Annotated in this window: 39 protein-coding genes and 3 pseudogenes; 20 read left to right on the top strand and 22 right to left on the bottom strand. The window is 71.2% G+C overall.

The window, feature by feature from the left end; translation table 11 throughout:
- Positions 1 to 122: 122 nt before the first annotated feature.
- Positions 123 to 2,843 (bottom strand): beta-L-arabinofuranosidase domain-containing protein, encoded by a 2,721-nt coding sequence (locus ACFV1W_RS13820; protein ID WP_380416099.1) that lies wholly within the window; start codon positions 2,841 to 2,843, stop codon positions 123 to 125.
- 484 nt (positions 2,844 to 3,327) lie between these two features.
- On the opposite strand from ACFV1W_RS13820, the gene ACFV1W_RS13815 reads away from it, so the two are divergent.
- The 8 genes from ACFV1W_RS13815 (at position 3,328) to yjfF (ending at position 13,347) form a co-directional block, all read left to right on the top strand.
- Positions 3,328 to 4,890: an alpha-L-arabinofuranosidase B gene (locus ACFV1W_RS13815; protein ID WP_380416090.1), complete on the top strand. Its 1,563-nt coding sequence runs from the start codon at positions 3,328 to 3,330 to the stop codon at positions 4,888 to 4,890.
- Between the two features lie 147 nt (positions 4,891 to 5,037).
- Positions 5,038 to 6,591: an alpha-L-arabinofuranosidase B gene (locus ACFV1W_RS13810; RefSeq protein ID WP_380416088.1), complete on the top strand. Its 1,554-nt coding sequence runs from the start codon at positions 5,038 to 5,040 to the stop codon at positions 6,589 to 6,591.
- Between the two features lie 115 nt (positions 6,592 to 6,706).
- A complete protein-coding gene (locus tag ACFV1W_RS13805) occupies positions 6,707 to 6,856 on the top strand; it encodes a hypothetical protein (RefSeq protein WP_380416086.1) in 150 nt (49 codons plus the stop codon).
- 144 nt (positions 6,857 to 7,000) lie between these two features.
- Entirely contained in the window at positions 7,001 to 8,032 is a 1,032-nt protein-coding gene (locus ACFV1W_RS13800) for a LacI family DNA-binding transcriptional regulator (RefSeq protein WP_380416084.1), read from the top strand.
- 682 nt (positions 8,033 to 8,714) lie between these two features.
- On the top strand, positions 8,715 to 9,698 hold the full coding sequence (locus ACFV1W_RS13795) for an ABC transporter substrate-binding protein (protein WP_380416082.1): 984 nt from the start codon (positions 8,715 to 8,717) through the stop codon (positions 9,696 to 9,698).
- A gap of 78 nt (positions 9,699 to 9,776) precedes the next feature.
- Positions 9,777 to 11,300, top strand: a complete 1,524-nt coding sequence (locus ACFV1W_RS13790) for a sugar ABC transporter ATP-binding protein (RefSeq protein ID WP_380416080.1) — start codon at positions 9,777 to 9,779, stop codon at positions 11,298 to 11,300.
- A complete protein-coding gene (locus tag ACFV1W_RS13785; protein ID WP_380416078.1) occupies positions 11,297 to 12,379 on the top strand; it encodes an ABC transporter permease in 1,083 nt (360 codons plus the stop codon). Before ACFV1W_RS13790 ends, ACFV1W_RS13785 begins: the two co-directional genes overlap by 4 nt.
- Positions 12,376 to 13,347 (top strand): galactofuranose ABC transporter, permease protein YjfF, encoded by a 972-nt coding sequence (gene yjfF, locus ACFV1W_RS13780; protein WP_380416076.1) that lies wholly within the window; start codon positions 12,376 to 12,378, stop codon positions 13,345 to 13,347. Before ACFV1W_RS13785 ends, yjfF begins: the two co-directional genes overlap by 4 nt.
- 716 nt (positions 13,348 to 14,063) lie before the next feature.
- Here yjfF and ACFV1W_RS13775 read toward each other — a convergent pair.
- Positions 14,064 to 14,738: a TetR/AcrR family transcriptional regulator gene (locus ACFV1W_RS13775; RefSeq protein ID WP_063737763.1), complete on the bottom strand. Its 675-nt coding sequence runs from the start codon at positions 14,736 to 14,738 to the stop codon at positions 14,064 to 14,066.
- A gap of 143 nt (positions 14,739 to 14,881) precedes the next feature.
- On the opposite strand from ACFV1W_RS13775, the gene ACFV1W_RS13770 reads away from it, so the two are divergent.
- Positions 14,882 to 17,137: an MMPL family transporter gene (locus ACFV1W_RS13770; RefSeq protein ID WP_380416074.1), complete on the top strand. Its 2,256-nt coding sequence runs from the start codon at positions 14,882 to 14,884 to the stop codon at positions 17,135 to 17,137.
- Between the two features lie 226 nt (positions 17,138 to 17,363).
- Here the strand turns inward: ACFV1W_RS13770 and ACFV1W_RS13765 are convergent, their stop codons facing one another.
- Positions 17,364 to 19,004, bottom strand: coding sequence for a glycoside hydrolase family 27 protein (locus ACFV1W_RS13765; RefSeq protein WP_380416072.1), 1,641 nt, complete (start codon positions 19,002 to 19,004; stop codon positions 17,364 to 17,366).
- A gap of 380 nt (positions 19,005 to 19,384) precedes the next feature.
- Here ACFV1W_RS13765 and ACFV1W_RS13760 point away from each other — a divergent pair, with 380 nt between their 5' ends.
- From ACFV1W_RS13760 to ACFV1W_RS13750, 3 genes and pseudogenes are all read left to right on the top strand, one after another.
- A complete protein-coding gene (locus ACFV1W_RS13760; RefSeq protein ID WP_380416070.1) occupies positions 19,385 to 19,747 on the top strand; it encodes a CGNR zinc finger domain-containing protein in 363 nt (120 codons plus the stop codon).
- Positions 19,748 to 20,096: 349 nt separating this feature from the next.
- Positions 20,097 to 20,864 carry a hypothetical protein gene (locus tag ACFV1W_RS13755; protein ID WP_380416068.1) on the top strand — a complete coding sequence of 256 codons (768 nt, stop codon included), beginning with the start codon at positions 20,097 to 20,099 and terminating at the stop codon, positions 20,862 to 20,864.
- Positions 20,865 to 20,911: 47 nt separating this feature from the next.
- Positions 20,912 to 21,442, top strand: a pseudogene (locus tag ACFV1W_RS13750) (family 1 glycosylhydrolase); the annotation flags it as partial.
- Between the two features lie 361 nt (positions 21,443 to 21,803).
- Here ACFV1W_RS13750 and ACFV1W_RS13745 read toward each other — a convergent pair.
- The 3 genes from ACFV1W_RS13745 to ACFV1W_RS13735 are packed head-to-tail and all read right to left on the bottom strand — an operon-like array spanning position 21,804 to position 25,448.
- Entirely contained in the window at positions 21,804 to 24,170 is a 2,367-nt protein-coding gene (locus ACFV1W_RS13745; protein WP_380416066.1) for an FtsX-like permease family protein, read from the bottom strand.
- A 4-nt stretch (positions 24,171 to 24,174) separates the two neighbouring features.
- Positions 24,175 to 24,918, bottom strand: a complete 744-nt coding sequence (locus ACFV1W_RS13740; protein WP_033349770.1) for an ABC transporter ATP-binding protein — start codon at positions 24,916 to 24,918, stop codon at positions 24,175 to 24,177.
- 26 nt (positions 24,919 to 24,944) lie between these two features.
- Positions 24,945 to 25,448, bottom strand: a complete 504-nt coding sequence (locus ACFV1W_RS13735) for a PadR family transcriptional regulator (RefSeq protein ID WP_033349682.1) — start codon at positions 25,446 to 25,448, stop codon at positions 24,945 to 24,947.
- 144 nt (positions 25,449 to 25,592) lie between these two features.
- Between ACFV1W_RS13735 and ACFV1W_RS13730 the strand changes: the two genes are divergently transcribed.
- The 5 genes from ACFV1W_RS13730 (at position 25,593) to ACFV1W_RS13710 (ending at position 32,416) form a co-directional block, all read left to right on the top strand.
- Positions 25,593 to 26,900 (top strand): ABC transporter substrate-binding protein, encoded by a 1,308-nt coding sequence (locus ACFV1W_RS13730; protein WP_380416064.1) that lies wholly within the window; start codon positions 25,593 to 25,595, stop codon positions 26,898 to 26,900.
- 198 nt (positions 26,901 to 27,098) lie between these two features.
- Positions 27,099 to 28,799, top strand: a complete 1,701-nt coding sequence (locus tag ACFV1W_RS13725) for a glycoside hydrolase family 13 protein (RefSeq protein ID WP_380416062.1) — start codon at positions 27,099 to 27,101, stop codon at positions 28,797 to 28,799.
- Between the two features lie 51 nt (positions 28,800 to 28,850).
- The gene (locus ACFV1W_RS13720; RefSeq protein ID WP_380416060.1) at positions 28,851 to 30,179 is read left to right on the top strand and encodes an ABC transporter substrate-binding protein; all 1,329 of its coding nucleotides are present in this window, start codon (positions 28,851 to 28,853) and stop codon (positions 30,177 to 30,179) included.
- Positions 30,180 to 30,185: 6 nt separating this feature from the next.
- Positions 30,186 to 31,499: a carbohydrate ABC transporter permease gene (locus ACFV1W_RS13715; protein ID WP_380416058.1), complete on the top strand. Its 1,314-nt coding sequence runs from the start codon at positions 30,186 to 30,188 to the stop codon at positions 31,497 to 31,499.
- Positions 31,496 to 32,416: a carbohydrate ABC transporter permease gene (locus ACFV1W_RS13710; protein ID WP_380416056.1), complete on the top strand. Its 921-nt coding sequence runs from the start codon at positions 31,496 to 31,498 to the stop codon at positions 32,414 to 32,416. The genes ACFV1W_RS13715 and ACFV1W_RS13710 overlap by 4 nt, the downstream gene beginning before the upstream one ends.
- A 255-nt stretch (positions 32,417 to 32,671) precedes the next feature.
- Here ACFV1W_RS13710 and ACFV1W_RS13705 read toward each other — a convergent pair whose 3' ends face one another.
- Both ACFV1W_RS13705 and ACFV1W_RS13700 read right to left on the bottom strand, forming a co-directional pair.
- On the bottom strand, positions 32,672 to 33,982 hold the full coding sequence (locus ACFV1W_RS13705; RefSeq protein WP_380416055.1) for an alpha/beta hydrolase family protein: 1,311 nt from the start codon (positions 33,980 to 33,982) through the stop codon (positions 32,672 to 32,674).
- A gap of 335 nt (positions 33,983 to 34,317) precedes the next feature.
- A complete protein-coding gene (locus ACFV1W_RS13700) occupies positions 34,318 to 34,956 on the bottom strand; it encodes an MFS transporter (protein ID WP_380416098.1) in 639 nt (212 codons plus the stop codon).
- Between the two features lie 84 nt (positions 34,957 to 35,040).
- Between ACFV1W_RS13700 and ACFV1W_RS13695 the strand changes: the two are divergent.
- Positions 35,041 to 35,891 (top strand): annotated as a pseudogene (locus ACFV1W_RS13695) (IS5 family transposase).
- A gap of 480 nt (positions 35,892 to 36,371) precedes the next feature.
- Here the strand turns inward: ACFV1W_RS13695 and ACFV1W_RS13690 are convergent.
- Positions 36,372 to 36,536 (bottom strand): annotated as a pseudogene (locus tag ACFV1W_RS13690) (pirin family protein); the annotation flags it as partial.
- 95 nt (positions 36,537 to 36,631) lie between these two features.
- Here ACFV1W_RS13690 and ACFV1W_RS13685 point away from each other — a divergent pair.
- A complete protein-coding gene (locus tag ACFV1W_RS13685) occupies positions 36,632 to 37,786 on the top strand; it encodes a tyrosine-type recombinase/integrase (protein ID WP_380416053.1) in 1,155 nt (384 codons plus the stop codon).
- A gap of 51 nt (positions 37,787 to 37,837) precedes the next feature.
- Here the strand turns inward: ACFV1W_RS13685 and ACFV1W_RS13680 are convergent, their stop codons facing one another.
- Complete coding sequence (locus ACFV1W_RS13680) at positions 37,838 to 38,029, bottom strand: helix-turn-helix domain-containing protein (RefSeq protein ID WP_380416051.1); 192 nt, start codon at positions 38,027 to 38,029, stop codon at positions 37,838 to 37,840.
- Between the two features lie 279 nt (positions 38,030 to 38,308).
- Between ACFV1W_RS13680 and ACFV1W_RS13675 the strand changes: the two genes are divergently transcribed.
- Entirely contained in the window at positions 38,309 to 38,734 is a 426-nt protein-coding gene (locus ACFV1W_RS13675) for a hypothetical protein (RefSeq protein ID WP_380416049.1), read from the top strand.
- Between the two features lie 372 nt (positions 38,735 to 39,106).
- On the opposite strand, the gene ACFV1W_RS13670 is transcribed toward ACFV1W_RS13675, so the two are convergent.
- The 12 genes from ACFV1W_RS13670 to ACFV1W_RS13615 form a co-directional block, all read right to left on the bottom strand.
- Positions 39,107 to 42,451, bottom strand: coding sequence for a tetratricopeptide repeat protein (locus tag ACFV1W_RS13670; RefSeq protein WP_380416047.1), 3,345 nt, complete (start codon positions 42,449 to 42,451; stop codon positions 39,107 to 39,109).
- The gene (locus tag ACFV1W_RS13665; RefSeq protein WP_380416045.1) at positions 42,448 to 42,906 is read right to left on the bottom strand and encodes a hypothetical protein; all 459 of its coding nucleotides are present in this window, start codon (positions 42,904 to 42,906) and stop codon (positions 42,448 to 42,450) included. The genes ACFV1W_RS13670 and ACFV1W_RS13665 overlap by 4 nt, the downstream gene beginning before the upstream one ends.
- Positions 42,907 to 43,224: 318 nt before the next feature.
- Positions 43,225 to 43,842 (bottom strand): PIG-L deacetylase family protein, encoded by a 618-nt coding sequence (locus ACFV1W_RS13660; protein ID WP_380416043.1) that lies wholly within the window; start codon positions 43,840 to 43,842, stop codon positions 43,225 to 43,227.
- Positions 43,839 to 44,702: a 5'-3' exonuclease H3TH domain-containing protein gene (locus tag ACFV1W_RS13655; protein ID WP_380416041.1), complete on the bottom strand. Its 864-nt coding sequence runs from the start codon at positions 44,700 to 44,702 to the stop codon at positions 43,839 to 43,841. Before ACFV1W_RS13655 ends, ACFV1W_RS13660 begins: the two co-directional genes overlap by 4 nt.
- Entirely contained in the window at positions 44,702 to 45,013 is a 312-nt protein-coding gene (locus tag ACFV1W_RS13650; protein ID WP_380416039.1) for a glycosyltransferase, read from the bottom strand. The genes ACFV1W_RS13655 and ACFV1W_RS13650 overlap by 1 nt, the downstream gene beginning before the upstream one ends.
- A 178-nt stretch (positions 45,014 to 45,191) precedes the next feature.
- The gene (locus tag ACFV1W_RS13645; RefSeq protein WP_380416038.1) at positions 45,192 to 45,332 is read right to left on the bottom strand and encodes a hypothetical protein; all 141 of its coding nucleotides are present in this window, start codon (positions 45,330 to 45,332) and stop codon (positions 45,192 to 45,194) included.
- 74 nt (positions 45,333 to 45,406) lie between these two features.
- A complete protein-coding gene (locus ACFV1W_RS13640; protein ID WP_380416036.1) occupies positions 45,407 to 45,868 on the bottom strand; it encodes an NUDIX domain-containing protein in 462 nt (153 codons plus the stop codon).
- Positions 45,865 to 47,238: an NUDIX domain-containing protein gene (locus ACFV1W_RS13635; protein WP_380416035.1), complete on the bottom strand. Its 1,374-nt coding sequence runs from the start codon at positions 47,236 to 47,238 to the stop codon at positions 45,865 to 45,867. The genes ACFV1W_RS13640 and ACFV1W_RS13635 overlap by 4 nt, the downstream gene beginning before the upstream one ends.
- A gap of 151 nt (positions 47,239 to 47,389) precedes the next feature.
- The gene (locus ACFV1W_RS13630) at positions 47,390 to 48,556 is read right to left on the bottom strand and encodes a hypothetical protein (protein WP_380416034.1); all 1,167 of its coding nucleotides are present in this window, start codon (positions 48,554 to 48,556) and stop codon (positions 47,390 to 47,392) included.
- A 4-nt stretch (positions 48,557 to 48,560) separates the two neighbouring features.
- Positions 48,561 to 50,639: a methyltransferase, FxLD system gene (gene fxlM / locus ACFV1W_RS13625; RefSeq protein WP_380416032.1), complete on the bottom strand. Its 2,079-nt coding sequence runs from the start codon at positions 50,637 to 50,639 to the stop codon at positions 48,561 to 48,563.
- Positions 50,640 to 50,654: 15 nt separating this feature from the next.
- Positions 50,655 to 51,914 (bottom strand): lanthionine synthetase C family protein, encoded by a 1,260-nt coding sequence (locus tag ACFV1W_RS13620; RefSeq protein WP_380416031.1) that lies wholly within the window; start codon positions 51,912 to 51,914, stop codon positions 50,655 to 50,657.
- The gene (locus ACFV1W_RS13615; RefSeq protein WP_380416029.1) at positions 51,911 to 54,868 is read right to left on the bottom strand and encodes a lantibiotic dehydratase; all 2,958 of its coding nucleotides are present in this window, start codon (positions 54,866 to 54,868) and stop codon (positions 51,911 to 51,913) included. The genes ACFV1W_RS13620 and ACFV1W_RS13615 overlap by 4 nt, the downstream gene beginning before the upstream one ends.
- Between the last annotated feature and the right edge of the window lie 190 nt (positions 54,869 to 55,058).

Below are 55,058 nucleotides of genomic sequence, written 5' to 3'. Positions count from 1 at the left end.
CTACTGGCACTTCCTGGGCGAGCTGGCGGCGGTCCGGGAGACGGCGCCGGCACCGGCGGATGACGGCGGACGGCCGGGACACCGGCGCGGACGCGTGTGCGCGGCGGGGCGTGATCGCCCGGTCAGACGAAGCGCCAGAGATGGTCGGCCGTGCCGTTGTCGTCCCAGAGGACGACCTGGGCTCCCGCGGTGGTGGAGGCTCCGGAGACCCCGAGGACGCGGCCGCTGACGGCGGACTGGATGCGGAAGGTGTCGCCGCCGCCGTGCCGTAGGCGCCACCGGTGGTCGGCGGCTCCGTCGTCGCTCCACTGGACGATCCGGGCGCCGTTCGTCGTGCTGCCGCCCTCCACCGCAAGAACCTTGCCGCTGTTGGAGTTCCGCAGCCGCAGGTAGCCTCCACTGTCGATCACCGCGGTCCACAGGTGGTCCGCGGTGCCGTTGTCCGACCACTGGAGCACGGGGGCGTCGTCGGCGGTCGACATGTTCAGCACGCCGAGCACGAGCCCGCTGGCCACGTTCCGGATGAGCCGGGTGCCGCTCGGAACGAACCTCCACCGGCTTGTCGGCGAACCGGTGTCGGCGGCCTGCACGGCGAGGGCGCCCCGGGCGGTGGAGGCGCCGGCGATGCCGAGTGGCTTGCCGCTGTTGGCGTTCCGCAGTTCGTACGCGCCGTCGGCCGCCTCGACGACGGACCACCGGTGGTCGGCCGTGCCGTTGTCCGACCACTGGAGCACGGGGGCGTCGTCGGCGGTGGACATGTTCTGCACGCCGAGGACCTTGCCGCTGTTGGCGTTGCGCAGGCGCAGCGCGGTGCCGTCGACGACGGGCACCCAGTCATGGTCGACGGTGCCGGAGTCGGCCCACTGGAGGGCGGGCGCACCGTCCGCGGTGGACATGTCCCGGATGCCCAGCACGAGCCCGCTGGCCGCGTTGAACAGCCGGAATCCGGCGCTCCTGGTGCTCCAGTAGACGGTGTAGTTGAAGCCCTGCGCCTCGTGGAACGGGACGAGGCCGACGGGGGAGCCGTCGGCGGTCGCGGTGAAGGCGAGGCCGGTCGTGCCGGTCCGGGTGATCGACGCCGGGTCGAGGACGGGGAGGGCGGCCAGGGCGGTGCTGCCATAGTTGCCGCACAGGACGACCGGACCGTAGGTGATCGCGGTGACGTCCGGGTTGTCGTTGGCGGCCCGGAGCGTGACGCGCATGGGCAGTTCGACGGTCACCGTGTCGCCGGAGGTCCAGGAGCGGGTGAGGGTGGCGTAGCTGCCCGGCGTGGTGGCGATGTTCTGGACCGTGCCGTTGACGCTCACGGTGGCGCCGGAGGTCCAGGCGGGAATGCGGATGCGCATCGACCAGGTGCCGCTCACGCTGCCAGTGACCCGGAGCGTCGTGGTGTCCTGCGCCGGGTACGAGGTGGACTGGGTGACCGTGATGCCGCGTTCGGCCCAGGTGAGGACGGTGGGCACGAACAGGTTTACGACGAGGGTGGTGCCGTCGTGGAAGTAGACGGAGTCCGCCAGTTTGGTGTTGGACTCCATGCCGGTGCCCTGGCAGCACCAGAAGGTGTCGTAGTCGGTGCTCCAGGTGCCGCCGCCCCAGGCCGGGCCCACGCCGCGGCGGCCGCCGGGCTTGAGCGGGGTGAAGTAGGTGACGTGCCCGTGGGGATCGGCGGGGTTCTGCGCCCCGACGACGTGGTTGAGCAGGGTGCGCTCGTAGAAGTCGAAGTACGCGGCCTGTGCGGAGTCCAACTGCCAGAGCTCGCGGGTGAGTTTGAGCATGTTGTACGAGTTGCAGAGCTCGCAGGTGTCGTTGGTCAGGTAGGTGGCGATGGCGTCGGGGGCGCGGAAGTGCTCGGCCTGGCTGTTCCCGCCGATGGCGTAGCTGTGCGAGGTGGTGCAGATCGTCCATGCGTGCGAGGCGATGTCGCGGTAGCGCGCGGTTCCGGTGGCCCGGTACTCGCGGACGGCGCCGATCCACTTGGGCACCTGGGTGTTGGCGTGGAGGCCGTTCAGCTGGTCCTGGCCCGCGGCGAGTGGGTCGAACACGGCGGCGTGGTCGAAGCGTTGGGCGACCGCGAGCCAGCGCGTGTCCCCGGTCTGCAGGTGGAGGTCGGCCAGGACCTCGTTCATGCCACCGAACTCGACACCCAGGAGCGCCTGCATCTGGCCGTACCCGAGGCTGCCGGTGCGCTGGTCGACCCAGGCGGCCAGCGCCAGGAGCACGTCCCGGGCCTGGGTGCTGCCCATGAGGCGCCAGACGTCGAGCAGGCCGGCCATGGTCTTGTGGACGCAGTAGTAGGGGACGTTGCCGTTCCTGAGCGTGCCGGACTCGAGCTGGGTGAAGTCCGTCTCGGGGAAGCCCGAGAGGTAGCCGGCGGCGAACCCCGCGGTGGCGTTGTTGGCCTGGCACTTGGCCAGCTCGGCCACCATGTAGGCGGCCTTGTCGCGGCAGGTGGTGTCGCCCGTTCCCGCGTAGGCCTGGGCCCAGGCGCTGAGGAAGTGCCCCTGCACGTGGGTGCGGAAGGGGAACGCCGGGGCGTCCCAACCGCCCGTCGCGACGGCCGCGTTGGTGGACAGCCGGTGGTTCGCGCGGAAGTTGTACAGCAGGCGGTCGACGTCGACGAAGCGCAGGTACGCCAGGGTCCGGTTCTGGTTGTCGAGCCACCGGCCGCCGGTGAGCCGGACCTGGCCGAGGTCGAACGGCAGCGCCGAGACGCCTGTGGCGGCGGCCTCGGCATCCGGGGCGGTGAGACCGAGGTCGAGACCGAGACCGAGACCGACGGCGGGCGCGACGGCCAGGGCGCCGGTCGCCTGGAGCAGACTGCGGCGGCTCAGGGGAGGGGGCAGCATTGCTGACCTGTTCCTTTCGGGGAGGAAGAACCACCGTGCGCCCGTGAAATGTTAGCGCTAACAAAGTTGCCGAGGCGCGGCAACTCTGCGGGGCGGGGCGAGAGGTGACTGACATCGCGACATCTGCCGTTAACAGGTCCCACGTTTATAGCCCCGCGCGCCGGGCGTGTCCAGAGGTCCGCGGGGCGGGGGGACCGTCACTGCCTACCGGTCCTCGACCGACCGCGGTGACGGGCCGGCGGTGCCGGTCCGGACCGCGAGTCGAAAAATGTTCGCACGCTGACAAAGGTTCCATGTGCAATGTCTTGACGGTGCCCCAATGTGTGGCCATAGTGATGGCCGTTGCGGCGCCCCTGAGGTGTCCATTCCATCGTATGCGCGCACCGCTCCTTCTCGGGTGCAATTGTTAGCGTTAACAATTGCTCCCCACCCCCACCCCTACACCCCTTCCTTTCCCCCACCCCGTGGAAGGAGTTCGTTCATGACCGTACGACCGTGGCTGCGCCGTGCCCGGCGGGCGCTGCTGGCGGCGGGGACGACCGCCGTGCTCGCCGCCGGCGTACTCACCGGCACGGCCACCACCTCCCAGGCCGCCATCCAGGGCCCATGCGACATCTACGCCGCCGGCGGCACACCGTGCGTCGCGGCGCACAGCACCACCCGCGCGCTGTTCGCCTCCTACAACGGCCCGCTCTACCAGGTGCAGCGGGCGTCGGACGGCACGACACAGAACATCGGGGTACTGTCCGCCGGAGGCGTCGCCAACGCCGCGGCGCAGGACTCGTTCTGCGCGGGCACCGTGTGCACCATCACCCGCCTCTACGACCAGACCGGTAGCGGCAGCACCCTGGTCTACCAGGGGCCCGGCGGGACCGGCGGCGCCGACACGGCGGCCACCGCGACCACCGAAGCGGTGACCGTAGGCGGCCAGAAGGCTTACGCGCTCTACATCAACCCCGGCAACAGCTACTTCGCATACAGCTCCACCTCGGGGGTGCCGACCGGCAGCTCACCCGAGGGCGAGTACATGGTCACCAGCGGCACCCACGTCAACAGCGGCTGCTGCTTCGACTACGGCAACACGGAGACCGACCACAGGGCCGACGGCAACGGCGCCATGGACGCGATCAACTTCAGCACGGAATGCTGGTTCGGCGGTTGCAGCGGAACCGGGCCGTGGGTGCAGGCGGACCTGGAGAACGGCCTGTTCTCCGGCGGCGGCAAGACGTGGAACCCCGACCAGGTACCGCAGAGCAGCCGCTTCGTCACCGCGATGCTCAAGAACGACGGCACCACACAGATGGCACTCAAGGGCGCCGACGCCCGGTCCCGGGGCCTGACCCAGCTCTACAGCGGCGCACTGCCCAGCGGATGGAACCCGATGCACAAGCAGGGCGCCATAATCCTCGGCAGCGGAGGCGACTGCTGCCAGACCAACCGCAACGCGAGCGCGGGCACCTTCTACGAGGGCGCCATGGTCAAGGGCTACCCCTCCGACGCAACCGATGCCGCGGTCCAGGCCAACATCGCCGCAGCCGGCTACGGCAGCGCCTCGACCGGCACCGGCTCGCTGACGCCCGGCTCCCGGATCTCCCTGCAGGCCACCACCGCGTGCTGCGCCTCGGACTACCTCCGCCACGACGACGCCGACACCAAGGTCGTCATCTCCGCGATCAACTCCTCCAGCTCGGCCACCGACAAGGCCGACGCCACCTGGATCGTCCGCGCCGGCCTGGCCAACAGCAACTGCGTCTCCTTGGAGTCGGCCAACGCATCCGGAAGTTACCTCAGGCACTACGCATTCGAGCTCTACCTCAATCCCAACGACGGGACCACCCAGTTCGCCGCGGACGCCACCTTCTGCCCGCAGTCAGGAAACAGCGGCACAGGTCACTCCCTCCAGTCCTTCAACTACCCGGCCAAATACATCCGCCACTACGACTTCACCGCCTACATCGCGAGCAACGGCGGCACCAACGCCTGGGACGCCACCTCGTCGTGGGCCCAGGACGCCAGCTGGCTCGCGGCCGCCCCCTGGAGCTGACGAGCAGCCCGCCCCGAGTCCGGTGCCGAAGACGGCCGAATCCGCACCGGACCCGGAGGCGTCAACGCAACCCACGCCGCCCGCACAGCCGGGCACCGGGGGTTCGTCGACGCTCACCTCACACCCCACCCCGTGAAGGAGTTCTTCATGATCAAGCGACCGTGGATCCGCCGCGTCAGGCGCGCGCTGCTCGGGGCCGGTACCACCGCCGTGCTCGCCGCCGGCCTGCTCACTGCCACGACCACCACCTCGCAGGCGGCCACCCAGGGGCCGTGCGACATCTACGCCGCCGGCAATACGCCGTGCGTCGCCGCGCACTCCACCACCCGGGCGCTGTACGCCGGTTCCAGCGGAGCGCTGTACCAGGTGAGGCGCGCGTCGGACGGCGCGACCAAGGACATCGGCCTGTTGAGCACCGGCGGCTACGCCGACGCCGCCGCGCAGGACTCCTTCTGTGCCGCCACCAGCTGCGTCATCACCGTCATCTACGACCAGTCCGGCAAGGGCAACCACCTCACCCAGGCCCCCGCCGGCGGTGCCGCGCCGGGCCCGGACAACCTCGCGAACGCCTTCGAGGCGCCGGTCACGGTCGCCGGCCACGAGGCGTACGGCGTCTACATCGCCCCCGGCACCGGCTACCGCAACAACAACACCAACGGCATCGCCACCGGCGACCAGCCCGAGGGCATGTACGCGATCCTGGACGGCACCCACTACGACGGCGGCTGCTGCTTCGACTACGGCAACGCCGAGACCAGCAACACCGACACCGGCAACGGCCACATGGAGGCCATCTACTTCGGCAACAGCAAGGCCTGGGGCTACGGCTCCGGCAACGGCCCCTGGGTGATGGCCGACCAGGAGAACGGCCTGTTCTCCGGCATCAGCACCGGCTTCAACGCCAACGACCCGAGCGTCAACAACCGGTTCCTGACCGCCATCGTCAAGGGTGAGCCCAACCAGTGGGCCATCCGGGCCGGCGACGCCCAGTCGGGCGGCCTGTCCACCTACTACAGCGGCGCGCGCCCCAACGCGGCCGGCTACAACCCGATGCACAAGGAGGGCGCGATCATCCTGGGCATCGGCGGCGACAACAGCAAGGGCTCCGCCGGCACCTTCTACGAGGGCGTCATGACCTCCGGCTACCCGACCGACGCCACCGAGAACGCCGTCCAGGCCAACATCACCGCCGCCGGCTACAGCAGCAGCTCAACCAGCACCGGAGCACTCACCCCTGGCTCCCGGGTCTCCATGCAGGCCACCACCACGTGCTGCACCTCCGACTACATCCGCCACGACGACGCCGACAACAAGGTCGTCATCTCCGCCGTCAACTCCTCCAGCCCGGCAATCGACAAGGCCGACGCCACCTGGATCGTCCGCGCCGGCCTGGCCAACACCTCCTGCCTGACGTTCGAGTCCGCCAATGACCCCGGCCGCTTCCTGCGCCACTACAACTTCGAGCTCTACCTGAGCGCCGACGACGGCGGCAGCTCGTTCGCGCAGGACGCCACCTTCTGTCCCACCTCGGGCAACAGCGGGGTCGGCCAGTCCTTCCAGTCCGTCAACTACCCGACGAAGTACCTCCGCCACTACAACTACACGGTCTACGTAGCCGCCAACGGCGGCTCCAACAGCTGGGACAGCAGCACCAGTTGGGCCGCCGACACCAGCTGGCTGGTCGACCGGCCCTGGGGCTGAGCCCGGGCACCACCACCGCACACCGGCCGCGCCCGCGCTTGGGCCACGACAAGACGCACTGATCCGGGGTGGCCGGTACCGTCGAGCGCCAGAGACGGTACCGGCCACCGTGGCCGTGGCAATCACCCTGTCTTACAGCGTCCGCGCGGGCGGTCTGGAGCCGGCACACCGCCGAACAGAGGTCTGGTCGTACGGGCAGGAGGCGTACGGCATCCTCCGCGACCACCTGGTGCTGCGCGAGGAGAAGCGCTGCGGCCTGCCCTGACGCCCGGCCTGAGGCGGATCGAGGCCTGCCTCCGAGTTATTTGTTAACGCTAACATCTACGCTGCAAGCGTAGGCATGAGACAGTGGCGCCGCCGCGCGACGACGGGGCGGACGGTCGGACCGGGGCACCAGAGGGGGCTGCGCGTGGGAACTGAAGCGGTCGGTACGGAGGTGCGACAGCCGGTGATGGCGGACGTCGCGAAGCTGGCCGGCGTCTCCCACCAGACGGTGTCCCGGGTGCTCAACGGCGCTCCGCACGTGCGGCCCGGCACCCGGGAGAGGGTGCTTGCCGCGATCCGCGAACTCGACTACCGGCCGAACTCGGCCGCCCGCGCCCTGGTCACCCGCCGCTCGCAGACCCTGGGCGTCGTCAGCTTCGACTCCACCCTGTACGGGCCCGCCTCGATGCTCGACGGCATCGAGCGCGCCGCCCGCACCGCCGACTACTTCGTCAGCGTGGCCAGCCTGCGCTCCCTGGACAGCCGCTCCGTGCAGGAGGCCGTGGACCGGCTGCTCGACCAGGGCGTGGAAGGCGTCGCGGTGATCGCCCCGCAGATCTCCGCGGTCAGCGCCCTCGCCAAGCTGTCCAGTCCGGTACCGGTGGTCGCGGTCGGTTCCGGCAGCCGGTCCCGGATGCCGATGGTGTCGTTCGACAACCGGGCCGGCGCCGAGGTCGCCACCCGCCACCTGCTCGACCTCGGTCACCGCACCGTGCACCACCTCGCGGGGCCCGCCGGCTGGATGGAGAGCCGCGACCGCCAGGACGGCTGGCGGCAGACCCTGGAGGCCGGCGGTGCCCGGGTGCCGCGGGTCGGGAGCGGTGACTGGAGCGCCCGCTCCGGTTACGAGGCGGGCCGCCGGATCGCGCACGACCCGGAGGTCACGGCCGTCTTCTGCGCCAACGACCACATGGCCCTCGGCCTGCTCCGCGCCCTGCACGAGGCGGGCCGCGCCATCCCGGGCGAGATCAGCGTGATCGGCTTCGACGATATCCCCGAGGCCGCGTACTTCACCCCGCCGCTGACCACCGTCCGCCAGGACTTCGGCGAACTCGGCCGCCGCGCCCTCGAACTCCTCCTCGAGGAACTCGTCGGCGTCGCCCATGCCCGCAACCACGTCCAGATCTCCCCGGAAATGGTCCTCCGCCGCAGCGCCGGTCCCGCCCGCCGCGACTGACCCTGCCGCCCGCGGCCGCCGGGTGCGCTCGTTCGGACCGCGTCGGACCGGCTGGTGCCCGGCGGTCCGACGGCTGAGGTCTGCGAGGAGTGCGTGCCTCGGCGGTGCGCGAAGGGAATCCCCGCGGGCGGGGCACCTCCCGGCCGAAGGTTGGGGGCGCGTCGAGCGAGGACGTGGCTCCGCCGGGTCTACTGCGGGTCGAGGGGAACGCTGTCGTGTGCCGGCGATCGGCGTGGGACCAGGGTGGGCGCGAACGCGCAGTCGCGGCCGCATGCTTCCACCGCACGTCGGTGGAGGCCGTCTGCGCGGCTGCGCCGATGGCGGCGGCCGTCACTGAGAGCGCTCCGAGCAGGTCAAGTCGTCGCGTCTGCCCCCGGGTTCATGGCTGTCCGTGTGCCGCCTTCCAGCCGGGGGCGTGCGCGTCATCCAAACACCGTGCGGTGCGCGCGCGGCAAGGAATCCTCCTCCCGCAACGCGGGCCAACTCCCCTAATCACGGTCGAGTTGACGGTGCTTCGGGCCGCCCTCGACGGAGTGGTCAAGATTGGGTAACGGGGTGCGAGAGCCTTGCCGGTGCCGATTGTGAGCGTTAACAATCTGTGGGAGCGAAACGGCGCCGATACCTCCCGTTCACGTGAGCGGTGCCGTTCGCGCGATCGACGATCCCGAGAGGAAGTCCCACCATGTCCAAGAGAGCTGCGGCGGCCCTGGTCGCCGGTGCGATGGTCACCGTCCTCACCGCGTGCGGTTCCGGCGGAGGTGGGGGCTCGGCCGACAAGGGTGCCGGCCACAAGCTCGTCGTGGGCTTCTCGCAGGTCGGCGCGGAGAGCGGCTGGCGCACCGCGAACACCAAGTCGATCCAGGAGGCCGCGAAGAAGGCGGGCATCGAGCTGAAGTTCTCCGACGCGCAGCAGAAGCAGGAGAACCAGATCAAGGCGATCCGATCGTTCATCCAGCAGAAGGTGGATGTGATCGCCTTCTCGCCGGTGGTGGAGTCGGGTTGGGACACCGTGCTGAAGGAGGCGAAGGACGCCAAGATCCCGGTGATCCTCACCGACCGGGCGGTGGACTCCAAGGACGACTCGCTCTATGTCTCCTTCCTCGGCTCCGACTTCGTCGAGGAGGGCAAGAAGGCCGGCGACTGGCTGGTGAAGGAGTACCAGGGCAAGTCCGACGAGGTGAACATCGTCGAGCTGCAGGGCACCACGGGTTCGGCGCCGGCCAACGACCGCAAGGCGGGCTTCGGCGACGTGATCAAGGCGGACGCGAAGTTCAAGGTGGTGGCCTCGCAGACCGGTGACTTCACCCGGGCGAAGGGCAAGGAGGTCATGCAGGCCTTCCTGAAAGCCCAGCCGAAGATCGACGTGCTGTACGCGCACAACGACGACATGGCGCTGGGTGCGATCCAGGCGATCGAGGAGGCCGGGAAGAAGCCGGGCACCGACATCAGGATCATCTCGGTGGACGGGGTCAAGGACGCCTTCACCGCGATGAGCCAGGGCAAGATCAACGTCGATGTGGAGTGCAACCCGCTCCTCGGCGACCAGCTGATGGACCTGGCGAAGAAGGTCAAGGCCGGCGAGCAGGTGCCGAGGCGGATCAAGACGCAGGAGGGTGTCTTCACCCAGGACCAGGCCGCTGCCGCGCTGCCGACCCGCCAGTACTGACCGGGCCCGCCCGCCCGGGGAGCGATCGGCGGAACGCTCCCCGGGCGGGCCGGGTCGCACGAGGAGAGGAGAACCGGGGTGCGTCAGCAACCGGTCCTGGAAGTGCGGGGGATCCGCAAGGAGTTCCCCGGAGTGGTGGCGCTGGACGGGGTCGACTTCCGGCTCTTCCCTGGCGAGGTGCACGCCCTGATGGGGGAGAATGGCGCCGGCAAGTCCACGCTGATCAAGGTGCTGACCGGGGTGCACCCGGCGGACGGCGGCGAGGTGGTGCTGGCCGGGCAGCGGGTGCGGATCGCCGGTCCGCTGCAGGCCCAGCAGGCGGGCATCAGCACCGTCTACCAGGAGGTGAACCTCTGCCCGAACCTGTCGGTCGCGGAGAACATCTTCATCGGCCGCGAACCGCGCCGCCTCGGCCTGATCGACTGGGCCGAAATGCGCCGCCGCGCCACCGAGTTGGTCCGCACGCTGGAGCTGGACATCGACGTCAGCGCGCCGCTGGACAGCTACTCCATCGCCGTCCAGCAGCTGGTTGCCATCGTCCGCGCGGTGGACGTCTCGGCCAAGGTGCTGATCCTGGACGAGCCGACCTCCAGCCTGGACCGAGACGAGGTGCGCCAACTCTTCACCGTGATGCGGCGGTTGCGCGACCAGGGGGTCGCCATCCTGTTCGTCTCGCACTTCCTCGACCAGATCTACGAGATCTGCGACCGGATGACCGTGCTGCGCAACGGCCGGCTCGAAGGCGAGTACCTGACCAGTGACCTCAACCAGGTCGAACTGGTCTCCCGGATGATCGGCTCCGAACTCGCCGGGCTCGACCAACTTGCCGGAGGCAAGCGGCGCGAGCACTCCGCTCCGGCCACCGACCGGGCCTTCCTGGAGGCCGAGGGCCTGGCCCGGCAGGGCTCCGTCGAACCGTACGACCTCGCCATCCGTTCCGGTGAAGTGGTCGGCCTGGCAGGCTTGTTGGGATCCGGCCGGACCGAGGCCGCCCGGCTGCTGTTCGGCGCCGACCACAAGGACCGCGGCACCGTGCGGATCAACGGCACCGAGACGGACCTGCGCAGCCCGCGCGACGCGATCGCCCACGGCATCGCGTTCTGCTCGGAGAACCGCAAGACCGAGGGCCTGGTCGGCGAGTTGACCGTCCGGGAGAACATCGTGCTGGCGCTACAGGCGGCCCGCGGCTGGGCCCGTCCGCTGTCGCGCACCGCGCAGGACAAGTTGGCGCTGCGCTGGATCGGCGCCCTGGACATCCGCCCGGGCAACCCGGAGGCGCTGGTCCGCAACCTCAGCGGCGGAAACCAGCAGAAGGTGCTGCTGGCCCGCTGGCTGGTCACCGACCCCAAGCTGCTGATCCTGGACGAGCCCACCCGCGGGATCGACGTCGGTGCCAAGGCCGAGATCCAGAAGCTGGTCGCGGACCTCGCCGAGAAGGGCATGGCGGTGCTGTTCATCTCCGCCGAACTGGAGGAGGTGCTGCGGCTCAGCCACCGCGTCGGCGTGCTGCGCGACCGCCGGATGGTCGCCCAACTGCGCAACGACGGCGAGCTCACCCCGGAGCGCGTCCTGGCCACCATCGCGAGCGGAGCGGAACAATGACCACGGCGCCGACCACCCCGGGGGCCAGAGCGGTGACCCGGTACCGGCTGTTCTGGCCGGCCGCGGTGCTGGCCGTGCTGCTGCTCGCCAACCTCGCCTTCACCCCGGACTTCTTCGCCGTCCACCTCAAGGACGGCCACCTGTACGGCAGTACGATCGACATCCTGCACTTCGGCGCTCCGCTGATCCTGGTGTCGCTCGGCATGACTCTGGTGATCGCCACCGGCGGCATCGACCTCTCGGTCGGCTCCACCGTCGCCATCGCCGGCGCGCTGGCCTGTCTGCACATCAGCGAGGCCGCCGACCCGGCGAGTCTTGGCACGGTGCTCGGCGCGGTCGGCATCGCGCTCGGTACGGCGGTGCTGCTGGGCCTCGCGAACGGGGTGCTGGTGGCCCGGGTCGGGGTCCAGCCGATCATCGCCACCCTGATCCTGATGGTCGCCGGACGCGGCGTCGCCCAGCTGGTCACCGACGGCCAGATCATCACGATCACCAGCGAGCCGTACAAGCTGATCGGCGGCGGCTACTGGCTGGCGGTGCCGTTCGCGATCCTGCTCAGCGGACTGGTCGCGCTGCTCACCGCGCTGCTCACCCGCTCCACCGCGCTCGGCCTGCTGCTGGAGTCGGTCGGCGGCAATCCGGTGGCCAGTCGGCTGGTCGGTATCCGGGCGATGCGCCTGGTCGGCCTGGTGTACGTGTTCAGCGCGCTGTGCGCGGCGCTCGCCGGACTGATGGTCTCCTCCAACGTCTCGGCGGCGGACGGCAACAATGCAGGCCTGTGGATCGAACTCGACGCCATCCTCGCGGTGGTGATCGGCGGGACCTCGCTCAACGGCGGCCGGTTCTCGATCGGTGGCACGGTCCTCGGCGCGCTGATCATCCAGACCCTCTCCACCACCGTCTACACCATCGGCATCCCGCCGGAGACCACGCTGGTCTTCAAGGCCTTCGTGGTGATCACGGTCTGCCTGATCCAGTCGCCGAACTTCCGTGCCAAGCTCGCCCGGCGCGGCGCCGGGCGCCGCGGCGGTGTCCGGCCGAGCCCTGCCACCACCACCAACCGGGAGGTCGGCGCGTGAACGCCAACGCCCTGCTGACCAGAGTGCGCGGACAGATCCCGCTGCTGGTCACCTCCGTCCTGCTGGTGTCGATGTTCACCGTCGGGTCGGTGCAGTACGACGGATTCTTCTCCGGGCAGGTGCTGCTCAACCTGCTGATCGACAACGCCTTCCTGCTCGTGGTCGCGGTCGGGATGACCTTCGTCGTGCTGACCGGCGGCATCGACCTGTCGGTCGGCGCGGTGGTGGCGCTGTCCACCATGGTCTCCGCCTGGCTGGTGGAGCGGCACGGTTGGCCGCCGCTGGTGGTCATCCCGCTGGTGCTGCTGATGGGCACGGCCGGCGGTTGGGTGATGGGGTGGGTGATCCACACCTTCGAGATCCAGCCGTTCATCGTGACGCTGGCGGGCATGTTCCTGGCCCGGGGCCTGTGCTACACGATCAGCGTCGAGTCGATCTCCATCACGGACCCGTCGTACACCGCGATGGCACAGACCCGGATCCCGCTCGGCGACCTGTTCGTCTCGCCGAGCGTGCTGATCGCGCTGCTGGTGGTGGCAGCCGGGTTCGTCGTTCTGCACTACACCCGGCTCGGGCGGAACGTGTACGCGCTCGGCGGCAGCGAGCAGTCCGCTCTGCTGATGGGTCTGCCGGTGGGGCGGACCAAGACCACCGTGTACGCGATCAGCGGCTTCTGCTCGGCGCTCGGCGGTGTGCTGCTCACCTTCTACATGCTCTCCGGCTACGGCCTGCACGCGGTCGGCCTGGAACTGGACGCGATCGCCGCCGTGGTGATCGGCGGCACCCTGCTCACCGGCGGCTCCGGCTACCTGCTGGGCACCTTGCTGGGCGTGCTGGTGCTGGGCCTGATCCAGACCGTCATCAGCTTCCAGGGCACCCTCAGCTCTTGGTGGACCAGGATCGTGATCGGCGGGCTGCTGTTCGTCTTCATCGTCCTGCAGCGCCTGATCACCGCCCGCCGTCGATAGCGCTCCACGCCACACCACACCACCGCCCCGGCCGGCCTGCCCCGGCCGTGCCGGGTGCGCGTTCGACAGGTGATCGTTAGCGCTAACAATCCTGCTCGCGCCAGTGATCTCCGCCGGGTCCACCGGCCCCCGCTTCGCCGGGCGGGCCCGAGCGGTCCCCGTTCCGTCCCCTCCGGAGGGTGAGGTCGGCGGAACACCGAGCCGGCCGTCGGCGCCGCAGCGTTGCGGATCCCGTCGACGGCCGGCGCCGTCCGTTGACCGTGCACCAAGGCGAGGTACTGGTGCTGGACAGCGGCGCCACCCTGTTCGGATCACGCAACCCCGCCGACTACCAGGCGCCAAGTCCGCCCTGGTCGGCCTGAACGACGCCCACCCGCTCGAACTGACCCTCAGGCGCGTCAACCTGGACGTCACCGCCGCCACCTCGGCTCACGCCAGGATCACCGTCGCGGGCGGCAACCTGACCCCGGGCGGCCCCGGGGTTACCGTCATCCGGGGTTCCGGCTCGGGCAGCGCACCCTCCTGCGCCTTCCCCGACTCTGACCGGATGCCGGGCCGACCACACGTGTCGGGTGATCCGCCCTCGGTGACACCGGCGATGTGTCCGCCCCGGTGCCCTCGTTCGGCGGGGCTCCTGAGTAGCCGTTCGCAGTGGGTGCGGTCGCGAGGAGTTCGCGGAGTTGTTCGATGCACCAGGCGGCCGGGACGGGCCTTGATCACCACTGGTCCACGGCCGGCGACAGGCCCGCGGTGCGCGCGGCGACGCCCGCCTGGACTGCGAAGAGGCGGTCCCGCGCGTCCTGGTCGAGCGCGTGGAAGTGGCCGTGCACCTCGAGGGCGACGAAGCCGTGCACGGTGGCCCAGGCCAGCATCAGGGATTCCGCCGCGTCCGGCACCAGCGGGCTGCCGAGCCGGCCGCGTTCGGCCGTTTCGGCGACGAGTTCGGCCATGTGCTCCATCGCCCGCCGGGCGGCCACCACGGTCGGTCCGTCCGGTGGGGCCGCGTACCCGGGCACGGGGGAGCCGAAGATGAGGGCGAAGCGCTCCGGATTCCGCTGCGCCCAGGTGCGGTAGCCGGTGCAGGTGGCCACGAAGCGTCCGTCCAGGTCGTCCGCCGGCACGGTCTCGCGGGTCGTCGTCAACGCGTCCGACAGGCTGTCGTACGAGTCGGCGACCAGGGCGGTGAGCAGCTCGTCCCGGTCGGCGAAGTAGCGGTACAGCGCGGGCGGGGTCATCCCCATACTGCGGGCGATGTCGGTGAAGCGGAGGTTCGCGGCGCCGCGCTCGACGATCAGGCCCAGGGCCGCGCGCTTGATCTCCTCCACAGTGTCGGCGCGCAGCCGCTCACGGCGGCTCCGCCCCCCGCTCTCATCGGTCGACCCACCCGTCATCGCATCTCCATCGGCTCGCTGCGCCAGTCACCGCGTTGACAATCCGTACCCGTCGAGGGAAACGTTACGCTTCGTAAGACCCGTTATGAAGCGTAACGCCATGCCGGGGGGAACGGGGCCCCTGACGACGTACGGAGGACCACATGTCCCAGGGACTGCGCGAGGATCGGCGGACAGCCGCCGGGGAGAGCGGGCCACACAGACCCGGCCCGCTCGGCCGAATAGCCGGTTGGAGCTTCCGGAACCGGGGCCGCACGGTGCTGCTCTGGCTGCTCGCCGCCGGCGCGGCCTTCGGCCTCTCGGCCGGCCTCGGCGCCAAGTACAGCGCCGACTACACCGCGCCCGGCTCGGACTCCAAGCAGGCCCAGCAACTGCTGGCACGGGACTTCCCCGGGCTGGGCGGTGAATCGATCAGCCTGGTGCTGACCTCCGACGGCAGCGTGGCCGACGCCGCCACCCGCGACCGGGTCAAGGACCTGCTCGCCCGGATGGCCAAGGTGCCGCACGTCAGCGGCATCGACGACCCGTACGGCCCGCGCGGCAGGGTGTCGGCCGACGGCCGCACCGCCCTCGGGCAGATCCACCTGGACGTCGCCGTCGCCCCCGACATGCCGAAGGCGGACACCCGGCAGCTGCTCGACCTCGGCCGCCCCGTCGACGGCGGCGTGCGCGTTCACCTCGGCGGCATGACGGTCCAGCAGGCCGAGCAGGGCGCGATCGGCTCGGAAGGCATCGGCATCGCGGCCGCCGCCGTGATCCTGGTGATCACCTTCGGGTCGGTCGTGGCCGCCGGCCTGCCGCTGCTCACCGCGCTCGGCGGGCTCGCGGTCAGCAGCGCCCTGCTGCCGGTCCTCGCGGCGATCATGCCGGTCCCGGACTGGTCGACCTCGCTCGCCGCGATGCTGGGCATCGGCGTCGGCATCGACTACGCGCTGCTGCTGGTCACCCGGTTCCGCGAGTGGCGCGCCGAGGGGCTCGAACCCGAGGCCGCCACGGTCGCCGCGCTGGACACCGCGGGCCGCGCGGTCGTGGTCGCCGGAATGACCGTGGTGGTCAGCATGCTCGGGCTGTTCGCGATGGGCCTGTCGTTCATGCGCGGCGCCGCGGTCTCGGCGATCCTCTCCGTGTTCATCGTGATCGCCGCCTCCGCCACTCTCTTCCCCGCCCTGCTCGGCTACCTCGGCCGACACATCGAGCGCCTGCGGCTGCCCTTGCCCCAGCGCCGCGCGGCCCAGGGCGAGCGCCCGGTGGGCGCCGGCTGGCTGCGCTGGAGCAGGCTCGTCGAGCGTCACCGCGTCCTCGGTGCCATCACCGGGGTCGTCGTCCTGCTGGCGCTCGCGGCGCCGTTCCTCGGCGTGCGCTTCGGCTTCCCCGACGCGGGCAACGACCCCGCCGGGCGCTCGAACCGGCTGGCGTACGACACGGTGGCCGCCGGCTTCGGACCGGGCAGCAGCGGGCCTCTGGTTCTGGTCGCCGAGTTGGCGCCGGGCACCCCCGCCGACGCGACGGCCTCGCTGTCCACCGCGCTGAAGGCGGTGCCCGGCGTCACGGCTGTGACCCCTCCGGTGCCCGGCGCCGACGGCCGCTCGCTGCTGCTCACCGTCGTCCCGGACAGCGGTCCGCAGTCCAGCGCCACCAAGACCCTGGTCCGCGACCTCCGCGATCACGTCATCCCGGCTGCGGTCGGCCCCGGCGTCCGGGTGCACGTCGGCGGGGCGACCGCCAGCGCGATCGACAGCACCGACAACATCTCCCGGCGCATTCCGCTGCTGGTCGGGGGCGTGGTCACGGTGTCGATGCTCCTGCTCCTGGTGGCCTTCCGCAGCCTCGCCGTCGCCCTCAAGGCCGCCGTGATGAACCTGCTCTCCGTCGGCGCCGCGTACGGCGTGGTCGCCCTCGTCCTCGAAGGTGGCACCGCCGGCCGGCTGATCGGCATCGACAGCCCCACCCCGCTGCCGGCCTTCGTCCCGGTGCTGACCTTCGCTGTCCTGTTCGGCCTCTCGATGGACTACGAGGTCTTCCTGGTGAGTCGGATGCGTGAGGCCTGGCTGCGCACCGGCGACAACGCGGAGTCCATCGTCAGCGGACTGGCGGGCACCGCGCGGGTGATCACCGCGGCTGCGGCCATCATGGTCGCCGTGTTCGCGGCCTTCGTCCCGGCGCCCGATCTGCCGATCAAGGTCATCGGCGTCGGCATGGGGTCGGCCATCCTGATCGACGCCACGCTGGTCCGACTGCTGCTGGTACCGGCCGTGATGCACCTGCTCGGCCGAGGCAACTGGTGGCTGCCCACCTGGCTGGACCGCCGCCTGCCCCACCTCCACGTCGAAGGACACACCGAGTTCTACCAGCCGGTGGCCGCCGCCGAGGCGCCCCGCTCCCCGACAGTGGTCGGCTAGCTAGACGCACCAGCGGACAGTCGCACCAGCGGACCGCGGGCGCCCCACGACGCCTGCGGTCCGCTGGTGCGGAACGCGCCGCCCCGGCCTGCGCGGACCCGACCGATTCCGTCCGATCAAGCGCAACACCCTCGGCGGCCACCGATCGATTACGCACCCGGGCCCGACACCGGCACCGCCCTGTGGGCGAGCCGGAGCCAGGCCCGGATGAGGCTTCGAGCGGCGGTCAGCCGAGCTTCCACTGCTGGTTGCTCTGCCCGTTGCAGGCCCACAGCTGGACCAGCGCGCCGTTCGCCGTCGACGCTCCGCTGACGTCCAGACAGAGTCCGGACTGGACGCCGGTGACGGTGCCGTCGGCGTTTCGGGTCCACTGCTGGTTGGGCTGTCCGTTGCAGGTCCAGATCTCGACCTTGGTGCCGGGCGAGGTCTGGCCGTTGTACGCGTCCAGGCACATCTGGGTGCCGCCCGAGGAGACCGTCAGCTGGCCGGAGGCGGTGCGGGTCCAGGTCTGGTTCGGCTGGTTGTTGCAGTCCCAGATCTGCATCTGGGTACCCGGGGTGGTGGTCGAGTTCGGCACGTCCAGGCACTTGCCCGCACCGACCGCGTGCACCGGGCCGGTCTGGTTCGTTCCGCCGCTGGTGCCGCCCGCGACGCGGAACATGGTGGTGCCGTGCGCCGGCACCGAGGCGCTGATGGTGCCGGTGGTGGTGGAAGTCGCGCCGGACCAAAGGTCGGTGAGGCCGTAGCTGGTGGCGCCGGTCTTCCCGATCGCGGCGGCGGAGGTGCTGATGGTCGCGGTCGATCCGGTCTCGTTGAACAGGGCCACCGAGACGTCGCCGTTCGCCAGCGGCTTGGCCAGCACGTCGAGACCGCCGGTGGAGGACACCAGGATGCCCTGCTTGCCGAGCGAGTCCTGGTCCACCGCGATCACGCGGGCGTTGGTGAGCGTGGCCAGGGTGGCCGGACTCGCGGAGGCGACGTTGGTGCCGGCGATCAGCGGAGCCGCCATCTCCGCCCACAGACTGAACTCCGAGCGGCTCTCGGTGTCGGTGAGCGGGCCGTTTCCGACCTCCAGCATGTCCGGGTCGTTCCAGTGACCGGACCCGGCGTAGGCGGCCAGGTTCACGTTGCTGTGGAAGATCGACAACATGCTGTTGTAGCTGGCGTTGATGTCGCCGGTGGTGCGCCAGCTGTTGCCGACGCCGGCGCCCCAGGTCCACACACTGTCCTCGCCCCAACTGCACAGGCTGAACAGGATGGGCCGGCCGGTCGCGGCCAGGGCGTCGCGCATCGTGGTGTACCGGGTCTGCGCGGGCGCCGTGGTGCCGTTGGGGCAGGAGTTGAGCGAACAGCCGGGGCCCGCATAGCAGTTGTCGTACTTCAGGTAGTCCACGCCCCAGGCGGCGAAGGTCTGCGCGTCCGTGGTCTCGTGGCCCAGGCTGCCCGGGAAGCCGCCGCAGGTCTGCAGTCCGGCGTCCTCGTAGATGCCCAGCTTCAACCCCAGCGAGTGGACGTAGTCGGCGGTGCCCTTGATCCCGTCCGGGAACTTGTTCGGATCAGGTACCAGGCGCCCGTCGGAGCCGCGGGTGTGGGTCATCCAGCAGTCGTCGATGTTGACGTACTGGTACCCGGCATTCTGCATGCCGTTGTTGTGCATGGCCAGCGCCGTGCTCTTGATCAGCGGTTCGGAGACGTTGCAGCCGTAGGCGTTCCAGTCGTTGAAACCCATCGGCGGCGTGAGCGCCAGACCGTTGCCCAGCGCCGCAGCCGGCGGGGCTGCGGCCAGCGAGAGCAGCGGAAGCGCCAAGGACAGGAGCAACGCCGAGAGGACGCAGGCAAGCGTCCTGCGCAGGTTCGCATGGAGCATGGTGGTCGCCTCCTGGTGGGTGGGGTGATGGAGGAGGTTAATCCTCGCGGGCATGACAACCCAGTGGCTGGACGGCCCCACCGTTGCGGGAGGTGGGGACTCCGAGCAGGGAGCCCTACACGCCGGTTTCCGGTGCGGCTTCCTTGTTAGCGCTAACAATCGGTCGCGAAAAGACCGCCGGGTGAATGTCCCCGGCGTCGGCCAATGGGAGCTTCCAGCACCCTGCACACAGTGTCAACCCTTCTTGCAACACTGCGCGCCGCCCGGTGGCCGCCCCCGTGGCGCAACCACCGGTCACATGTGCTGTGCCGTCAGAGTGCGGGCAGCAGCCAGGTCAGCCCCAGCTCACGGGCGGTCAGGCGGGCCGCCTCGCGGAACTGGTGGCTTCGACTCCGGGCGGCAGTTCGGCGGCGAGGGTGAGGGCGGCCGCAGCCGTCCGCGGACGGGCACAGTACCCGCCGCTGATCCGGGTGGACGACCACGACGGCGAAGGCTCCCCCCACCTGCACCTCGCTCCGAACGGCGAGGACGCCGTGACCTGGCTCGGGCGCAGCTGCGCCGCGGCACCCGCCCACGTCGTGTGCGGCGACCCGGCGGTCACCATCGGCCACTGCCACGCCGCCGACTGCGAACGCTTCTACGTCGACGACTCCCGCAACCGCACCCGGCGCTTCTGCTCCAACGCCTGCGCGAGCCGGACCACCGTTGCCGCTCACCGTGGCCGCCGAAAGGAAACGAGCTGACCCCGCACGGCACCCGCCGGTGGCCATCGCCCACCGTCCAGTTTCCCGACCCCACGACTTCGGGGGATCTTCACCTGTTGCATCGTCAATTTCCCGTTCGTTGTACCACATCTACCAGGGCGTGGAGCTGTCCCATGAAGGTCATGGCGGGCGTCGATGCAATTCGACGCGCTTTCGACAGTGATGCCATGAAAGAAATGTGTCTTCCTGCACCGAGTCTTGCTGAGCAGACGCCCCGTCATTACCGTCCAGCCAAGCGCTCCGACACTGCGCACCTGCATCCGGCGAGCCCGGTCCCACCACCAGACCGGGGGCCGTGACAAATCGATCGCCGCCCTTGGAGGGACACATGAGACGGCAAACCCTTAAGTCCATCAGCAGTAAGTCGGCCCGGTTCGGTCGGCCGGCCCTGATCGCCGCCGTGATCGCCGGGTTCCTGGGCTTCGCGACTCCGGCGCAGGCCCAGGTGTACTCCACCTGCGAGCAGTGGGGTCAGTACACCCAGGGCACCTGGACGGTCTACAACGACATCTGGGGCCAGAACCACGGCCCGCAGTGCCTGACCGTGAACAGCATCAAGTCCTGGTACGTCGATGCCAACCACTCCGGCGGCGGGGTCAAGTCCTACCCGAACACCGGGGTCCGGCCCCAGACGCCGCTGTCGCAGTTGAACTCGGCGGGCTTCTGGTACAACACCTCGTCGGCTCCCGTCGCCGGCGGTGACTGGTGGGACTGGACGAGCGACCTCTGGTCAACCGGTAACCAGGACGAGATCATGGTCTTCACCAGCTGGTCCGGCACGGCAGCCGGCGGCTGGGGGAAGCGGATCGCGTCCAACGTGACCATCAGTGGCGTCCTGTACGCCTCGGTCTGGCAGGCCAATCCCGGCTGGAACGTCCTGCAGCTCATCCCCGCCCAGCAGAGCAACACCGGTACCGTCGACGCCTCGGCGGTCTGGCGCTGGGCCGCGTCGCAGAACCTCCTGCACAACACCACCTTCGAAACCATGCAGTTCGGCATCGAGATCACCTCGACCAGCGGCGTGCAGAAGCGGTATTCGCTGAACGCCTACAGCGCCTGGTGGAGCAACGCCTCCGGCGGCGGATCAACCGTCTGACAACCTGGTGCGTGATAGCGGTGGCGATGTGTCGGCCTGGCCGCCCCGGCGACCTGAAGCTGATCTCCGCTCCCGGCCTGGACGGGCTCGGCCTCAACTTCTATAACCGACCCGGATCGCCGCCCCCATCGGCCCCGAACTCCCCTTCACCGAGGCCGAGATCGCGGACGTGCCGCGAACCGCCTTCGGTAGGCCGGTCGTACCGGACAGCCTGCGCGAACTACTCCTCGGCCTGCGGGGAGCGGTACGGCGACGCACTGCCGCCGATTACCATCACCGAGAACAGTTGCTCGGTGGAGGACCGGGTCGCGCCCGATGGCACGGTCGTCGACCGGTTTCGGATTGACTACATGGCGAGCCACCTCGACGCCCTGGCCGAGGCGGTCGCCCAGGGCGTGGACGTCCGCGGCCCCTACACCTGCTCCTTGATCGACAACTTCGAGTGGGCGGAGGGTCTGGGGCGGCAACGCTTTGGGCTGGTCCATGTCGACTTCGAGACGCAGCGCCGCACGCCTAAGGCCTCGTATGCGTGGTACCGCGCGCTGATCGCCGCCCATCGGGCACGGTGTGCGAAGTAGGGGCCTCGATAGATCCGCCCTGTGCTCCTGTGCGATCTTCGCGCGGCACGCGCGTCTTGACGGAGGATCGGCGCGCCGCGCGGCTTCCTCGGCAGCTCCCTGACGCCTCGTCGAACGCGTGTTCGTCAGAGGGGGGCGCCGGGTCGGCCCAGTGCACCACCACCCGCCGTACCGGTCGGAAGCCCGCGGCCTCGGCGAGGGTTCCGCTGACATGGTTGCTCTGCGGTGCCGACCCAGGCCGACAAGGACCTGCAGCTTGTCGCTGAGGCGGTGGCCGGTGATGCCGCTGGGCAGCGGGCCGTGCGGACGGTCATCGGTGAGCTCGGCCGGTACGAGGCCCTCACGGCCCGGGCCGCGACGTCTACTGGCCGGCGCCGTCCGGGGTCCGGGTGGGCGGGGGGATGCGCAGCACCGGGAGTGCGCAGAGTGCAGCCGCCGTCGTGGCGCAGACGGCGGCCATGGCGAGGACCGTCCAGGCGGACGGGGCGCGGGCGATGCCCGCGCCGATTCCGCTCAGCTCGCCCTGCCGGTCGATGAGCCGGCGGACGAGCGGGATGGCGACGACCGATCCGACGCCGACGGTGCTCAGGGCGATGACCGTCCCGCGGACGGCGAGCACGACGGCGGACTGGCCCGGGGTGAGGCCGATCGCCCTGAGCAGGCCGAGGTCCCGGCGGCGTTCGTGGAAGCCTGCGGTGGCGGTGGTGAGCAGGTCGACCAGGCCGATGAGGGCGAGTACGAGCAGGAGGCCGACCACGCTGGCCCGCAGGGCGCCGGGTCTGGTGACCGGGCCGGTGGGGAGGCGGATCTCCGTCTGCCCGGCGAGGCCGGCGCGGGCGGGGAGGTCGCGCTGGACGGCGGCGGGGTCCTGGCCGGGGCGCAGGGTCAGTTGCCAGAAGTCCGGGTGGGTGGGGTCGCCGGGCCGGTCGAGGGTGTCGAACCCGGTGGACAGGACACGGCCGCCGTGTTCCGGTTCGAGGTTGCGTCCGACGATGTGCAGGATGCGGGGGGTGCTCCCGGTGGTGAGCCGCACCCACTGGCCGACCCGGGCGCCGAGCAGGTCGAGGGCGCCCTGCCCGGCGACGGCTTCGTCGGTGGCGCGGATCGCCCGGCCCTCGACGACGGTGTACGGGTACGGCGCGTCGGTGGTGCCGACGGCGCGCAGGGTGAGTGTCGCGGACTGGCCGGGCGCGAGGGCCTGCATTTCCGTGCCCGGGTAGACGCCCTGCACGGCGCCGTCGGCGGCCAGGGCGTCGGCGAGCCGCCCGTCGCCGGGGGTCTGATCGGGGGTGGTGCGGCGGGCGGTGACGGACGGGACGGTGGCGCCGCGATCGGGCCGGGTGACGGCGTCGAGGGTCGCCCAGGTGCTCAGGGCCAGGGTGGCGGCGACAACCGGGACGGTCAGCCGCAGGGTGCTGCCGACAAGGTCCGAGCGTCGGCGCAGGACGCTGCCGAGGCCGAGCGCGAGTGCCGGGGGCAGCCGTCGGAGTGGGCCGAGCCGGACCGGTCGGGCCGTCATTGCGGGTGGTCGGGTGCCGTCGGTCGGGGGCACGGGGGTGACCCGCGAGGCCCGCAGCGCGGGCAGTGCGGCGGCGGCCCCGACGGCGAGGAGTGCGGCGGCAGCGACGGCGACGGTGGTCGCCGTGCCGCCGGGCACGGGTCCGTGGAGCGCGTCGGTCCCGCCGCCGAGGGCCGGGACGGTGTGGACGGCGATCGCGGCACCGCCGGAGCCGAGCAGGACTCCGGTGCCGGCCAGCAGGAGCTGTTCAACGATGAACATCCAGGCGACCTGGCCGGCGGTGAAGCCGAGCGCCTTGAGGAGGGCGATGTCGCCCGTCCTGGTCCTGATCCGCCAGCCTGCCCCGCCGGCCACCGCCAGGGCAGCGGCGAGCAGTGCGGCGAGTCCGCTGAGTCCGAGGAGCAGGCCGGCCAGCCGGTTGTCCTGCTGCCGCGCGTCCCGCGCGTCCAGCCAGGTGGTGATCCGGGAGACCCGCCCGGCACCGAGGACGCTGACCACCCGCTGGGCCGTGTACGCGGCGTCGGAGGGACGGGCCAGGCGCAGGCCGAGGGTGAGACCCCGGGCTGCCTGGTCCGGCTGGACCAGGTCGAGGGTGTCGGGGAGTGCCCAGCCGAGGTCGTAGCCTGCGGCCTGGCTGGGCAGCTGGTCGGGGCTGTCGGCGATGCCGAGGACCTGTAGTTCGACGGCCGCGCCGTGGTTGTCGAGGACGGTCAGGTGGTCCCCGGGGTGGGCCCAGGCGGCGTCGGCCGCGGACTGTTCGAGCACGATGCCGCGGGCGTCGGCGGGGTCGAGCCAGGTGCCGGAGCGCAGCAACGGGCGGGCTGCGCCCGGGGTGTCCCCACGCAGCACGAGGGCGGTGCGGCCGGGTGGGCCCGCGGCGGCCGCGCCGTCTGCTCGTCGGCCGACCAGTGTGGTCTCGGCGGTCTGCTGGGGTGGTGAGACGGCGAGTACGCCGGGTTCGCGGGCGAGCACGGCGGCCGAGGGTTCGTCGGTGCCGCCCCGGGCGGCCGTGGACGGGCGCAGGTCGATCCGGATGTCGGGTGATCCGGCGGCCTGGAACTGCCGCTGCCACGGGTCGGCGGCGGCGCCGAGCAGCGTGCCGGCAAGCAGGAGAGCGGCGGTGGTGCCGCCGGTGGCGAGGACGATCAGAAGCGCGTGGACGCGGTGCGAGCGCAGGTCGACGCGGATCCAGCGGAGCAGGGCACGCACCGGCTCACCCGCCGAAATCGATGATGTCGCGGACCCCGACGGCGCGCCGCGCGGCCGGGGGCTCCTCCACCCGGGCGTCGTCGGCGATCCGGCCGTCGAAGAGGCTGACGACCCGGTCGGCGGTGCTCGCCGCCCGCGCGTCGTGGGTGACCAGCACGATGGTGGTGCCCTGTTCGTGGTAGCGGCTCAGCAGGGCGAGGACGTCGCGGGTGCTGCGACTGTCGAGGTTTCCGGTGGGCTCGTCGGCGAGGAGCAGCTGCGGCCGGTTGACCAGCGCGCGGGCCAGGGCGACGCGCTGGCGCTCACCGCCGGAGAGCTCGCCGGGCCCGGCGGTGGCCTTGTGGGCGAGGCCGAGGTCCTGAAGGAGTTCCTCGCGGCGTTCGCGGGCGGTGCGGCCGGACATGCCCGCGAGCACCGCGGTCAACTCGATGTTGTCAGCGACGGAGAAGTCGGGGAGCAGGTTGCCGCTCTGGAAGACGATGCCGTAGTGCCGGCGGCGCAGGCGGGCCCAGGCGGACTCCTTCAGGCGGTCGACCCGGCGGCCGTCGAGCCGCAGCTCGCCCTCGTCGGGCCGCAGCAGGCCGGCGAGGAGGTGCAGCAGGGTGGACTTGCCGGCGCCCGAGGGGCCGGTGACGGCGACGAACTCGCCCCGGTCGATCCGCAGGCTGATGCCGCGGACCGCGGGTATCAGGGTCGAGCCGCTCAGGTGCGAGCGCACCACGGACTCGGCGGCCAGCAGCGGCGGCATCGGTGGCGGTATCGGCTCCGGGCCGGTCACGTGAGCTCCTCCTGGCAACGCTCCAGCCAGTCGAGGTCGGCCTGCAGGTGCAGGACGGCGCCCTCGATCAGCAGCAGCGAGGTCCGGTTGCCGCGCTCGGTGGCGGCCAGCTTGTTGAGTCCGCGCATCGTGTTGATGCAGTGCCGGCGCTGGTTGTTGATCAGCGTCAGCTGGTCGGCGAGGTCGGTGCCTTCGGCCAGGATCAGCTTCATGAAGAACTCGTCCCTGACGCGGGGCCCCTCGGTGGGCGCCTCGAACCAGCCGGCGAGTTCCTCGGTGCCCTTCTCCGTGATCTCGTAGACCTTCTTGTCCGGCCTGCCCTCCTGCGCCACCTCGGTGCCGCGGATCAGTCCGGACTTCTCCAGTCGGCTCAGGGTCACGTAGATCTGGCCGATGTTCGGCTGAGGGTACGCCGCGCCGAAGGTCTGCTCAAGCCCCTGCTTGAGCTCGTACCCGTAGGCGGGCTGCCGGGCCAGCAGCGCCAGCAGCTGATGGCGCACCGGGCGTCACCTCTTCCCTCTCGTGCCTGTTCGCTGGTTACACCTCGGTCACACAGTACGGGCAGGCGGGCCCACACCAGCAGGGAGGCCGTATAAAGGGACGTGCGTCGGCCCCCACCCGTGCCGGCGGACCGAAGGAGCTCCATGGAAGACCGGCCGCCCACCGGGCCCGACGCGGGCCGTCGGCGCGTGGTGCGCGCGCTGGTGGGCGGGGCGGCGGTGCTCGCGGCCGGGGGCGCGTCCGCCTGGTACGGCCTGGGCGGCGGTGCGCAGGCGATGGGCGACCAGGAGGGCGTCGGGCCGGTCACGCTCGCCACCGGCCGGGACACCACCGGCTACCTGCGCGGGCTGCTGGCCGACTGGAACGCCGAGCACCCGGACCAGCCGGCCGAACTGGTCGAGCTGCCGGAGGCGGCGGACGAGGTGCACGCCCAGCTCGCCGGAGAGCTGTCGGCCGGCGGCAGCCGCTTCGACGTGCTCAACCTCGACGTGGTGTGGACGGCCGAGTTCGCGGCCCGGCGCTGGACCGTGCCGCTGGACGAGTCGGACTTCGCACTGGGCAGCTTGCTGCCGCCGGTCGTCCGGACCGGTCAATTCGACGGGCGGCTGTACGCGGTACCGTTCGTCGCCAACGCCGCCCTGCTGTACTACCGCAGCGACGTGCTGGACGCCGCTGGCGAGCAACCGCCCACCACCTGGGCCGACCTGGCACGGCAGGCACGGACACTGGCCCCCGCGCACGGGCTGTCCGGGTACGCGGGGCAGCTGAGCCCGTACGAGGGACTCGCCGTCAACGCCCTGGAGGCGATCCGCTCGGCCGGCGGGGACCTGCTCGCCGGAGACGGAACCGTGGTGGTCGACAGCCCGCAGGCCCGGGCCGGCCTGGAGTTTCTGGCCGGCGGCGTGCGCGAGGGCTGGATCCCGCGCGAGGCGCTCGGCTACCAGGAGGAGGAGTCCCGCGAGGCCTTCGGCCGGGGCGGCCTGCTCTTCCTGCGGAACTGGCCGTACGTCTACCACGCGGTCGGCGCCGCCGGTTCCCCCGTGGAGGGGCGGTTCGGCGTGGTGCCGCTGCCCGGCCCGAACAGGCCCGGCAGCGGTGTGCTGGGCGGCTCGGGGCTGGCGGTCAGCCGGTTCTCCCGGCGCCAGCGCACTGCGCGGCAACTGATCGGCTACCTGACGAGCCGCCGGGCGCAGTCCCGCGTGCTGACCGAGGGCGGGCTGCCGCCGGTCTGGGCCGACCTCTACGCGGACCCGGACCTGACGGCCCGGTTCCCGTACCTGCCCGTGCTGCGCACGGCGATCCTGGCGGCCGGGGCGCGCCCCGGCGTGCCGCAGTACCAGCAGCTGAGCCTCGCGTTCAGCGAGACGGCGTTCGAGGTCGTGTCGGGCCGTCGGCCCGCCGGGGCGGCGCTGCCCCGGCTGGCTGCGGAGCTGCGCGCCGTCGTCGGCTGAGTCGACGCCGACGACGGCCCGTGGGCGGTCAGCCCCTGCTTCGCGAGGAGGCCTTACCCGCGAGTACCTAACAGGTATCTATCTCTGACTCGATGCATCGCCGTGTAACTCCTGGGAAACTCCATCAAACAAGGGCTTAACAGCGCTGGCATCTGACTGCTATACCTAACGCGAATGCATAACCGTTGGAGTAGCGAGATGCTCAACCCCACCCTCGCCGACGGCGACGCGGTCACCCTGCCGCGCGCTCGTTCGCACGCCCCTACCACCCCCGCCGCCCGTGCCTGGTGGCGCGACGCCGTGATCTACCAGATCTACGTGCGCAGCTTCCGTGACGCCGACGGCGACGGCGTCGGCGACCTCGCCGGCGTCCGGGAACAGCTGCACCACGTGCGGCAGCTGGGCGCCGACGGCGTCTGGCTCAACCCGTTCTACGTCTCGCCCCAGCACGACCACGGCTACGACATCGCCGACCACTGCGCCGTCGACCCCGTCTACGGCGACCTCGCCGAGTTCGACCGCCTGATGGCGGACTGCGGACTGCTCGGTCTCAAGCTGGTCCTGGACGTCGTCCCCAACCACTGCTCAAGTGATCACCCGTGGTTCCAGAAGGCTCTGGCCAACGGCCCCGGCAGTCCCGAGCGGGCGCGGTTCCACTTCGCCGACGGGCGCGGCCAGGACGGGGAACTCCCGCCCAACAACTGGCGGGCCATGTTCGGCGGCCCGGCCTGGACCAGGATCACCGAGGCCGACGGCCGGCCCGGCCAGTGGTACCTCCACCTGTTCACCCCCGAGCAGCCCGACTTCAACTGGCGCAACCCCGATGTCGCCGTCCACTTCGAGGAGGTGCTGCGGTTCTGGCTCGACCGCGGCGTCGACGGCTTCCGGATCGACGTGGCAGCCGGGCTGTACAAGCATCCGGAACTGCCGGACTCGCCCGACCCGGACGTGGACGAGCGCACCCGCGACTCGGTCAACCCACTGGCCTGGAACCAGCCGGAGGTGCACGACATCTGGCGGCGGTGGCGTGCCATCTGCGAGCAGTACACCGCCCGCGACGGCCGTGAACGGCTGCTGGTCGGCGAGGCCTCCGTGCCCACGCCGGCGGAGCAGGCGCTGTACGTGCGGCCCGACGAACTGCACCAAGCCTTCTTCTTCCACCTGCTGCACGCGCCGTGGGACCTCGCGCACTTCCACCGGGTCATCGACGACGCCGTACGGGACATCACCGGCACCGGGTCGACCGTCACCTGGGTGCTGAACAACCACGACCAGGTCCGCACGGTGAGCCGGTTCGCGGGGGAGGACCCGGCCTCCGGCCCCGCCCGGGCCAAGGCCGCCGCCCTGCTGATGCTGGCCCTGCCCGGAGCCGCCTACATCTACCAGGGCGAGGAGCTCGGGCTGCCCGAAGTCCTCGACCTGCCGGACGAGTCGATCACCGACCCGATCTTCCGCCGGACCGGTAGCCGCACCGGGATCCGCGACGGCTGCCGGATACCGCTGCCGTGGTCGGGCACCGGGGCCCCGTTCGGGTTCAGCCCGCCGGACAGCCCGGCCGACCCCTGGCTCCCGCAGCCGGACTCCTTCGCCGCCCACACGGCCGAGCGGCAGCGGGCCGACGCCGGATCCGTCTTCCACCTGTACCGAACCGCCCTCCAACTGCGTCGTGAACTCCCGCAGCTGGGCGAGGGGACACTGCGGTGGCTGGAGACCCCGCCCGGGGTCCTGGCGTTCGTCCGCGGCGAGGGCCTGGTGTGCGCCGTCAACTTCGGCGACACCCCAGCGCCGGCTCCGGTCGCCGGTTCGCCCCTGCTGGCCAGCAGTCCGTGCGCCGACGGCCTCCTGCCGCCCGCAACCGCCGCCTGGTGGATCAACCACACTGCTGCCAGCAATATCTGACCAGTCATCACATCACCAAACCCGACCCGCCTCACGGAAGAAGACTCGACGATGAGACTCCGTAGCGCTCTCCCCACCCTGGCCGCCTCCGTCGTGCTGGCCGCCACCGCAACCGCCTGCGGCAGCGGAGGAGGCGGCACCGCCGCCGACTCCGCCACCCAGGGACTCAAGGGACAGACCCTGACCGTCGCCGCCGTGTGGAGCGGCACGGAGCAGGAGAACTTCAAGAAGGTGCTGGACGCCTTCACCGCGAAGACCGGTGCCACCGTCAGCTACACCTCCACCGGTGACAACCTCTCCACCGTGGTCGGCAGCAAGATCGAGGGTGGCGACCCGATGGACGTGGTCATGGTCGCCCAGCCCGGCGTGATCAAGCAGTTCGCCGACAAGGACTGGCTGGCGCCGCTCTCACCCGCCGTCACCGACGTCGCGAAGAAGAACTACGCCGGCATCTGGTCCAGCCTCGGCACCGTCAACGGCACCCAGTACGGCCTCTACTTCAAGGCCGCCGACAAGTCGACCGTCTGGTACAGCCCCACCGCCTTCGAGAACGCCGGCGTCCAGCCCCCGACCACCTTCGACGACCTGCTGAAGGCCGGCCGCACGCTCGCCGACTCCGGCACTCCGGCCTTCACCGTCGGCGGCCAGGCCGGCTGGACCCTGACCGACTGGTTCGAGAACGTCTACCTCTCCCAGGCCGGACCGGAGCTCTACGACAAGCTCACCCGGCACGAGATCCCGTGGACCGACCCGTCGGTCCTCAAGGCCCTGACCACCCTCGGCAAGGTCTTCGGCGACAAGCAACTCGTCGCCGGTGGCGGGCAGGGCGCCCTGCAGACCGACTTCCCCACCTCCGTCCAGCAGGTCTTCGGGGCACAGCCCAAGGCCGCCATGACCCATGAGGGCGACTTCGTGGGAGGTGTCATCGCCTCCGAACTGAAGAAGCAGGTCGGCACCGACGCCAAGGTGTTCCCCTTCCCCGCCGTGGACGGCGGCAAGGCGCCGGTGATGGGCGCGGGCGACGCGGCGGTCGTCCTCAAGGGTGCCAAGCACCCCGAGGCCGCGCAGAAGTTCGTCGAGTTCCTGGCCGGCCCCGAGGCCGCGACCGTCTGGGCCAAGGCCGGCGGCTTCATCTCGCCCAACAAGTCGGTCGACCCGTCCGTCTACCCCGACGACACCACCCGGCAGTTCGCCAAGTCGGTGATCGACGCCGGCGACACCTTCCGCTTCGACATGTCGGACCAGGCCCCCGCCGCGTTCGGCGGCACCGCGGGCCAGGGCGAGTGGAAGGACCTCCAGGACTTCCTCGCCAACCCCTCCGACGTCCAGGGCGCCGCGGCCAGGCTCGAAGCCGACGCGGCCAAGGCCTACAAGGGCTGATCCACCATGTCTCTGCGCTCGCCCCGCAGCGGCCGGGCATCCGGTGGCGCCCTACGGCGCCACCGGGGCCTCGCCCTGCTCTTCGTCCTGCCCGCCCTGCTGCTGCTCGGCGCCCTCGTCGTCTACCCCATCGGCTATTCGGTGGCCCGCAGCCTCTTCGACGCCTCCGGCCACCGCTTCGTCGGACTCGACAACTACGGCACCGCCTTCACCGACCACGCCACCCTCACCGCAGTGCGCAACAACGCGATCTGGGTCGCCGTCGCCCCGGCGCTGGTGACCGCCATCGGACTGGTGTTCGCGGTGCTCACCGAGAAGGTCCGCTGGGCGACCGCGTTCAAGCTGCTCGTCTTCATGCCGATGGCGATCTCCTTCCTCGCCGCCGGGATCATCTTCCGCACGGTGTACGACGCGGACCCGCACCGCGGCGTGCTCAACGCCGCCGCGGTCGCCGTCCACGACACGTTCAACGACCGGCCGACCTACCCGGGCGCCCACCCACGCCCCAGCACGGGCCTCGACCAAGCCCAGGACGGCGACGTCACGGCGCCCACCAGCACGCGCGTCGTGCTGCTGCCGCTGGTCGGCGTGCAGCCCGGCGCGCTCCCGGCCACTGCCCGGACGGCCCAGGAGCCGGCCGGTGGTGACGGGGTCAGCGGCACGGTGTTCCTGGACTTCGTTCCCGGCGGTGGCGGCCACCCCGGCCGGCTCGACGCCGGGAAGAAGGGCCTGCCCGGCGTCACCGTCCAGCTCCGGGACGGTGGAAGGACGGTCGCCACCACGACCACGGCCGACGACGGAACCTTCCGCTTCGGCGCAGCCCCCTCCGCCACCACCTCGGTGGTGATGCCGGCCGCGAACTTCGCCGCCCCTTACCGCGGCATCGACTGGCTCGGCCCTGCGTTCATCACTCCGGCCGTCATCGGCGCCTACATCTGGATCTGGGCCGGCTTCGCCATGGTCATCATCGCCGGGGGCCTCGCCAACCTGCCCCGCGAGACCATCGAGGCGGCCAGGATCGACGGCGCCGGCGAATGGCAGATCCTCCGCCGCATCACCGTGCCCCAACTCGCCCCGGTCCTCGGCGTCGTGTTCATCACCATGGTCATCAACGTGATGAAGGTCTTCGACCTCGTGTACATCATCGCACCCGGACCGGTGCAGCAGGACGCGAGCGTGCTCGCGCTCCGGCTCTACCTGGTCTCCTTCGGCGGCGGCAACGACCAGGGCCTCGGCAGCGCACTCAGCGTCCTGCTGCTGCTCCTTGTCGTGCCGGTGATGCTTCTCAACGTCCGACGCTTCCGAGGGAGCCGCGCATGACCACCACCCAGGCGGCCCAGTCCGCCCCCACCACCGTGCCCGCACCGGTGCCCGCCGGCCGGCCCACCCTGCCGCTCACGACCCGGCTCGCCGCCCTCACCCGGAGCGGCCTCGTCCAGGCCGCGCTGATCGTGGCCGCCGTTGCCTGGCTGGTGCCCACCGTCGGCCTGCTGGTCTCCTCGCTGCGCCCCAAGCAGGTCGCCGCCACCGGAGGCTGGTGGACGGCACTGACCGAGCCCGCCCAGCTCACCCTGCAGAACTACACCGCGCTGCTCGGCGGCGGTGACGTCCCCAAGGCGCTGTGGAACACCGTGCTCATCAGCGTCCCGGCGACCCTGCTGACCGTAGCCCTCGCCGCGGGCGCCGGCTACGCCTTCGCCTGGATGCGCTTCCCCGGCCGGGACGCCGTCTTCCTCGGCGTGGTCGGACTGCTGGTCGTCCCCGTCCAGGTCGGGCTCATCCCGGTCGCCAAACTGGAGGGTGCCGTCGGGGTGTTCGGCACCGTCCCGGGCGTCGTTCTGTTCCACGTCGGCTACGGGCTGCCGTTCGCCGTGTTCCTGATGCGCAACCACTTCCTGGAGATCCCCGCCGAACTCCTGGAGGCGGCGCGGATGGACGGCTGCGGGGAGTGGCGGACCTTCCGTACCCTCGCCCTGCCGCTCGCCGCACCGGCTGTCGCCTCGCTGTGCATCTTCCAGTTCCTCTGGGTCTGGAACGACATGCTGGTCGCGCTGATCTTCGCCGGCAACGACTCGCAGCCGCTGACCGTCTACCTGCAGTCCCAGATGCGGCAGTTCGGCAGCAACATGGACATCCTCGCACCCGGCGCGTTCCTGTCCCTGCTGGTCCCCGTGGTGGTGTTCCTCTGCTTCCAACGGTTCTTCATCCAGGGCGCCATGGCCGGATCCGTGAAGTGACCCCGGGGGGCGGCGACGGGCGGGCGAGGTCGAGCAGCCGCTGGGTGTCCGCCTTCGGCATGTCGGGGGGCGACGGCGTCGCAGCAGCTGTGCCCAGAGACTGCGCAAAAGACAGGATGTTCGAGATGTCCGCAGCTCATCGCCAACGGTTCAGCCGTGGGCCGGTCGTGCTGGAACGGGAGCCATGCGGCTCCGGAAGCGCTCACCGACGCGCGCTCACCCGGTAGGAGTTCCGCGCCGAGGAGCGGGCGGGGGTCAGGCGACGAAGGACATCTCCGGGTAGTCGGCTGACGGACCGTCGAGCAGGCGGTGGTCGCTGCGGTGCCGCAGGTGAAGATCGAAGAAGGCCGCCAGGTAGGCGGATTGGGCACGAAGTGAGCGGCACGGGTCGACAGTGCCGACGGTGTCGGCCAGAGCACTGGAGGGGAGGCGGCCGGCGGCGGCGAGCGTGGGCAGCAGAGCCTGGAGGTCGGTGTAGGAGTAGTGGCCGGCGGTGGCGAGCTGGAAGTTGCGGTGCCAGCCCCGCAGGTGCCGCCACATGTCGGTCAGCGCAGGGCTGGTGTGGTTGCCGAGAGCGCTGTCCAGCAGCAGGAACGGGCGATCCAGGCCCTCCTCGACCACCGAACCGACCTCACCGTTCGGGCCGGGGCCGAAGCGGACCGCGCCGTCCAGGTCGGCGCCGGCCAGGATGCGCGGGTCGTCGTGCATCGCCTGGGCGGTGGTGGCGCCGCCGAGCGAGTGGCCGAACATGCCGATGGCGCGGGAGGAGAGGCGACCCGCGAGGCCGGGCGGGAGCCGGGCGGCGGCCCGGCCGTCCCCGCCGGCGGCCAGCCGGGGCAACTGGTCCAGGACGAAGCGGATATCGGCCACCCGGACACCCATCAGGGCCGGCAGCGCGGCCTGGTCGACCGCTTTCAGCATGCTCTCGACCCGGCCACCGGGGAACTCGACGGCGACCGTCTCGTAGGTGTGGTCGAGCGCGACCACCGTGTAGCCGCGGCTGGCCAACTCGGTGGCCAGGACAGTACCGAGGCCACGCGGCATGTTGTGGCCCGGGGAGTGGAGCAGTACGGGCAGGCGGCCGTCGCGGTCGCCTTCACCGCGCCGGACCGGGGCGCCGGGGACCGCCTGGGTGCGGATGGCCGCCCAGTCCAGCGCGTTAGGGGTGAGACCGAACGCCGACTGTGCGCTCGGCTGCCACTGCGCGGCGACCCCGGGTGACAGCTGGCGTGCAGGCTCGCACCCAGGGGTGAGCACCGCCGGGTACCAGAGGGTGAGCATCAACTCCCGTGCGCTGCCGCTGTCCCGCCAGGGATCGCGCCGCGCGTGGTCCACCAGGTGCACCGTGGTTGTGCCGACGGGGTGGCGCCCGGTCGGTGCGGGCAGAGTGAGGGTGGGCGGGCCCACCGGGGTGCTACCGCTCGACGCGGCGCGGGCGAGCGAGGTGCCGAGGACGGGGGAGAGCAGTGCGAGGCCGGTGGCGCCGAGCAGTTGCCGCCGCCGGAGCGGGCCGAAGTGAGTGGTCGCCGACCGGGCCTTCGTCAACCGAGTGTTCGTCAGCTTCATGTCCCGAACCCTAGGGAGCAGCCGGACACCCGGACATCCTCCCTCGGGTGCGGGCACCTCCCCCGGCAGAGGGAACTGTCCGGGAAGTCATCGGGGGCTCGGGGACACCCGCTCCTGGAGCTCGCCCTGGCTGGTCGACCTGCTGGCGAAGGTGCCCGCCCGCCCAGACCACGACGGCCGGCCGCCGCTGGTCCTGGACCGTGTTCCGCAGGCGGCGGCCCGGGATCTTCCGCGTTGCGAGAAGCCAATCGGCCAGCGCGACACGCCGAATACGATGACACCCTGTTCGACGGGCTGACGGTTCTTCGAGACTGTCCGGTGGCATGCCGCCACCCTCACGGAACCAGCGTGGTCCGAGCGGCATCGACACCCCGGCCGCGACAGCGGCCTGCTCGCTGGGGAGCCAGCAGGCTTACGCCCCCGGCCACGCCGAGCGAGGCCGCCGGAGCGAGCAGCCCGGCCCGGGGCAGGCGCCGGGCCCGTCCCAAGGCCAGCGAGACCAGCACTGCGCTCAGGCCCTGGGCGGCCAACGCGAGCCCGTAGACACCGGCGGGCAAGCCGAGATCGCGCAGTCGGAGCGGCAGCACGGTGTAGAACGGCACGATGCAGACCACGTTGAGTACCATCGCCAGGCCAGTGAGCCAGAGGATCCAGCTGTGCCGCACGCTGTAGCGCCAGCCATCGCGCAGTTCGACCAGGCTCAGACCAGCGAACTCCGTGCGGGCGGTGTCGCGTTGGCCGGTGAGGCGCAGCACACACGCAAGCGAGGCCAGGAAGGTGAGCGCGTCGAGGTCGAGGGCCGCCGGGGTGCTCCAGGTGGCGAGCAGGCCGCCGAGCGCCGGGCCGGCCATGGTCATCGTGCTGAACGTCGCGCTGTCCACGGTGTTGGCGCGCCGGATTAACCGGACTGGCAGCAGATTACCGAGCAGCGGCCCCTGGGCCGGTGACGCGAAGGCGCTTAGAGCGTCCGCCAGTAGGCGCTTCAGGTGGTGTCAGCAGAGCAGGCACGGTTAACCCGATCATGGAGTTCTCTACGCTTCATGATCACGGGGGGATCCGTGCCTGCTGTCCCATCATGCATTCTCGACCCGATCCGCGACCAATTCCTCGCGCTGCTGCCCGCGCGTGAGGACCGGCACCCGCTCGGCTGCCACAGGCCCCGGATCGGCGACGCCGTCGTCTTCGACCGTCTGGTGCAGGTCCTGGTCTTCGGCTGCGGATACGAACGAGTCGCCGACGAGTACTGCTCGGCCACCACCCTGCGGCGCCGCCGCGATGAGTGGGCCGCGGCCGGAGTGATGGCCGAGCTTCACAAACTCGCGCTCGCCGCCTACGACCGCATGGTCGGCCTCGAACCCGACCGTCTGAGTGCCGACGGCTGCCTCACCAAAGCCCCCTCAGGTGGTGAATGCGCCGGCAAGAGCCCGGTCGACCGAGGCAAACTCGGCCTGAAGCGCTCGCAGTTGACGGATGGCACCGGCATACCGCTGGTCACCGAGCCGGTGCCCGCCAACGTCCGCGACGACACCGTGCTGCCCGCCCCCCTCGACCGCTTCACCGCCCTGGAAGCGGCTCTGGGTCCCCTGCCAGAGCATCCGCGCCTGGCCCTGGACGCCGGCTATGACTACCGCCCGGTCCACGGCCACTTGGCCGAACGCGGGATCGACGCCCGAATCGCCCCACGCGGCGTGAAGACCCCGATCCAGGCCGGCGGCCGCCGGGTGGTGGAGCGTACGAACTCCTGGATGAACAACTTCGGCAAGCTGCGGCGCTGCACCGAGCGCCGCAGAGCGGCAGTCGAGTTCTTCCTTGCCCTGGCCAGCACGATCATCACCGTCCGGCGCCTGATCACACGGGCTTGGCCCTCTACCGCTGGGACACCCGGCCTCGAAGCCCACGCATCCGATGACCTACTGGCGGACGCTCTAAGCGGCCGGCAAGTCACCGAGGGATCTCCCCCGACGAGACCGCCGACCGCCTTCCAGACATACCTGGACGAGAACAACATCCCTCGGCCGAAGTCCTGGCGGACCCTTGGCACTTGAGCCCTGTCGCCCAAGATCCCCGACAGAGTCAAGCTCACGGAGTAGTGGAGCGAGCGGAAGGCCCGGAGCAGAGCGGCGCGGGCAGGTCGTCCGGCGTACCGGACGACCTGAGCGCCAGGCACCGAAGGTCTGATGCACCGTCAGGAAAGTCAGCAAAAGGTCAGCATTCATCCGAGCAAACGCTGTCACGCCCACTCACACGTGAGGCTCTGCGGATCTTCGACTCCCGTCTCGCCCGCCCTCCGGCACACGACCCAGCCATCACTACCCGCCAGGGTCGACCGGCCACCGCAGCACCGGCGGCCGACCGTCTCTACCAATCCGCCGACACGCGTCTCCGCAGGTCAGCGCACTCGCCCCCGCGCCTTCAAGGGAATCGAGGGCAGCTCCGGGGCGGGCAGCCGGCCGCCGTCGTAGCCGTGCACTTCGCCGAACCGGGAACCCTTCTCCCAGTCGTTCCGTGCTTGTACGATCTCCTCACCGGATCGGCCGATGAAGTTCCACCACATATCACGGGATTGCCGTTTCTTCCCAGGTCAGAGGTCTGGTGGACCATCTGCCGTCAGCAAAACGTCAGCATTGGACGGGACGGAGGCCTCCGGGGATGGCAGCGAGGAACCTGGTGCACGGCATGGGCACCTTCTTCAAGGATTGCGAGCATCCGCAGGGCCGGTGGTCGAGGTGCTCCCACGAGTACAAGATCCGTTACCGCAGCGCGGCCGGCAGGCAGACCGAGGAGTCCGGATTCCCCACGCAGGCGGAAGCGATCGACCGGCTCACCGAGCTCTACCGCGCGAAGCGCGCCCGGCCGGAGAATCAGACCAAGGCGGACCGCATCCGCAAGTACGGCGTGATGCAGTTCGGAGCGTACGTCGCGGAGTGGAAGGCCGGCCAGCGCGACCTCGGCCCGGCGTCGCTGAAGCACCTCGACTCACTCCTGGAACACCACCTCTTCCCAGCCTTTCACAGCCGCCGGATGGGCACGTTCGACCACAAGGTCGTCGACGCCTTCATCCAGACCATGGAGCGCAACGGCGTTGGCTTGGCGACCCAGTCCAACGCCTTCGACAAGCTCAAGGCGATTCTCCTCGACGCGCACCGCCTGGGCTTGTACGACGAAAGCCCGCTCGACGGCGTCAAGCCGCCCCAGTACGACCCGAAGCGTGCCGTCATCCCGTCCCCCGCCCAGCTCCAGGGCATACGGTCCTCAGCCGACGACACCTTTCTCCTGATCTCCGACCTCATGAGCGGGTGTGGGTTGCGCAACGGCGAGGCCGCCGCCGTGAACGTCAACAACATCGTCGCCGAAGACGTCTACCGCGTCACCGAACAGGTCAACCAGACCACCAAGGGCTACGCCCCGCTCAAGCATCGCAAGGAAGGCGACTACCGCGACGTCCCGCTGCCGGCCCGGACCCGGCTCAGCATCCTCTCGTACGCGGACAAGTACGGCACCGTCGACGGCTACCTCCTCCGCCATCCCTTGGACATCACCAAGCCGTTCCCGTACTACTATCTGCAGAACGAGTGGCAGAGGATCAAAAGGGCCGGCGGTGTAGACATCCCCGAGGGCATGACGATCTACGGCCTGCGCCACTTCTTCGCCTCGAACTGCCTCGGCCACAACATCCCCATCACCGACGTCGCCGAGTGGATGGGCCACAAGAGCATCGACATCACCTTCAAGATCTATCGCCACCTCATGCCCGGCTCCATCGGCCACGCCGCCCAGGTCCTCGACCTCGGCCTCGCGGCCTGACACGCGTGGGGCCCTGTTCCACCCTGGAACAGGGCCCCGAACGTTCGGGACTTAGCCGCCGGACGTCCTCTGCTGCTTCACCCAGGCCTGGACCTCCGCGACCTTGAACTGCAGCTTGGCGTTCTGCCCCCGCCCGAACCGGTACGGAACGAGCCCGACCTTGGCTGCCTCGCGATAGACCCACTGAGCGGACATGTTCAGGTACTCAGCGGTCTCCTTGACGGTCATGAACTGCGAAGACACGGGCTCTCCTATGCGATGGCTGCTTCTCGCTGGTGCATCCAGGATGGTCAACCATCCTCCGCGGACGGCGGTTTGGGAGCGCTGTGGTCTCGTGATAGCTTGCCGTCGCTATGCATTCCCGGGCTCCAGTGCCGGGCGTGACGGCCCCGTCTGGTTGACCATGCGCGCGGATCCGTAATCCGGGCGACACGTCACTGTGCGGACTCTCCCCCTTTGTGGCGGCGCTGACGCACGGCTGTGCGGAGTGGCCGCTCATGAGACGTCTGGCAGGACACGACAATGGTCCATGCGTTCATCGCACACACGAGCCCCGGGCGAAGCAGGGTCTTCGCCCTCGTCAAGGATCCCCACGATCGTCTGGACGCGGTCACCACGCTCGGAGGGGGCGACCTCCGCCTGGCCGACGAGCTCGTCGGAGCCCTCAACAACTACCTGGCGGACCGCGACGAAACAGCGCTGCAGGCGGTGCTGCTCGGCTTCCCCAAGGCCGTCCAGATGGCCACGAAGCACTACCTGAAGGAGAAGTGCCCACCGGAGATGGGAGCGTTCACCGGCTTCGGGCCGATTGAGATCGTCCGCGAGGCTGTCTACTTCAGTCGGCTCGACGACGAGCTCGAAGACTACCTCGAAGGCGCCTACGCGATCGGGCTGGGAATCCGCATGTCGAACAGGCGCCGCTGGTGTGTCCCCCGGTGGTACCCATGACCGCGCCGACACGGTCGTCGCGCAGCAACCGGTGCATGAGGTTGAAGACGACGTACTTGTGCTTCCCGAGCTTCAGGGCCTGGTACTCCTGCACACACACATCGTTGACCGCGACACCCGATGCCATGAATGTTCCTCCGTCGGCGAGTTGTTGCACTCCGTCGGCGCATCCTTACTAGCCGTCAGATTCCTAAACACTCACATCGGGCGAGAACGCAGCTGCACTGACCCCTCGGGCCACTGTGCCCCCTCTCTCAGCGGGAACCACATCGTTCGCAGCGGCATCACCGCCGGGCCGTCCGGCTGCTCAACCTCCACCTCACCGCCCAACTGTGACTCCTGTTCGGCGGGCGACTGGAGGGGCCGAATTGGTCAGCCGCCGCTCTGCTCGTGCCGGACGGCGGCGGCCTCCTCGGTGCGGCCCACGGCCTCCAGGGCCACGGCGTAGGTGGTGGTGAAGTCCGGCAGGCCCGGGTAGAGGTGGTCACCGTTCAGCTGCTCGGGTGCCAGCTCCCGGGCAGCCAGGTAGGCGCCCTCGGCGGTGATCAGCGCGTTCGGGTAGTCCACTCCCGCGCGCAGCCGCAGCACCGCGTGGGCCTTCAACGCATGCGCGGTGTCCGCGAGATGGGCTGCCCGGTTGGCCCCGGCCAGCCGGACGAACCCCGCCGCGGCCTGCTGGGTCGGGACGAGTGCCTGATCCACCTGGCCGGCCTCGGCGAGCCGGAGGCCGAGCAGGACGCTGCCCCGCAGCACGTGCAGGTGATGGGCCTGCGGGTCGCCCGCGATCGCGGCGCGCAGGCCCTGCAGCGCCTCGACCGTCACCCACACCGCCTCCGGCGCCCGCCCGGTCTGCGCCAGATGGAGGCCGCACAGCCCAACGGTGCGGTGCAGTGAGTCGAGTTCGGCGACCGACCCGGCGGCCGCGGCGGCTGTCCGCACCGCGACCTCCTCGCCCAGCAGCTCGAAGGAGTCCGCCATTCGGCCCGCGTTGACGCGTCGGCGCCCGGCCGTGGCCAGTGCTTCGGCCAGCCGCAGCCGGTGCACCGCGGGATCCGCCTCGGCCAGCCGGCGGCGCACGGCCAGCTCCTCGTTGGTCGCCGCCAGCGACTCCGTGTGCTCTTCGCGCAGGGTGTGCCAGTGACCGAGGATGAAGAGCGAGGTCGCGAAGTCGTGCAGGTGGGCGGGGTTGGCCTCGGCCAGCGGACGGAACAGCTCCACCGCGCGCTGTGCGGAGGCCAGGCCCTCGGCCGTGCCGCTGCCCTCGCTCTGCGAGAGCCGGATGCTGAGGTTGGTCAACGACTTGGCCAGATCCGACAGATGGAGCACCGGGTCGGCGGCGGCCAGCCGCTCACGGACCGTCAGGCCCTCGCGGGTCGCCGCCAGCGCCTGCGGCCGCCGCTCCAGCCGGGCGAGGAGGTTGCCCAGGTTGTCCCAGGCCATCGCCAACCGGCCCAGGTGGGCGGCCGGATTGATCCGGGCCAGCTGCTGCTGCAGGGCGACCGACTCCTCGCAGACGGGCAGCGCCTCCTCGAACCGGCCGGCGTCGGTGAGGCGTTGGCCTTGGTTGATCACCGTCATCGCCAGGTCCGGCAGGTGGCGGTCCGGATCGGCCAGGGCCAGCTCACGGTAGCGGTCCATCGCCTCGCTGGCCACCGCCAGCCCCTCCACGGCCCGGCCGGACTCGGCGAGGCTGTTGCTCAGGTTGGTCAGCGCCGTGGCCAGCTGCGGCCGGTACTCGGCACCGTCCGGCCGGGCCGTCAACCCCCGGTACGTGTCGGCCGCCTCCCGCGCCAGCGCGACCGACTCGGCGGCGCGGCCCAGCCGCAGCAGCAGCACTGCCTGGTTGGTGAGGGCCATCGCCAGTTCGGGCAGCTGTCCGGCCGGGTCGGTCTCGGCGAGCCGCCGGTGCAGCGCGACGGCCTCCGCCAGCGGCTCCCGCGCCTCCTGGTAGCGGCCCGCGCTGGTCCGCACGGCCGCAAGGCCGTTGAGCGCCGTCGCCAGCTCGGCCAGCTGCCCTGGATCGTCCGCGGCGAGCTGCCGGCGCAGCTCGACCGCCTCCTCGTGCGGCGCCAACGCCTCGATGTGCAGGCCCGCGTTGTCCAACCGCCAGGCCAGGGCGTACATCAACTCCGCCCGCTCCAGGGTGGAGACCGGGCCGGCCGCGAACCGGTGCTCGATCAGCCGCCGGGTGAACACGGCGACGGCCAGGTCGAGTTCGACGTGCCGGTGGTCGGGCAGGTGCGGGCGGATCCGCTCCAGCACGCCGCCCGGCAGCTCCGCCAGCTCGCACAGCCGCAACAGCGCGGCACCGCCGGCGGCGGTCGCCAGCGCGGGCCGGGCCAGCAGCAGCGGCACCAGCTGGCGGCGTAGCAGGTGCGGCCAGCGGTGCGCGGCCTCGATCACCACGGTGAGCACCTGGCGGGCCAGGGCGGGCGGTTCGGCGTCCGCGGCGTGGTCGAGCAGCAGCGCCGGGGCCGTCGTGGCCCAGTCGTCGGTCGCGTGGTAGCCGGTCAGCTGTTCGCGGCCGGGCAGGGTGAGGGCGAGGAAGTCCTCGGCCAGGCGGTCGGGGGAGAGCGACTCGAAGACCAGGTCCGGATCCTGCGGCGGGTAGCAGTGGGCGTGGTCGGCGACGGCCACGGCCGCCGCGTCCGGCGGCTCGGATCCGCCGAGCGCGTCGGTGCGGACGAGCGACTGCACCGCCACCTCCGAGGGCAGCGGGCGGGTGAGGGTGGCCAGGTAGACCGCCCGACGCAGCACCCCCTCGCTGGTGCGCAGCGGAGCGTGCGGCCCGTCGTGCGAGGAGCGCCAGTGGTCGTGCTCGCGGTCCAGCAGGTAGGAGGAGAGCGCCGCCTGGTCCCGCCCCGACGGCGGGGTGACGCCCCGGCGGGCCGCGTCCACGTCGACCAGCGCCTTCATGTGCACGGCCAGTGTCAGTGCGAACTGCGGATCGTCCAACTCCGCCGGCACGCCCAGCCCGGCGGGGTCCTGCAGGTCGAGGGCCGCGCCGAAGCTGTCCCGGGCCGAGGCGTAGATCCCGGCCCGCACCCCGGCATCCTCCGGCAGCGGCGCCAGCGGGACGGTCTCGGCGTCGAAGACGTCGAGCTTGGCGAGCTGGTGGGCCAGCCCCTGCCACCAGTCGCCCGCCGGGCGGGAGAGCAGCAGCAGCCGCAGCCGGTCGCGGACCGCCTCCCGGTGCTGGCGGACCAGGGTGAGCAGGTCGGCCAGCGGCCAGCGCTCGGCGTAGTCCACCACCAGCACCAGTCCCGGGCGGCGCACCGCCAGGCTCTGGTCGCCACCGCCGGCCGAGGCCACCTCGCTGCGGTGCCGGGCCTGGGCCACCGTCCAGCCGGCCTGCGCCGAGCGGGCCGCGAACTCGGCCGCCAGCCTGGTCTTGCCGCGCCCGCCCTCGGCGTGCAGCAGGCGCACCGACAGGCCGGGCGCGGGGTCCTCCCGCCAGGCGGCCAGCAGGTCCAGCTCCGGTCGCGGGAAGAACGGCACGACCTGGTGACGGGCCGTCAGCAGCCGACTGGGCACCCGGGCCAGCCCCGGAGCGGGGGAGTCCGGGCCGCCGAGCGGGAACGGCTCCACGCGGTAGGGCGGTTCGGCGCGGTAGATGTAGTTGTACTGGTCACCGTGCTGGACCGCGTTCACCCGGCCGCCCAGGGCGATGATGTTCTGCGTGAAGACGCTCCCCTGCGGTGCGGGCTCCCCGGTCACGCGCCGGCCCCGCCCGCTTCGCGGTCCTCCCGCCTGTCCATGAACCGGTTGTGCTGGTCACCCCCCTGTACCGCGTTGACGATCGCGTGGTCCGAAGCCGTCACGTTCTGGGTCCAGTTGGTGGTGTCCGGCAGTTCGGCGCGCACCCGGTCGATCAGCTCGCGGAGCTCGTCGGCGGCCTGCGGGTCCTCGCGCAGCAGGGCCAGCAGTTGGCGCCGCAACGGCGGGACCAGTTCCGAGCGGGCCTGGGCGGCCTCCTCACCGACCACGAGGGTTGCGTCGGCGTCGAGTCGGCGCTCCATCTCGGCCAGGTCGTGGCCCCGCCGGTGGAAGACCCTGGCGAGCAGGCCCCGGACGGCCGGCCAGCTGTCGGTTCCCATCGCGGTCGCGACCGCGGTCGCGGTGGTCAACGCCAGGCTCTCGGCGATCTGTTGTGCTTCCTGCAGGTCGGGCATCGCGGGCTCCTCGGCCGGTGCTGCATCAGGTACGACACTCCAGATCATCACGCCCGGACGGGCCGCGCGCAGGCGTTCGGCCAAGATTTCGAGGTGTGGAGGGATTTGAAGCCACAGTCTGTCGGCTCGTCAGCTCGGCTGGACAGCAAGCGCGTTCGCTGTGAGACACGGACCGACCAGGCCCACTTGCCGTACGTCCCTTACAGCTCCTGAGTACCCAGATAGCGTCTCCCTTCCTCGACGTACCGGCTCCGCGCGGACGTCATGGTCATCCCTTTGGGGTGAGTTGACGGTGGGTGGGCCGCGAAGTGCGGCGCCTCAGAGGTGGGTGGCGCCGGGCAGGCAGCCGAGGATCGGCCCGGCAGTGAACGCCTCCGCGTACTGAGCGCCGATGCGGGCGCCCCAGAGCCTGCCGAGGGTCTCGGCCATGGGGCCGGAGTGCTGCTCGATCGGCTGGCTCGCGTGTTCGCGCAGCGCGGCCATCTTGGTGTCGAAGGTCGCGGTGGCGTCCACGATCACGTCGGCGCGGACCGGTCCGTCGAGGGTAAGGGAGTTGTAGGTGTCGCAGGTGTAGAAGCGGCTCGGACGGCCGGTGGCGATCCTGGGCTCGGGGACGGCTGCGAGCACGGTGGCGGCGACGGCCCGGTGCTCGGGGTGGACGTCGTTGGCGGGTGGGTGATGACGATCTCCGGCCGCTTCTCCAGCAACAGTTGCTGCACGGTGGCGTGGTCGAGTCGGGGGGGCCTGGTGCAGGTCGGCGCCGAGGGCCGCGGCGCCCTTGCGGGCCTCGGTGTCGCGGACGTTGTCGCGCTGCGGGACAACGATGGTGACGGCGGCGTACCTGGCGTGGAGGGCGAGGGTGGCGCCGGCCCACAGTTCGGCGTCGTCGGGGTGCGCGAAGGCGGCCAGGACCGGGCCCGGTACGGCACCGGTCACCACAGCCCCAGCTTCTCGACGACGTCGGCGGGCTTGGGCAGCTGGGGGCTCGCCTGGCCGCTGAGGGTGATGGGCACGTCCAGGTCGCGGCGCACCGTGATCATCACCTCCCAGCGGAGGATGTCGGCCCAGGCGGTGGTGATCGCAGTGCCCTTGGCGCCGGTCAGCCGCCCGGAGCCGGGAAGGTCGCGCAGCCGCATCCCGTCGCTCAGCAGGGTGGCGGCGACCTTCGGGCCGACACCCCGGACGCCGAGGATGTTGTCGGACTTGTCGCCGGTCAGGGCGCGGAATGCCGGCCACTGGGCGGGGCTGACGCCATACCGGGCGACGATCTCGTCGGCGGTGATGATCCGCTGGGACGACTTCCGGGAGCGGTTGAGGATGCGCACGCGGTCGTCGAGGAGCTGGTAGAAGTCCATGTCGCGCGACATGATCAGGACCGGCCGGGAAGTGGCGGCCTGGGTTGCGAGGGTGGCGATGACGTCGTCGGCTTCGGCGTCGTCGACCTCGACCCACGGGATCCCGTGTGCGTCCAGGCCGTCCTTGACTGGGGTGAGGAACTGAAGAGGCTTGAGCGCCTCCGCTGTCGCCTCCCGGTTCGCCTTGTACTCCTGGTCGGTGGCCACGCGGTCGGCGGCGCCGTGCTCGCCGTCGAAGACGACCAGGACCTCGGGCTGCGCGACGTCGAGGTCGTCGCGGATCGCGGCCCGCAGCAGGGCGAAGAACGCGAACAGGCCGGTCAGCTCGCGGGTCTTGTCGCGCGAGTGGATCGGGGCAGGGAAGCCGAAGGTGCCGGCCCAAAGGAGATTGAAGCCGTCGACGAGCAGCAACGGCGCAGGGGTTGCGGGGGTTTCGGGCATCACGACACCGCCTCCAGGAAGAAGTCAGCGATTCGGTGCGGCTCGAATTCGGCCGCTCTCCGATACACGGTCTGTGTAGTCGCGGCGTACAGTATGTCACCTTCCAGAAGGGTTTGCGCCGCCCTGTGGAGGGCGGCCGGGCCTTCGTCGTGGTCGACGAGCAGGTGGTCGCCGTGGCCGGTCGGGTCGATGAGGGCGGGCAGGTTGCCGACGCGGTAGGCGATGACCGGGGTGCCGACGCTCATCGCCTCCAGCGCCACAAGGCCGAAGGTTTCCTTGTGGCTGGGGACGATCATGACCAGCAGGGGCACGGTCTGACCCCAGAACTCGCAATGGCTCCGGCGAGGAGAGTGCTCACCTGCTGGCGACTACGGCACCGAGTCTCTATGACTCAGCAAGTCCCATTAGGCGAGCATGCGCCCAGCAACTCGTACGGACCTGCCGTCTCGCGCAGCAGCCGGGCGGCGTCCTCGGGCAGGACGGGCGTGGTCATGCCGACCAGCCGACGGTGGAGAGCCGGTTGCCGTGGGCGATCTCGCCGAGGGGGTGCGCGGTGTAGGGCACGATGTCGGCCGGCAGCCGGTCGAGCCGCCACCGGCTTCTCTGGGGCTCGGCAGGCTGTTCTGTCAATGGTGTGCTGGGTTTGCCCAGTTCAGGAGGTTGCATTCTCTGCTCGCCTACTGCAACAGGTGCGGTGGAGGGTGTCACTGCGCAGTCAATGGGCGGTCCCACCCGTCGAGGGAGAACAGCTGGTTCTTGGCGATCTGCGCGAGTGCAGCGGCCGTGTAAGGGACCGTATTCTCCGGGGGGTTTGCGGGATCTGCCCACAGAAGCTGAGCGCACTTGTGGGGCTCGCGGTTGATGGGCTCGCCGTTCCAGCTGTCCGCGAGGAAGAAGAATCCGATGCGTCCTTGCCCTTCGGGGCTGCGGTGATGGACGACGTGGGCGAAGCCGAGCGCTGCCTCACTGAGTTCGATACCGACTTCCTCGGCGGCCTCGCGGATAGCGCCGGCGATCACCGACTCTCCTTCCTCGAGGTGTCCGCTCGGTGGGCAGAGTTGCCCGTCCGCGTAGCCGGTGTTGTCGCGCTCCATGAGGAGCACGCAGCCGTCGGCCCTGCGGAGCAGCACGTAGACATCGACGACGCTGCCATAGCGGCTGGTCATGAGGTCCTCCCGGTGGGCTGGTCGGCCGCCGCGGCGAGCAGCGGCAGGTAGTGGTGCATGTAGGGCGGGACGTTGAGGTTGAGTACTTCAGCGAAGGGGACCATGCGTACGGCCTGGCGCTCGTCGCCGAGTTGCAGGTCGCTGTCGGGGCCGGTCCAGACGGCGTGCGGGGCGCGGGTGAGTGGGAGGTCGAGGTCGTGGTGCGGGTCGGGGAGGGGCCGCAGTCCGGTGATCTCGATGCCGGCCTCCTCGCGGACCTCGCGCACCGCGCTCTCCTCGGCGTTCTCGTCGGCCTCGCGTCGGCCGCCGATCGGGGTCCAGCAGCCGGGCCAGGCCATGCCCGGCCTGTCTTCGCGCTGGTGCATCAGCAGTCGACCCGCACGGTCGGTGACCAAGACCAGGACGCCCTCGAAGTCGTCATCGGCCGGTGCGGGGCGCTCCAGGTAGAGCGGGACACCGCAGCGGTGGGCGCGCAGCACCTGCCGGAGCCACTGGTAGTGGGCGGGGGTCATCCGGGAGCGCCAGTCGTGAGCCGTCTCGAACCGGAACTCGGTGTGCTCGGCCGGATCGAGCCGGATCCGGGCCTGCTGCTCCGCGGTCAGCGTGCCGCCATCGAACACATGGCCGACGACCGGGACCGGGTAGTCAGCGTCGGCCTGCGTGTGGATCACGGCGACCAGGCGCCGCCGGAGCACCTGCGGGTTCTCCGCGGCCAGGTCCAGACCCAGCTCCTCCCGGGCCTCGCGCAGCGCGGCGCCAAAGGGGCTCTCACCGTGCTCGACGTTGCCGCCGGGGAAGTTCCACACGCCGGGGTTGGTGGTGGAGCGCATCCCCAACACGCGGCCCTGCGGATCGGTGACGAGGAACGAGCCGTAGGCGCTGGGCCGAGCGATGGTGTTCACGTAGCCGCCGACCGGCCGCCAGCCCGGGATCGCCAGGCGGCCGGTCAGCCACTTGATCACCGTGCGCTGACCGTCGCTGGTCGTGGGCAGTTGGTCGGCTGGAACCCACTGGTGATCGTCGTGGTCGCCGGAGAGGACGACCGAGGTGTCCTCCGGAACGACGGTGGTGAAGACGAACTGCCGCACTCGCAGGTAGCGCTGGTTGGTGAAGTCCAGGTGCCGCACGTACTCCAGCGGCAGGCCGGTAAGGCCGGTTTCCTTCGCCAGCTCCCGGGCGGCGCCCGCGGGCATGGGTTCGCTGTCCTCGTGGCCGCCGCCCGGGTACTCCCATAGACCCGGCAGGACGTCGTGCGCGGTCCGGCGGATCATCAGGACCCGGCCGGAGGCGTCGCGGACCACCACGCCGACGCCGAGCCGCTCGATGCCTTCGCGGAGGGCCAGGTCGGTCAGCACATTGAAATCGATCACTGGGAGGACTCCTTGCTCTGTCGGGCGGACGCGGCCCGCCGGTCGGTGCTGGTCTTCGTTACAGATCCTTCGGATACGGGTCGGTGCGCGGGCGTGAGGGATTGCTGGCCTGGGCGCTCCGATGGACAAGTTGCCTACTCAGAAGCCAAGTTCAGGAGCGATATACGGGCGTCTGGGCGTCCGAGGATGGTGCTGTTCGAGTGCGTCGTTCAAGTGGATTACCCCCAGGCGAGCCCGGGTCGAACGGGGACATTTCGAGCACTTCCCGGGCGCGGGCCAGGGCATCTTCCAGCCGGTCGCGAACGGGCTCGGGCAGGACACCGGAGCCCAGTGCACAGGCGGCGAGAGCCTGTTCGAGCGCGGCCGTCCAGCCGGGGGTGAGACGGTCGCGGACGCCCCGGTGGGCAAGGAGGTCGCGCAGCGCATAGCCGTCACCCATTTCACCCGTTCGGCTGGACAGTTGCTCGATCAGGTTTCGGGCGGTGGGCGTGTCCGGTCCGGCGGCGTCGAGCGTGGTCAGGGCGAGACGGGCGGTGAACACGGCCAGGCCCTCCACCGGTTTGAAGGCGAGGCAGTGGTCGATCGCGGTCTCGGCGGCGTGCCGGTTGCCGGGGCGGCAGAGCGCGGTGAGCGCAGCGGTGACGGCGTCCTCCCACGGGTCACCCGGCTCGGTGGCGGCCAGCAGGGCGAGTGCACCAGGGAGGTCGTCGGTGGTGGCGCGGGCGAGGACGGCGGTCTGGCGGCCGTCGAGCATGCGCAGCCCGATACCCCGATGCTCCTCAAGGTGGCGTAGGGCATCGCTCCAGCGGCCGGCGGAAGTGAGGGCGCGGGTGCCGTCGGCGAGCACGACGCGCCACAGCCACGCCCGGACCTCGGCGCGCTGCTCGTTGGTCTCGGTGAGCTGGGCGGGGACGGTGATGCCATCGAGTACCGTCTCGACGGCGCCGGTGATGGCCCCGTAGAGGTCGAGCAGGAGCTGGTGGCCCTGTTGGTGGCGGCCCGCGCGGATGTGGAGACGGGCGAGGTTGACGAGCGGCTCCAGGCCGCGAATGGCGCTCATCGCCGGGAGCGGGCCGCGGGTGAGGTAGAGCGCGGCGTGGCGGTGGCACAGGTCGCGGGCGTAGCCGGGCAGGCCGATGTCGGAGGCGAGGAGTGCTGCCTGGTTGAAGACAGTAGATGCCAGGCCCGGGTTGGTCTGCCGCGAGGCCGTGTCGGCCAGCTCCCGGAGCTGGCCGACACGGGCTTCGAGGGGAAGGCACGCGGGCCGGATCCGGGCGACCAGCGGGAAGCGCCGGGCTATGGGTCCGGTCGGGTGCACGTGGTTACTCCCAGATGACGGTGATCGGGTGGGTTGGGCGGTCCAGGACGAAGCGGCCGGCGGCCGGGTCGTCGGCGGCGGTGGCGTCCGGGAGTTCGAACCGGAGGGCTCGACCACGGAAGCCCGTGTTCCAGGTGCGGAGCTGTTCGGCGACGAGGTCGGCGAGCGTGGCGCCGTCGGGGCCGTGACCGACGATGCCGGTCTCGTAGGCCTTGCGGCCGTCGCTGTCGGGTTCGCCTTCGCGCAGGGTGAGGTAGGCGAGGGAGTCGCCCTGGACGGTGGCCATGGCACCCCAGGGGAGCATGGGGGTGACGCCGCGGTCGTGGGCGGTCTTGGCCACGCTCATCCGCATGATCGAGTTGGGGAGGGTGAGGGCCAGGAACAGGTCGTGGTACTCGTAGGTGGTGCCGCGCGGGATGGTTACGCCGGTCCAGCGCTCGTGGCGCTCGGTGTCGAGGATCCCGAGCAGCTGGGCGGCGTCGACCGCGTCGGTCTGGTCCTTGTGGACCTGGAGCGTGACGTCGCCCTGGCTGGTGAGGGCGACGGTTCGGCGTTCGTCGTCCATGCTTCCGCGCAGCGGCATGAAGACGGCGAGCCGGTCGTTGACCGATACCCAGGCGTCGCCACGGCGCTCGAAGGCGATGACGCGGGAGGCGGTGCCGCGCAGGCGTAGCGGCAGGACGATCCGGCCGTCCGGCTTGACCTGCTGGGGCCAGGCGGTGGGCATCTCGCTGGTGCTCACGGTGGCGATGATCCGGTCGTACGGCGCGCCGTCGGGGTGGCCGAGGGCGCCGTCGCCGAGGACGACGTCGACGTTGGTGATGCCAGCGGCCGCGAGGTGCTTGCGGGCGCCGTCGACGAGGTCGTCGTCCACGTCCACGGCGACTACGTGGCCGTCCGGGCCGACGATGTGGCCCATGTAGGCGGCGTTGACGCCGGTTCCGGCACCGGCCTCGAAGATCCGCTCACCGGGCTGGGCGGCGAGCTGTTCCAGCATCATGGCGACGATGGTGGGCTGGGAGGCCGCGCTGATCTGCGTGCCGGACCCGTCCGTCTTGGTGTAGGTCGGGTTGTCGGCGTACACGACGTCGAGCGGGAAACCGGGCAGGAAGTGCTCGCGCGGGACGGTGCGGAAGGCGGCCTCGACCGGGGCGCTGGTGATGTGCTTCCCGGTGAGCAGGCGATCGGTGAGGGCGTCGCGCAGCTGGTCGGCGGTCGGGGTGTCGGTGCTGTCGCTGAGAGTAGTCACGTGGGCGACCCTAGTGGTTGTGCGGATGGTTGGCTGCGAGGGCGCGGGGCCTTCGCCGGAGTGGAAGACTGCGGCCACCGCCCTTGCAGCGGTGGCGGATTGGTGATCGACGGGCACGCCGGCACGGTTGGCGTGGAAGAGCGTGTGGTGGGCGAGGACGGCGCGCAGGCCGCGGGTGAGGCGGCCGTCCCGGGCCAGGCGGACGAGGTCCTGCCCGGTCCTCTCGAAGGCGTCGACCCAGTCGGCGTGGGCGGCGAGCGGTTCACCGGGTCGGGTGAGTTGGCGGGTGTCGAGCGTCATAAGGCGGCGCATCGCGGCGGTCAGGGTGGCCACCTGCTCGGGTGCGAGAGTGGGAGGCTCGGGCCGCAGGTCGGCGAACCTGCTCCAGACGTCGCCCTGTTCGTACCAGTCGAGGCCGGCGGCGCGGAGCATGGCGGAGACGAGGACGACGAAGGTCTCGGTGCGGCCGAGGGTGGGCGGGTCGGGCTTGGCGGCGCGGGCCATCAGGTGCCGGCTGTCGGTGTGGAAGAGCCGGTGGGCGATCTCCATGGCCTCGTCGCCGCCGAACGCGCCGGTCTCGGGCTCGTACACGACGGGCACCCAGCCGGTGAGGAGTCCTTCCTCGACGAGCGTGTCCAGGAGCGAGGTGACGACGGGGGCGGGGGCGTCGGCGCGGTAGCGCAGCCGCAGCCCCCGCTTGCGCATGTACCACCAGCCATTCAGCGCACCGGACTTCTCGGCGAAGTCGAGGACGGGGACCAGGTGGTGGGCGGCGATGGGCTCGACGGTGGCGGGGTCGGCGAAGGTGAGGTCGTGCTGGATCCAGACAGTCATCAGGAGGTCCTCGGGTCAGGAGGTCAGGAGGCAGGCGTCCCAGCGGGTCGCTGGCGCGGTGCCGGTGGCGGCGGCGAGCAGCGCGAGGGCGGTGCCGGCGGCGCCCTCCAAGAAGGCGGGTCCGGCCGAGGAGAGGAGTCGTCGTGCTTGCTCGTCCGGGTCGCTGCGGGGCGGGTGGGTGGTGTCCAGGAGCAGGTCGGCGGCCGAGTGAAGCCGGGCGGCGTTGCGGGGGGAGGCGTCGGCGGCGGCGCGGTGGGCGATGTGGGCGAGCCCGGCGTAGCCGTGGCAGGCCGACAGGTCGGTGGTCGCGGCGAGTGCCTTCGGGTCCACCAGGGCGGTGGCGAGGGCGTTCTCGGCGTCGTGCCGCAGGCGGGGGTCGTCGAGGGCGAGGGCGGCGAGTTGCTGGGCGCGCGCGATGCCGGCGGTGCCGTAGCACCAGCTCGGCCGTTGCGGCGCCAGCGGCCTGCGGTCGGGGCCGGTCAGGTGCGCGGGAGCGATCCAGTACGGCCAGGCGTGGCCGTCGCGCCAGCGCGCCAGCCAGGCCAGGACGGTGCGGATCGCCTCGCGCTGCCCGTCAACCTCTACACCGTGCTGCAGCGCGAGGGAGAGCAGGGCAAGCGGGCCCGCGATGCCGTGTGCCACGCCGGTGTTGGCGTGCCCGTTCGGGAACCGTTCGTCCGGCTTGCCGGACGGTCCGTCCGGGGTCCACCAGCCTGGCAGGACCTCGCCGTTGTGCTTGACGTCCTCGGTCAGGCGGACCAGGTAGCCCAGGACCCGCCGGATCGTCTCGCCGCCGGGGGCCCGGCACAGGAGTACGGCGCCGACGCCGGCCAGGCCGCGGATGGCGTCGAACTCGGCCAGCGCCGGTAAGTCGGCGCGGTCGATCCGGGCGAGAGCTTCGTCGCAGCGACGCACCGCGTCGGCGGCCACGGCCTGGTCGAGGTGGGCAAGCGCGCGTTGGTAGGAGCCGGGCCGGGCCTGGGCGGCGCAGGCGAGGGCGTGTGCGAGCGCAGGCGCGCCGTAGTACAGGTAGCTGTCGCCCCCGCTCGTGACCGGGGCGTCGGCCGCGACCGACAGCCAGGCACGCACCGGCTCCCACGGGCCCCGGCCGGTGGCGGCGCGTTCGATGTGGAGCAGGGCGATGCCCGGGGCGCCGTGGGCGAGGGACTGGCGCCACTGCGGGCGAGACGTCCACGCCGTCGGCGCGTCGGCCGGGTCGGCGAGCAGCTCGGCGATCCGGTCGGACAGTCGCAGGGCGGGGTGCGGGGTGGTCACTGGTCACCGTCCCGGGAGAGGCGGGCGAGGGCGGCGGCGCGGGCCAGGTAGAGGACTTGGGCCTCGTCGTCGAAGTCGATGCGGTGTGCGCGGACGTAGGAGCAGTGCAGGAGGGAGCCGAGGACGTCGTCCGCCTGGACGCCTTGGGTGTGCGGGCTGGGGAAGTGCCGGCGGTAGGCGTCGAGGGCTTGGTGGCGGCCCGCCCAGGCGTCGGCGATGGCGGTGCCCGCGGGCTCGGCGCGCAGCGCTGCCCAGTCGCGGGCCGGGTCCGCGAGACGTACGGCCTCCTTGAACACCGGCCTGGGCACGACGGCCGGTGCGTGGGCGGGGACGTTGTTGACGAGCCAGCGCAGCCCGGCGGTGGGCGAGCCGGTGAACCCTGCTGCGATGGCGGCCGCGTGGGCGGCGAGCAGCGCCTGCCGATCGGGCAGCGAGGGCTGGGACAGCTGGGCGAGAACAGCGGCGGAGTCAGCGCGGAAGACCTCCTCCGCTGCGGCCCACGCCGGGCCCTCGCCCCATCGTCCGGTCTCCGTGTAGGAGGTCGGGTACACAACCTCGGACAGCAGCCCGGCCTGGTGGAGTTCGGCGGTCCAGGTACTGATCACGGCGGCGGCGGGTCCGAAGGCGGCAGGGTCGGGCAGGGCGATGCGCAGCCGCAGGTGCTGGCGCGGGTCGCGGAATCGGACGAACCACCACTTCGGGTGCCCGAGCCGTGCGAGGAGGTCGGGTAGGTGCCGGGCGAGGACGGTGTCCTGGCGTTCCAGATCGCCGTAGAGGGAGGCTAGGAGCACACGGGAGGTGCCCGGGGCGTCGCCGTGGTCCCGTTGCAGGATCCGGGCTGCGGTGGGCTTGGGCAGGCGTGGCCAGGCCGGGGGGCGGGTGGCGGTGACCGGGATGGCGATCTCGTGGGCCCGGCCGCCGGCCCAGCCGAGGTCGGCCGGGTCGGGCTCCTCGACGAGGACCGCATGCGGCGCGGAGCGCAGGTGTTCGCGTAGCAGCGCCCGGTGGCCGGGGTGGTCGAGGTCGAGCGGCAGGCCCTGGCTGTCGGCGGCCAGCATCACGTGCCGCGGGGCCCGGCGCCGCGTCGACCACGACGTGAGGGCGTCGTCCCACACCTGCTGGGGGACGTTGTCGGAGGGGAGTTCGGCGGTGCTGAGCCGCCAGGCGGCCGGGGAGAGGATGACACGGCCGTGCCGCAGCCGGGGCCGGAACGGCAGCGCGTGGAGCGAGCCCCAGTCGAACCGGGTCACCTGCGCGGCCTGGGCACGAGACAGCTCGGTGATCAGCCGCGCGAGCGGCGGGGTATGGGTGCGCAGATTCAGGGCGTGGGTGGCGGCGGCTTCGACCCGTACCCCGAGCGCCGGTGCCGCCAGGTACATGCGCCGCCCGTCACATCCCACCGCCAGGTCCTGCGGACCGAGGACGCCTTCCGCCGCGGGGCGGTGCTCGGCGAGGCTGATCACCAACTGGCCGGTCGCCATGCTGCGGGCGACGTGCCCGGTCGCCGGGTCCAGCGGCGGGAACGAGAGCTGCGCGGTCAGGGCGTGCTCGTCCATCGTCGGCAGGTGCGTCAGCACGTCGGTGAACGCCGCCCGGTGCCCAGGCTCGAGAAGGTGGAGGAATCGACCGACCGAGACACCGGCCGCCCGGGACGCATACACCACCTCCAGCCGGAAGTCGCCGCGGCCGAGGGCGTGCTGGGAGCCGGCGTGGAGGCGGGCGAGGATCTCCAGGTGCGGGGGCAGCCGAAGCGGGGCCGGGCCCAGGTCGAGCGCGGCCAGCAGCTCCTCGTCGAGGACGATCTCGTGCTCGCCGTCGAGTGCGGCCCGCTGGGCGAGGGCTGCGAGCAGTTCGTCGCGTTCGTCGAAGCGTGGCACCTTGGAAGGCCGGGCGCCGGGGTAGCCGTCGGGCCAGCCGATCCCGCTGTCCGCCACCATGTCGAGCAGTGGCACCAGCGTGCCGCGGCCGAAGCGCTCGTAGAACTTCTGGTGGTAGGACCGCCATGCTGCCGTGCCGTGGGGAGCGGCGCTGAGTCTGGCCAGCAGGTGGGCGGCTCGGGCGGCCTCGTCGGCTACCGCGTGCGGGAGGACGAGGTCGGCGTCCAGCCGCAGATCGACAGCCGGAGCCGGAGGGCTGCCGTCAGCGGTACGCAGATCGGCCAGGATCCCGGCCGCATCGGCGACTTGCTCGGCTCCGGCCCTCTCCAAGGCGGTCAGGAGGTGCCCGAGATGGTCCGGGTCGGTCGCCGGGGCGTGAAGGTTCGTGATGAGTGCCCGCTGGGTGATGAGCTCGGACAGGATGCCGGTGACCTGTTCGGCGGATGCGGCGGGGAACTCGGCGTGGACCTTGTCGGCCAGGTCCTGGAAGCGGATCGGCTGGCGTGCGGCGGCGAGGGCGAAGGTGACGGGCCGGGTGTGGCGCAGGGTCGTCTCGCCTGCGGCCGTGTCGCCGCCGGGCCGGATGACCGGCTGGTGGGGGACGACGAGCCGGTCGCCGCGCACGTGGACGGTGTTGTTCGCTGTCACGTCCAGATTGGCCAGCAGGGCGGGGAGGTGCTCCAGCCGCTCGATCGCACGTGCGAGCCGGGTCGCCGAGGCTCGGGTGACAAAGTGGTGCCCGTCGCCCCACCGCAGGTCGCAGGACGGTCCGAACGATGCTGCCTGCACGCCGGCGAAGTACCCGAACGGCGTGGGCCTGCCGGCCATGCGCAGGAGGTAGCGGGCGGTGGAGCGCACGGCGCGCCGCACTTCGCGCGGATCGGGCTGAGGGGCGGAGGTGAGGCGGGCGGCACGATCGGTGAGGACCGGGCTGGCCAGACCGAGAGCTTGGGCAAGGCGATCGTCGGCCCACACGGCACGCAGCCATTCGGTCTGTTTGTGCGTCACAGCGGGGCCGTTGCCATCGAGGTCCGGCCAGGCGGGAACCGGCAGGTCGGGGCGCGCGATGGCACGCACGAGCGCCACGCTGGCGGCGCGGTAGGAGGCTGGGGGAGCGGATGGGCGCATGGCGGCGGACCTCGGATCTCGGAGCGGGGCGGGGCGGGGCGGTGGGGGGTGCGCCCCGCGGACACCCACGGCCCCCCCCCGCACGGGGAAATGACCACCGGGGGGCACGGCGCCCCCGGGGGGGCCCAGGCGGCGTGCG

This window comes from Kitasatospora sp. NPDC059648 (assembly GCF_042734825.1).
Classification (GTDB): Bacteria; Actinomycetota; Actinomycetes; order Streptomycetales; family Streptomycetaceae; genus Kitasatospora.
Note: the sequence above shows the minus strand (reverse complement) of the source record. Positions and strands in the feature narration are given on the sequence as shown.

Bases quoted from the DNA above. Each gene is read 5' to 3' on its own strand.
- ACFV1W_RS13640 (WP_380416036.1), bottom strand. From the start codon at position 45,868: ATGACCAGCCGCTATGGCAGCGTCGTCGATGTCTACGTGCTGCTCCGC.
- ACFV1W_RS13710 (WP_380416056.1), top strand. From the start codon at position 31,496: ATGACCACCACCCAGGCGGCCCAGTCCGCCCCCACCACCGTGCCCGCA.
- ACFV1W_RS13675 (WP_380416049.1), top strand. From the start codon at position 38,309: ATGGTCCATGCGTTCATCGCACACACGAGCCCCGGGCGAAGCAGGGTC.
- fxlM (WP_380416032.1), bottom strand. From the start codon at position 50,639: ATGACTGTCTGGATCCAGCACGACCTCACCTTCGCCGACCCCGCCACC.
- ACFV1W_RS13810 (WP_380416088.1), top strand. From the start codon at position 5,038: ATGATCAAGCGACCGTGGATCCGCCGCGTCAGGCGCGCGCTGCTCGGG.
- ACFV1W_RS13715 (WP_380416058.1), top strand. From the start codon at position 30,186: ATGTCTCTGCGCTCGCCCCGCAGCGGCCGGGCATCCGGTGGCGCCCTA.
- ACFV1W_RS13685 (WP_380416053.1), top strand. From the start codon at position 36,632: ATGGCAGCGAGGAACCTGGTGCACGGCATGGGCACCTTCTTCAAGGAT.
- ACFV1W_RS13775 (WP_063737763.1), bottom strand. From the start codon at position 14,738: ATGACGGGTGGGTCGACCGATGAGAGCGGGGGGCGGAGCCGCCGTGAG.
- ACFV1W_RS13765 (WP_380416072.1), bottom strand. From the start codon at position 19,004: ATGCTCCATGCGAACCTGCGCAGGACGCTTGCCTGCGTCCTCTCGGCG.
- ACFV1W_RS13725 (WP_380416062.1), top strand. From the start codon at position 27,099: ATGCTCAACCCCACCCTCGCCGACGGCGACGCGGTCACCCTGCCGCGC.
- ACFV1W_RS13720 (WP_380416060.1), top strand. From the start codon at position 28,851: ATGAGACTCCGTAGCGCTCTCCCCACCCTGGCCGCCTCCGTCGTGCTG.
- ACFV1W_RS13755 (WP_380416068.1), top strand. From the start codon at position 20,097: ATGAGACGGCAAACCCTTAAGTCCATCAGCAGTAAGTCGGCCCGGTTC.
- ACFV1W_RS13815 (WP_380416090.1), top strand. From the start codon at position 3,328: ATGACCGTACGACCGTGGCTGCGCCGTGCCCGGCGGGCGCTGCTGGCG.
- ACFV1W_RS13665 (WP_380416045.1), bottom strand. From the start codon at position 42,906: ATGCCCGACCTGCAGGAAGCACAACAGATCGCCGAGAGCCTGGCGTTG.
- ACFV1W_RS13730 (WP_380416064.1), top strand. From the start codon at position 25,593: ATGGAAGACCGGCCGCCCACCGGGCCCGACGCGGGCCGTCGGCGCGTG.
- ACFV1W_RS13655 (WP_380416041.1), bottom strand. From the start codon at position 44,702: ATGCCCGAAACCCCCGCAACCCCTGCGCCGTTGCTGCTCGTCGACGGC.
- ACFV1W_RS13740 (WP_033349770.1), bottom strand. From the start codon at position 24,918: ATGCCGCCGCTGCTGGCCGCCGAGTCCGTGGTGCGCTCGCACCTGAGC.
- ACFV1W_RS13705 (WP_380416055.1), bottom strand. From the start codon at position 33,982: ATGAAGCTGACGAACACTCGGTTGACGAAGGCCCGGTCGGCGACCACT.
- ACFV1W_RS13770 (WP_380416074.1), top strand. From the start codon at position 14,882: ATGTCCCAGGGACTGCGCGAGGATCGGCGGACAGCCGCCGGGGAGAGC.
- ACFV1W_RS13795 (WP_380416082.1), top strand. From the start codon at position 8,715: ATGTCCAAGAGAGCTGCGGCGGCCCTGGTCGCCGGTGCGATGGTCACC.
- ACFV1W_RS13785 (WP_380416078.1), top strand. From the start codon at position 11,297: ATGACCACGGCGCCGACCACCCCGGGGGCCAGAGCGGTGACCCGGTAC.